This window comes from Agathobacter sp., assembly GCF_977054825.1.
Genome location: NZ_CDRTEH010000001.1, coordinates 1 through 57,671, shown reverse-complemented (window position 1 = coordinate 57,671; position 57,671 = coordinate 1). Strand labels below are relative to the sequence as shown.

Below are 57,671 nucleotides of genomic sequence, written 5' to 3'. Positions count from 1 at the left end.
TACCAACCCTAAAATTTGGTTTATGACTAATCCCATCACAGAAGTATATTCCACTTGGGAATCCATTGGAAAGTGGATATATCCCGTTATTGCTGCAACCAACATTTCTATAATAAACAAAATAGAATATATACTAATAACTGCTAATATCCGTTCTTTTCCAGTTGCACTATAATTAAACGATATAGCAAAAAATAATATCAAATTGCCAATTAACATCACAATCGGAATATGTATTAAATAAAAGCATCCTGCCGATATAATGTAATATGTAAAATAGGATAAGATTTCTATATTTCTACTGTATTTTCTTTCTCCAACAAATAAATGCATTAACCGGAAAATAACATATGTGTTAATTATATTGCAAAAAACAAAGATAATCTCTACTTCATTCATCATATTTTCTCCTTAAATAAATATTCCTTTTGCATTTGCCTGACCTCACGGCGCCTTGTCTGTGCAATCTTTATGATATCCTGATTTGACATTATTAATTTATCATAAAAAAAATCTGTTACATGGAAATAATTTATTAGAAAGGATTTGTGAGCATAAAAGAAATTATAGTCTTTCAACTGATCAAATACCTTTTCTAATGAACTATAAAAAACAATCACACTATCTTTTGTAACCATTTCGACCTCCCGGTCTTTTCCTTTAAAATATAAAATATCCTTTATATAAATTTTATTCCAATCTCGCCCTTGTTTATATTGAAAACTTACCTCACCCTTCTTCAACAATTTCGTAGCTGTTTCAATAGATTTTATAATTCGATCCTTTTGAACAGGTTTAATCAAAAAATCCATAGGCCGTACTTGAAATAATCCCAGCGCATATTTTGTGAAAGATGAAATATAAATTATCTGGCTATCGTCATTATGTAGTTTTCCGCGTATATAATGCCCCACTTCTATACCTGTAATACTTTCTAATTCAATATCCAAAAATATAATATCATACATTAAACCGCTATCCATATCTTTACATAATCTTTCCCCATTATAATATATCTCTACTACGTAATTTGCCTGTGAACCTTTATTATATTCCATGATCCAGCCTTCAATATCAGAAGAAATCCGTAAATTATCATCACAAACTGCTATTCTAATTAATGTTCTTTCCACTTCCATAAATCTTCCTTCTTTTTCATATTCACATAAGATTGCATTGATTGTTGCAAATATTATATTCCATATTTGCATCAACTTCAATTCATACAAACATACAATTCAGTTTTTCATACCTTTTCAAAATCCTTTTTTCAGAGAAAAAATCCGCTATACTTGCCTATCGTATAGCGGATTTATAAAACACTATTTAATTTTCAGGCTTTTCACCGGTTTTGTCCGTATCCGCATTTACAACGAGATTTACTCCGTCAAGTCCGGTTACATTTACGTTGCGATTTACCTTTGCGTCATATGAATCAGCGTTGATGATCTCGGATAAATCAATACCTGTTGCCTCTTTCATACTCTCAAATACCTTTGCCATTACAACCGGTACATTTCCGGCAACCTGGCCTACACCATTGTCGCCATCACCGCCACCAATAATTGTAATCTTGTCGATTTGTCCAAGCGGCTCTGCAACCCTGGCTGCGATATCAGGAAGCACCTTAATCATCATCTCTGCAACGGCTGCCTTATTGTACTTGGCATATGCCTCTGCCTTTTTCTCCATAGCCTCAGCCTCTGCAATACCCTTTGCCTGGATAGCTGATGCCTCTGCCTCTCCGACTGCACGGATACCGGCGGCTTCCTGCTCCTTGGCATATCTCATGGCTTCTGCCTGTGCTTTCTGTGCCTCCGCCTGACGCTGTGCCTCGAACTGTCTTGCCTCAGCTTCCTTCTGGCGCTGGTAGAGCTGTGCCTCTGCCTGCTGCTGTGCTGCGTATTTATTGGCTTCAGCCTTTTTCTTGACCTCTGCCTCAAGAGACTGCTCTGTTACCGCAACCTCTTTCTGTTTTAACTCAATCTCTCGCTCCTGCTTTGCGATATCAGCGTTTGCTGTGGCAACCTCAATCGTCTTACGCTGCTCCTCCTTCTGAATGTCGTAAGCCGCATCAGCCATAGCCTTCTTTGTATCAGCCTCCATCTGAAGCTCTGATTTCTTGATAGCGAGCTCATTCTGTTTCTTGGCAATCTCTGTCTGTGCTGCAACCGCTGCATCATTTGACTCTTTATCAGCCGAAGCCTGAGCTACCTTGATGTCTCTCTCACTCTCTGCCCTTGCGATAGCGGCGGCCTTTTTAATCTTTACGATATTGTCAATACCAAGATTCTCTATTACCTCGTTGCCATCCACGAAATTCTGCACATTAAAGCTGATGATATCAAGTCCCATGGCCGCAAGATCAGGCTCTGCATTCTCTTTTACCAGATTGGCAAACTTCTGACGGTCTGAAACCATCTCCTCAAGCTTCATTTTTCCAACGATCTCACGTACATTACCCTCGAGAACCTCTCTGGCAACACCAGCGATATACTCTGTGTTTTTGTTAAGGAAGTTCTCAGCCGCAAGACGCAGCTTTTCAGGATTATTACTGATCTTTACGTTTACCGTAGCATCGACGTTGATATTGATATAATCTGCTGTCGGTACTGCATTGCTTGTCTTTACATCGATAGGTATCAGTCTGAGATTCAGCTTATCGAGACGCTCAAAAAATGGAATACGTATGCTCGCCTTTCCGATAACTACCTTTGACTTTTTCTTTACACCTGAAATAATATACGCCATATCAGGCGGTGCTTTCACGTATCCGATTGCCATAAACAACAGGATAACAAGAACAACAACTGCAACAATAATTCCAATGATACTAATGTCCTGCATAACTTTCTCCTCTCTTTTGTATGCTTTTTATTAATAATTTGACAATATCATTTTATTATAAATGTATTGTTTTGTCACTCTAAATATTAAAAAATCCGCTATACTCACCATCGTATAGCGGATTAATAAAACACTATTCAATTTTCATCTTATTGCTCTAAGCTATTGTGCCATTTGCAATGTCGTTCTTTGCCAATAAATATGTAATAAGTGGCATAAGAATAGCTGAAATAATTGCCTTGACAATATTACCGGCACTAAGCTGTGCTGCAATAGCATATGTAACCATACTTACAATGAATCCCAAAGCTGCAAGTGCAAAAATAAGCACCAAACCAATCTTTTTGTGTGCGAAAAGCAGAATACCGATAGAAACAGTTATAACAACCTGTAATATGACGCTAATGAAACACAACACGACATATATCGCACCTAATCCTAAACTTGCTGCTACGACTGAAGCACCCAGCGCAACGACGATCCCGCCAATTGTTGCCAGAATATTCAGCACAAAAATAATCCATAACCATACGTTTAAACCTGTTGAAAGCTTATTGTTTTCCATAATTATCCTCCTTTAGTAATCCCAATTTTTTTCAACATGTTCATTATAATGTACTTGGAAAATATTTCAATAGTCAAAATGTCTCATTTTGAACTTTTTTTACCACGACTAACAAAAAATATCATTGATTTAAAGGACAGATGCATTTACAATGTAGCTATTATGAAAAAATTATTTGTAAAATATGTCTCACAAAACATACTCGGCATGGTGGGTATGTCATTATATATACTTGCCGACACCTTCTTTATCTCAAAGGCGGTCGGCTCAAACGGTATCACCGCGCTCAATCTGGTGCTGCCTGTATACAATTTGATTTTTGCCATAGGCGCAATGATCGGAGTCGGCTCCGCTATCAGATATGTCGTAGAAAAAAATAAGGGCGATACATCCAGCGAGAGCTACTTTTTTCATGCCCTGCTGTGGTGCATTATGATAAGCGTTATATTCATATTGATTGGTATTTTCATCCCTGACAGGCTCGTAGGGCTGCTCGGCGGAGATGCGGCAATTATAAATACCGGCAAAAGCTATACGCGTATTTTCATGCTTTTTACACCGTTTTTCATGTGCAACTATGTGTGCAACGCTTTCGTAAGAAATGACGGAGCGCCATCCATTGCCATGTGCGCTACACTTTTCAGCAGTCTTTTTAATATTGTTTTTGATTACATACTCATGTTCCCGCTTGGACTTGGTATGGAGGGAGCTGCTTTAGCTACCGCTATTTCACCGATTATAGGCATTCTGATATGCTGTATTCATTTATGTTCAGACAAATGCTCCGTAAAGCTTAAGCCGGCGGTTCCTTCTGTGAAAAGACTCATTTACTCCTGTCAGGTTGGTGTTTCTTCATTTGTTGCTGAGATATCATCAGGGGTCATAACTATTGTCTTCAATATGATTATCCTGAGGCTTGCAGGAAATATCGGCGTAGCCGCATATGGTGTGGTCGCCAATACATCACTGGTTGCTGTAGCTTTGTTCAACGGAATAGCACAGGGTTCACAGCCTCTTATCAGCGACTATTACGGCAGGGGCCTTAGAAAAAATGTAGGTTCAATACTCAGGATGGCTGTCGTTTCATCTCTCTTAATTGCTGCACTGCTCATTTTGTTCATATTCAGCTTTGCACCTTTTGTGACATCTGTTTTCAACAGCGAGCACGATGCCAGACTTGCTTCGTATGCTGAGAACGGACTGCGCCTTTACTTTACAGGCTTCATTTTTGCCGGAATCAATATAGTAGGTTCTGCTATCCTAAGTGCCGTTGAGTCCGTAAAATATGCGTTCGCGGCATCTATCATGCGTGGTTTTATCGCAATAACCATTTTCGCATTCGCACTTTCAGCCGCCTTTGGCATGACAGGTGTGTGGCTTGCTTTTCCGGCGGCTGAATTTGTGACTATGTTTATTATCGTTAGAGGACTGAAACAGCTAAAATTATAGCTGCAAGAAAGCTATTTTGTTGCTTTCTAAGAAATTCTGCCGTTCTCCATCTCATACACCACATCTGCCACGTTCATTGTGGATACTCTGTGGGATACGAGAACGACGGTTTTCTTCAAAGCTGATTCCTTCAATGATTTTAGAATTATTCCCTCATTTAAGGAATCAAGGTTTGATGTCGGTTCGTCGAGCAGAATCAGAGGGCTGTCATGGAGAAATGCCCTTGCAATCCCGATTCTCTGCTTCTCACCGCCCGAAAGCGTATCACCTAATTCTCCGACTTCTGTATCATATCCATTCGGAAGTGTCATAATAAAATCATGGATAGATGCTTTCTTTGCAGCTTCCATAATCTCTTCTCTGGTTGCTCCCGGCTTTGCGATGGCAATGTTGTTTGCAATAAAATCATGGAACAGGTGTGTTTCCTGAGTTACATAGCTTTCCATATCTCTTAAATGCTTAGTCTGAATCCTTCGGACATCTGTACCGTCTACCGATACATTTCCGGCCTGCACATCCCAAAACCGCATCAACAGTTTTAAGAGTGTAGATTTTCCGGAGCCACTCGCTCCATGAATGCCTGTAATCTTGCCCGGCTCTAATTTCAGTGAATAGTTATCTAAAATAACTTCATTATCATAAGCGAATGTTACGTTCTCTGCCTCTGCTCCTGCGAATGCATAATCTACTCTCGCCTCAGAATCTACATCCTGATTGTTAGAATGTTCCTCAGTTTCATCTTTGAAAATCTCTGTATCAGAAATTTTCGCAGTCTCCACATCACCCGGAATTTCTTCCACAAGCGGTGTCTCTTCCAGAAGTGAAAGCACACGCTCACCACTTGCCAGTGTCTGGTTCAGGTTATTTGAAAGGCTTGAAAGTGCCACTACCGGTCCAAACGAACCCATCATTGCGATGGTACAGATTAGGATTCCCTCGAAGCCCATCGCACCATTATCATACAGCCGGATCGTCAGTGCCAGCATTCCAAAGGATGCAAGCAGGATAACCATGTTTGTAAATGAACGCTGTGAGCCTTCCATCTTGCTTAATGATTCCTGCATTCCGGCAAGATTTTTGGAACGCTCAGACATCTGCTCTTTTCTCTTCTCACCCTGCCCGTACTGGATAGTCTCGTCCAGTCCACGTAATGAGTCCAGAACAAAGCTGTTCAGTTCTCCGAAGTTTGTCCGAAATTCCATTCCCTTTTGACTGCCACGTTTCCCATTCCACATCGGGATGGCTACTCCGACAATCAGATAAGCCGCCAGGGCAAGCACGCCTGCCAACCAGTGATATCTTCCAATAAAAATCACCATAATAATCGAGGTCAGTGTGGCAATCGCAATAGGTGAAATGGTGTGTGCATAAAACACCTCAAGCAGTTCGATATCGGTTGTAATAATGGAAATCAGGTTTCCCTTATCACGGCCCTCAAGCTTTGCCGGGCAGAGTTTTCTAAGTGCCGCAAACACTTTATGACGGATGATTGCAAGCAGCTTAAATGCGATAAAATGATTACAATACTGCTCCATATAATGCAGGATTCCACGAAGCACTGCAATTACAATCATGACTGTGATAATGGTTTTTACCGGGGTAAATACCAGCCACATATTTTCCACCGGAACAATCATTCCTGCTACCCCTGTCAGAAGTCCATGCACGATAACCTGTCCTGCCAGTATTGTAAGGAAGATTGCACACAAGTAGCCTAATGTTCCAAGGATAATTGCTGCCAGCATGATATGTAGCAGGGGTTTTACCAGACCAATCAGGCTTCCCATGATCCGGATGGCACTTCTTCTTTTGGTGTCAGGCATCGTTAAATTTTCATTAACTTTTTCACTCATTATGCCACTCCTCCTTTTCCATAGTTTTCCAGTGCCATCTGGCTTTCATACAGATGTCTGTATGCACCATTTTGGCTCATCAGCTCATCATGCTTTCCGCTTTCCTTGATTTCTCCATCTTTTAAGAAATAAATCTTATCCGACTTCACAACATTTGCCAGTCTGTGGGAAATCAGAAGCACCGTCTTTGTCTTTGCCAGTTCGTGAATCACATCCATGATCAGCTCTTCACTCTCCACATCGATGTTGGATGCAGCCTCATCAAAAATGTAAACCTCGCTTTCCGGCTTAAGCAAAGCTCTGGCAATCACCAGTCTCTGGCACTGACCGCCGGACAGGTTGCTTGCTTTTTCCTGAAGCTTTGTCTGTAAGCCCTCCTGTGTCTGTAAAAATCCCAAGAGATTGACTTTCTGAAGAACTGCCTCCATCTCTTCTTTCGTTGCGTCCGGTTTTGCCATCTTCAGATTCTCTTCTACTGTACCTTTGAACAGATAACTGTTATGGCGAACCAGAACAACCCTCTGCATCAGATTTGTTTCCTTCACTTCATTGAGTGGTATGCCACCGATAGTGATTTCTCCACTATATCCACGATTCTTTGCCGCAAGTATTCCGGCAATCGTACTCTTACCACATCCGGATTCACCAACCAGTGATACAAAGCTTCCTGCTGGGAGATTTAAGCTTATTCCTTTTAAAATCTCTCTGTCCTTCTCATAAGAAAAATGTACATCTTTTAACGTAACATCTAACGCTCCGTCCGGCAGTGTTTTTTCTCCGGCCTGTGGCTCCGGTAAATCTAAAATCTTAAAAATCTTATCACTTGCTGCCATACCATTCATTGCGATATGGAAAAATGAACCAAGCAGCCGAAGCGGCAGGAAAAACTCGCTGGCAAGCAGAACGATACATAACGTTCCTGCTACACTGATATTTCCCTTTAAGAATTCAGACACCGCAACTGCCATACCGATGGCTGCTCCACCATACGCCACAATATCCATCACACTGGTGGAATTGAGCTGCATGGTCAGAACCTTCATCGTAATCCTGCGGAAGTTCTGGGATTCCACATCCATCTCGTCTGCTTTCTGTTTATCTGCCTGATAAATCTTCAGTGTGGTAAGTCCCTGTAAATTCTCAAGGAACGAATCCCCCAGTCCGGTATAGATGCTCCAATAGTTATTTAATAATCTCTTCGCCACTTTCTGTACGACTACAATTGAAATCGGAATCAGCGGTACACAGATCAGCAGGATGACACTCGCTTTCAGGCTCACTCTGCAAAGAATGATAAATAAGGTCAGCGGTGCGATCAGGCTGTAAAATAACTGTGGGAGATATTTTCCAAAGTATGTCTCCAACTGCTCCACACCCTCGGTTGACACCTGTACGACTTCTGACGAGGATACCTGCTCACTGTAGGAAGCTCCCAACTTCAACATTTTCTCATAAATCTTTTCTCGCAGAATCCGCTTTACATCCACACATGCCAGATAGGAAGACCTTGCTCCCATCCGCTCACAGATAAATCGGATAACCACAACCACAACTAAAATCAGTATCGTCTGTTCAATCACCGGAATCGTCACAGCACGATACACTACTCGTTCCAGTAAATCGGCAATAGTAAAAACCGCCACTACCTGCGACAGAAGGGCTGCCCACTGCCACAAAATCGTGTACACGATATATTTTTTTGCGTGGGACAACAGCCCCACCAGTCTTGTTTTAATCATAAGATTCTTACCCTTTTATTTCTTTTTTATTCTTTTTTCTTTCCTGCTGCATATCAAATGCCATACTGCAAGCACCGGATGATAAAACAGCATCCTTGGTCCTGAAAACCGCATGACCTGCCTAATCTGTTCTCTCATTTCCGGTTTATAACAATGTACCTTGCAATTCGCACAGAACGTCTTTTCTTCCATAAATGGACACTTTTGACTTCTTTGTTTTGCATAATCCGAAAGCGCTTGACATTTAGGACAAATCTGCCCTGCCTGCCCGTCTTCTTTCGGATGGTTTTTTCGGCAATACAGCCGGATCATCTCTTCCACGACATACTGTTCTTTCTGCCGTTTCTTTTCAGTTTTATTCATATTAATATTCCACTTCCGCTCCTTTCGGTCGACACGACTATCTATAGTTCTGTATATCTATTTTCAGTCATTTGTTTCTAACCGTCTTGAAAAAGATACCATTATTTAAGGACTCGTGTCAATACTATTTTCGTGCATACTTATTTCCCATGTGATATACTAATTGCTAAGAAAAAACTATTATAATTGTAATAGATAATGAAAAGAGGAGGGCTTGTATATGGCAAAAATAGAAAGAGTTATCAATAAGGATTTTGACCAATTACTTTCCACGATTGAAAACGGAATAATAAACGGCAGTGTGTCTGCATCTCTGGAGGATGCTAGTGACTTTCGAAGCCAAGATGCGCGTTGCAGCGTCAGGGTATTTGAACGCTTCAGCTATACCGGTGGCAACAGGGTAAGTCTCAATGTTACACTTTTTCAAAATGGCGAGGAGCCTGTTCACCTTTCTGCAATTACGGCAGGTGGAAGCCAGGCTGTGTTTTTCAAGCTTAATACTTTTGGGGAAGAGGCATTTCTTGATAAATTGATTGAATTACTTGATGTGTAGTCAACATCACAGCTCTGATTATCTTTGTATAATATGTTGTGAGCCGTCTGCTTACCTTGTGATTATTAATGGAATCAGTTATAATGTATTCTATAGAATTTTAATGGAGGAATTTACATGGGCAGCTATCTCAATCCGGGAAATTTTTCTTTTCGTGGAAGCCTTCGTTCTAAAATATATGTGGACAAAAGCGAATTGATTGTAAAAACCAATGACGCACTTTGTACAGAGCAAAAGTATATCTGTGTGAGCCGTCCGCGAAGATTCGGGAAGTCAATGGCAGCAAATATGCTTGCAGCATATTATGACCGAAGTGAAAATACAGAAGAATTATTCCACAATCTTGCCATCAGCAAAGACAAATCATATAAAGAAAATCTGAATCAATACGATGTAATCAAAATTAATATGCAGGAATTTTTGAGCATGTCGGAAACAATGGAAGAAATGCTCGAAATGCTTAAAAACTATCTTGTAGCTGATTTAGAGGAAACCTATCCCAAAGTGCGCTTCCGAGATGGAAAAAATCTGATTCAGGTGATGAAAGATGTATTTTCTTATACGAAATGCCCTTTTGTAATTTTGATTGATGAGTGGGATTGCCTGTTCAGAGAATATAAACAAAATAAAGAAGCCCAAAGAAAATATCTGGATTTTTTACGTGCATGGCTTAAGGATAAAGATTATGTTGCAATGGCTTATATGACAGGTATCCTACCAATTAAGAAATATGGTTCTCATTCTGCCCTAAATATGTTTACCGAGTATTCCATGACTGATCCAGGTGAACTTGCAGAGTATTTCGGCTTTACCGAGTCGGAAGTATTTGGACTTTGTGATAAGTATGAAATGAGTTTCGAGAAAGCAAAAATCTGGTATGACGGGTATCAGTTAGTTGAGCATAAAAAAGAAAAAGAAGAATGTCATTCTATGTACAGTCCTAAATCCGTTGTGGAAGCCATGCTACGTCATAAGTTTGGGACTTATTGGAATCAGACAGAAACATATGAGGCATTAAAAATTTATATCCAGATGGACATGGATGGATTAAAAGAGTCCGTGGTTCGAATGCTCGCAGGAGAGTCTGTTTCGATTAATATTGGAACATTCAGTAATGATATGACTACATTTGCAACCAAGGATGATATATTGACATTATTAGTGCATCTGGGATATCTGACATACAACGTAACCGACCAGACTGTGAGAATTCCAAATAAAGAAGTTTCTCAGGAATATGTTAATGCAATCAGCACGATGAGCTGGCATGGAGTGGCAGATTTATTAGATTCATCTCATAAATTACTTGAAGCATTATGGGATTTAGATGAAGAAGCCGTTGCTGCCGGGATTGAAAAAGCTCATGAGGAAATACCCATTCTTCAGTATAACGACGAAAACTCTCTTAGTTGTACAATCAATCTTGCGTTTTATTTTGCACGGGAATATTATTCAATCATACGAGAACTCCCGGCCGGAAAAGGATTTGCAGATATATGCATGATTCCAAGACAAGAACATTTGGATAAGCCAGCAGTCATAATTGAATTGAAGTGGGACAAGAACACGATTGGTGCCTTAAAGCAAATCAAAGAAAAGAATTATGGAAATGCATTAAAAGCATATCAGGGAAAAGTGCTATTGGTCGGTATCAATTATAATAAAAAATCCAAAAAGCATGAATGTGCCATTGAGGTTATGGAAAAATAGACAAAGTTTTTTAAAAAGTATTCGTTATGTTGGAAATCAAACATACAAGTTGTTTTTATAACGCTATTATTCTATCAGAAACATAAAAAAACTACTGATGGAGGAAAAAAATATGTTTTGTTTTCAATGTGAACAAACGGCCGGATGCACCGGCTGTACCGGAAATACAGGTGTCTGCGGAAAAAAGGCAGATACTGCACAGCTACAGGATGAATTGACAGGCGCACTGATTGGTCTGGCAAGAGCTGTCGATGACATATCAACTGTTTCAAAAAAGACCTGGCAGACCATTATTGAGGGCTTATTTACCACAATTACAAATGTAAGCTTCGATAATACAGCAATCGAAGCTATGATACAAAAAGTCAGAGCTGAAAAGGACAGTCTGGCTGGCGGCTGTAATAAATGTCAGTCTCCTTGCGGACGAACTGCCGAATATGATATGCAACAGCTATGGAATGCGGATGAAGATATCCGTTCCCTGAAGTCCCTTATTCTATTTGGTATTCGCGGAATGGCCGCATATGCCTATCATGCATATGTCCTGAATTTTGAAGATCCCGAGGTAAATCAGTTCTTCTGTGAAGCATTATTCAAGATTGGTTACGCAGAAGATATGGATGAACTGCTTCCGACAGTACTTAAGGTAGGTGAAATCAATCTGAAGTGCATGGCACTTCTCGATAAGGCAAATACACAAACCTATGGAACTCCGGAGCCAACAGATGTTACGCTTACGGTGGAAAAGGGACCGTTTATCGTAGTAACCGGACACGATTTAAAGGACCTGCAGCTTTTGCTTGAACAGACAAATGGAAAGGGAATCAATATCTATACTCATGGTGAAATGCTCCCTGCCCATGCATATCCACTCTTAAAGAAATTCCCTCACCTGAAAGGAAATTTCGGAACAGCATGGCAGAATCAGCAAAAAGAATTTGATCATATTCCTGCTCCTATTCTCTACACCACAAATTGTCTGATGCCTCCAAAGAGCAGCTACATCGACAGAGTATTCACAACAGAAGTAGTTGCCTTCCCGGGTACTGTTCATATCGATGAGCAGAAGGATTTCACCCCTGTTATTGAAAAAGCACTTGAACTCGGTGGTTACGAGAAGGATCAGATTTTTACAGGCATAAATGGCGGGACACAGGTAACAACCGGTTTTGGTCATTCAGCAATCCTGTCCCATGCAGACACGGTAATAGAGGCCGTAAAATCAGGAGCTATCCGTCATTTCTTCCTGGTTGCCGGCTGTGATGGTGCCAAACCGGGCAGAAATTACTATACAGAATTTGTAAAACAGACACCTTCTGACAGTATTGTCCTGACTCTGGCATGTGGAAAATTCCGTTTCAACGATCTAAAGCTTGGAGAAATTGGTGGTCTTCCGCGACTGATGGATATGGGGCAGTGTAATGACGCTTACGGTGCGATACAGGTTGCAATAGCACTTGCGGATGCATTTGGATGTTCAGTAAACGAGCTTCCGCTTTCCTTTGTACTCTCCTGGTATGAACAGAAAGCAGTCTGCATCCTCTTAACACTGTTACATCTTGGTATAAAAAATATCCGTCTCGGTCCTTCTCTACCGGCGTTCCTTTCTCCTAACATTCTGAACTTTCTGGTAGAAAACTATGGGATTGCACCTATTACCACACCGGAGGAAGACCTCAAAGTGCTGTTGAAACAATAATATGTATTTTTTCCGATGTTCTAATACACTAATAGGGCGTGTGAAAAAACGAGAGTTTTTTCACACGCCCTTTTGTTAATCTTCTCTTATATAATTATTATTTACTACTTTTTGCACATCTTTTGGATCAGGCATTGAGCGGATTGCGCCTTTCTTTGTTGTGACCAGATATGCGGCAGCGTTGGCAATTTGCAGCATCTCTATCAAATTTTCTTTACTCAAATTCTCTAAATCATGATCCAATAGATAATTTAACACACTTCCACAAAATGTATCGCCTGCACCTGTTGTATCAATTGTTCCACCAAGCAAATATGAAGGTACATATGCCATAATTTCTCTATAATAAGAATAGCTTCCATCAGCACCGGCTGTTATATTAAGGAGTTTTATATTTGGATATCTCTCCATAAGAATATTTGCTCCTTTGTCAAAATCAGATGTTCCTGTCATAAACTCAATTTCATTATCCGAGATTTTCAAAACATCACACTGACTTAATCCATATGCTATCTGTTTTCTCGCATCATCCAGACTTTTCCATAATGGTGGTCTGAGATTTGGATCAAAAGAAATGATTAATCCGTTATTTTTAGCGGTCTCAATTGCTCGTTTTGTTGCCTCCTTTACATTATCATCAGTCATAGAAAGAGTTCCAAAATGAAAGATCCTAGACTGCTTTATCTGTTCATACGCAACCTCATCTGACGATAACATCATATCCGCTCCTGGATGACGATAAAATGAAAATTCTCGGTCGCCATTTTCATAATTTTTCACAAATGCTAGTGTTGTATTATAGTAATCATCTATAATTAATCCTTTGTGATCAATTCCGGTTTCATCCAATATAGCAGTCAGCATTTTTCCAAAAAAATCATTACCAATTTTGCCTATGAATGTACAGGATTTATTATATTTTCTTAATAAAGCAAGTACATTACACGGAGCTCCTCCCGGATTTGCTTCAAAAACCGGATTTTCCTGTCCACTCATTCCATAATCAGTAAAATCTACTAGTAGCTCGCCTAAAGCAACAACATCATATTTTTTCAATTGCTATCCTCCGAATTTCATCCAAGCATATATCGTTCAAATTCTAGTGCATTCTTTGCGTCACGATCCAATGCTTCTTCGCTTGTGTCAGGTACAATATCTCTCCATACCTTAATATTCTGTCCTACAGTTCCTCCCGGCATAACAAAAGGCTCCATCACAACTGTCTTATCATAATTAATGTCTCTTAATGCCTCTCCAATCTCTCTCCAAGGTGTTCGTCCTCTTCCCGGAACCATACGATTACACTCGCCTGTATGGAAGTGTCCCAGTAAACTGCCTGCCTCACGTATTGCTGCACCAATACTTTCCTCTTCAATATTCATGTGAAAAGTATCTAACATTACACTTACATTAGATGCCTTAGGCTCTAATTCACGAACACTTTTCACAAACGCAGTGCATTCCTTTGATGTATTAATAACGTGATTCTCAAAACGATTTAAACTTTCAAGGCCAAGCACCTCAATTCCGCATTCTGCTGCTATCCTTCCAAGTTTGGCCATTCCTTCTATTCCTCTCTCCCAATCGCCCTTTTTGTCAACCGGTTTAGAATAATCAATAGGCCAGCATGAATATAAAGCTCCGCCAATAAGAGTTGCTCCAATTTTTTCCATTCTTTTAAACAAATCAGTATAGAATTCAAGTGCATGCTTTCTTACCGCTGGATCACTGCTTGAAATATTATTTTCCGGCACCGGACCATATCCAACAGTAAGTCGTATATTTTTATCTGCCGCATGCTTTTTTAATTCCTTTAACTCTTCATCACTATATTCCGGGAGTGGCCCGGCAGCAATTTCCAAAATGTCAAACCCAAGCCTGGAAACCTTGTCTATGTAATAATGATAATCTCCATCCCATTCATGCTCCCAATATGCGTAATAAATTCCATGTTGCATAATCTTATACCTCCTTTTTATTTAGACGCTGCCTTTTTTGCACGTCGTTTTGAAATGTAAATGTTAAATACTAAAACTGCAAGTAATGCTACACCCCAGATCATATCTCTGTAATAGTTGCTGATAGACGGAAACTGATTTAAATAAGAAGACAGTGTCTGAAGAATAATAACCGCAAAAGCAATTCCCGGTATATTACCAAAACCACCATCCGGATTAATTCCACCTAAAACAGCGACCAATATTGTCTGCATTGTATAGCTTGTTCCAAAATCCGCCTTAGCAGAATTCAATCTTGATAAGCTCACAAGTCCTGCAACTGCGGATAAAATGCCTGAAATCATGTAACAGCACAATGTCGTCTTCTTAACATTTATTCCTGCAAACTTTGCGGATTTCGCATTTGTTCCAACTAAATATACCTTATTTCCGAAACTCGTTTTACTCATAATCCATGTGAGTATAATTGTACAAATTATAAACAAAATAAATGGTAACGGAATCCCAAAAATCGTCATTGCCGAAAGAATATTAAACTGTCCATTTGCAGATACAGTACTTCCCTTGGACAAAACAATGGATATTCCCATATATAGTTCATAACTACCTAGTGTTGCCAGCATTGGCGGAATATTAAGAAAACTAACAAGGAATCCGTTAAAAATACCACATAAAGCACCTACAACAAGTGCAACTACACATGCAAATATTATTCCTGCAATTCCACTTGTATTACTCTGAATAATTAATCCTGCACTTATTCCACATAAATTTGCAATATATACTGTTGATAAATCAATTCCTCCGCTTAACATACATATACCCATTCCAAGTGACATAAGGCCATATTCTGTAAGCTGCTTTCCAATTGACTGTACATTACCTACATTCAAAAACTGTGATGACTTTGTAATTCCGGTTATAAAAACCAATACCACCAAAATAATGATTAATCTTCTCGAATTTTCATCAAAAGGTAAGGTAATACTTTTTTTCATTTTCTTTGATTCATTCATGTTTACTCTACCCCCTTCTTCTTTGCGGTCGTCTTCGATGCACTTTTTGCCTGCATAGCAGAAATTGCAGTACCTATTATTATAATTGCTCCTATAAATACCTTTTCCCAATATACTGAAATTCCAAGCAAAATCAAACTATTTGCAACCATTGTAAGAAGCAATGTTCCAAGCAGGCATCCTCTGAGAGTACCAATTCCTCCTGTCATACGTGTTCCTCCCAGAATTACTGCCGCAATTACCAGCATTTCTTCTCCAGCATATTCATTTGGGAGATAAAAATAAGACATCATTGCATAACATAAACCTGCAATTGCAGCTATTCCACCATTTACAACAAATACCAGAAATCTGACTTTTCCGACATTTATTCCTGCTCTCTGTGCGCTGACTTCATCTCCGCCTACTGCATATACACTTCTTCCTGCCATTGTGTAATTTAAAACCATATATGCAATTACATACAGTACTATCATAATAATAACTGTAACCGGAAGCGATGAACTCAGCCCTGATTTTGCATTTGTAACAGTTGCAATATTTATCTTACTCAGCTTATATAGTTTATCTGGCAGTTCTGTTCTGCCGGCTTCAAATGCGCCAAACAAAATACCACTACAAATAGATGATGTTCCAAGCGTTACTATCAAACTATTAAACTTATACTTAACAATAAAGAACCCATTAATACAGCCAATAAGACATCCAACACCAATTGCTATAATAAATACCGGAATAACACCTAATGAAAAGTGATTTCCAAGTGTTACAGCAATATACGCTGAAAGTGCTGCAATTAAAGGAAATGATACGTCCGCACCTGTACTTACGAAACTAAGCAATGCACATAATGCGTAAATAGCAGGTATAATCATTGACCTTATTAAATCCATTAAATTGTTACTTGTAAAGAACTGACCTGAACGCACCTGAATTATTACCGAAAATGCGATAATAATACACAAAACATAAAATTCCGTCTGTTTCATGATGCTTTTCACATTAAATTTCATCTTTACACCCCCTATATAGTTGACTTATACAGATTATCATCTGTAAGTTCTTCGCCTTTAAATTCGCCTGTCATTCTTCCAGCTTTCATAATCAAAGCTCTATCACATAAGGCTGTAATCTCAGCTACATCATCTGACACAACAAGCACAGCCATCCCACCTTTAGCTAATTCACGTAATAATTTATGAATATCATACTTTGCACCTATATCCACACCTACAGTTGGACCATTTAATATAAGAATTTTAGGATGCGTCGCCAGCCATCGTGCAAGTACAACCTTCTGCTGATTTCCACCCGAAAGAGTCTGAACCGGCAGTGTATGGTCTTTAGTGGCAACTCCAATTTCTTTAACCCAATGTGCTGACAACTCTTTCTGTGCCGCTTCTTTTACTACACCAAACGCTCCTTGAATTTCTTCCAAGCTTGTTACCGATATATTTTTATAAATTGACTGTGGTAAAAATAATCCCTCTGTCAAACGATCCTCTGGAACCAATGCAATTCCATGTTTTTGAGCCTCAGCCACATTCTTTAGATGAACCGTTTCTCCAGAAACACTAATACTTCCATTCGTAGGTTTAAGCATTCCAAATAAAGCAAGACTGAGTTCGGTGCGGCCTGAACCAAGCTGTCCGGCAATACCAAGGATTTCGCCTGCATGTAAATCAAAGCTTACACTTTCAAATCCCTTTGCTGAAAGATTCTTTACTTCAAGCACTTTTTCAGATTTTGAAAAATCCTTTACTTCTTTAACATCGGTAATGTCAATATTCCTTCCAGTCATGTAATAAGTGAATTTTTCTTCTGTCATTTCCTTTGCAGGACATTTATATACATTTTGACCACTTCTAAGAATTGTGATACTATCCGAAATTTCAAATACTTCATCCAGTTTATGTGAAACAAATAAAATTGTAATACCCTCTTTTTTTAATTCTTCTATAATTCCGAATAATCGAGTTACTTCTTTCTTTGTCAAAGCTGTAGTTGGCTCATCCATAATAATGAGCTTAGCATTATGTAATAAAGCCCTCGAAATAGCAATCAGCTGTTTATCCGCAACCGGAAGTGTTTCAACTCTTGCATCCAGATCTACATCAAAATTAATCTTCTTGACGGCTTCTTCTGCAATCTTTCTAAATTCTCTCTTATTAACAAATTTTTTCTTCTCTGCCAATACTTGATTAAAAGCCAGATTCTCCATTACTGTTAAATTGGGAAAAATTGAAAAATCCTGATATATTACCTGAATACCTGCAGCAATCGCATCAGCAGTAGACATATTTGTATATTCTTTGCCATCAATCTCTATTGTTCCTTCATCCGGTTTATAAAACCCCGAAATTACTTTAATAATAGTTGATTTTCCACATCCATTTTCACCAGCCAGACAATGTGTCTCGCCCTTTTTGATTGTTAAATCTACACCTTTTAATGCATGCACCCCGCCAAATGACTTTTTGATATTTTTTACACATAAAATATTTTCTGACATTAACCCTCACTCTCCTTCAAACTGTTATTTTCTGAAAATCCGGATGTTTTTTAATTAAAACCATCCGGATTTTCACCAGACTACTTCATAAGTTAAATACAGTTTTATATTTAGAAATCGTAATCGTCAATATTATCCTTATTTAAAATCAATGGAGCATTACCTAATACGCAACGATTTACACCTTCCTGGATTTTTACACTATCATACCCATCCTGCTCAAGGTCAATTCCATCTTTTATTTCATCGCCTGATAACACCTTGTATGCCAGATTACACATAGCATATCCTGCTGATGCCGGATCCCACAAACACACTGCATTTATCGTACCATTTTTGACATACTCTCTTGTTGCATTTGGTGTTCCAACACCAACAATTGATACCTTATCAATTAATCCCAGCTCTTCAACTGCCTGAGCTTCACCTAAGATATCAACGGAAGCTGCTCCGGTAAATCCAGCGAGCTCAGAATTTGCCTTTAATAACTCTTTCGCCTTCCCATAAGCTGTATCAACCTTTTCTGACGATTCTGCCGATGGTACAGTATCATTAATCAGCGACATATCAGGATAATTTTCTTTCTGATACTTGTACTCTGCATTAGAATATTCCATATGAGTTGTTGATGTAGTATAGGCAACCATCTGAGCATACTGCCCTTTCTCACCCATTGCTTTTGCAAGCTCCTGCATCATTGCATTTCCAAAATCCTCAGCGGTGAATGCTTCTACATCATATAATGTGCTTTTTAAATCTGAGGCTTCGTGACTAATTACTACAATGCCATTTTCCATGGCTTTTTTCAAAACAGATTCCAATGCACCCGGATCAATTGGGACGATACACAACGCATCAACACCTTGATTAATCATGTCCTCAACCAATTGAACCTGTGATGCCGCATCCGCATTGGCTGGTCCCTTCTGTATTACATCAACTGTCTTTTCCTTGCCAAATTCATCCACTCCAACCTGCATTCTCTTAAACCAGTCCGATGTACCATCTTTAACGACAACTGCAATTGTCCAATCCGCCGGTTCCTTATCTGATTTATACTTTGTAGCATCTAATAATTCAGCGCTAACACTTACCTGTGTATCAGCATTCTTATTATTAGAACCAGAACCTGTGTCTACTGCAGAGCATCCTGCCAAACCTATCATCATTGTTAACCCTAAAACCATTGCCAATAATTTTTTTGCCATAATTTTGTCCCCCTGTGGTATTTATTCAATATTTCTGTGACGGGCTTCCATCTCTTCCTTGGAAATTCCCATTTCTTCACTTAGCATCATTACAATTACATCGAAGAATACAAGCAATGCCTGTTCAAACTGATTCCCCATCATCTGAGCTGTCGGTACATACTCATCCTCTGAGTTGTATACCGCCTTATAAGCAGTTGCAGGAATCCTTATTACCTTATCTGCAATTTCCAATATATGTCCTTTTGCAGAAGGAGTAATTAAAAGAATAGTGGCACCTGTTTTCTTTGCATTATCACAAATTATGTTTTCATGTGCCACGTCAGCACTTCCGCATGCGCATATAAACAAATCTCCTTTGTTCATGGATGGAGTGGTATCATCCCATATCCAATGAGACTCCTTTCCTAAATGCATTAAGCGCATAGCAAACTCTCTCGTCGAAAGCCCTTCTCTTCCTGCACCAAGCAGAAAAACACGCTTTGCATTTTTGATTTCCTCCAATAGTTCTCTCACGTTTTCATCACTCATTCTTGCAAAGACTTCTGATAACTCGTCCAATGCAATTTTAGATAACTCTTGAAAACGATCCATATTACATCACCTCCTGGTATTTTTTATTATCAAGGCGACTAAGCGCCAGCATGCCATCTTCATGTGTTCCTGTGTATCCGGAAAATAACCAGGCATGAATCATTGCCATTGTAAAGTCAATGCCTTTCTTTTCCATGAACCATGCTCCGGTACACAAAACATTTCCATTATTATCATTTTTGCTAAGCACTGCCGGAAAAACATCATAACAAAGTACTGCTCTTATTCCCGGAATCTTGTTTGCTGCCATTGCCATTCCCTGACCTGTTCCACAAATCAAAATTCCATAATCACATTCTTTTGATACAACCTTGTTGGATACTATTTCTGCAATCTCTGCATACTTTCCACCATCTGCTTCATGTTCCGATTCGCAACCTGTATCTACGATATCGTAACCTTCTTCCTTCATTCTCTCTAATAATTTTTTATAGAACCGGTACGCTGCTGGATCACAGCCCATTGCTAATTTCATATTTTTTCCTTCCTTTATTTGTTTTATGTAACCGCTTTCATTGATTTGTAATAAGTAAGTGATTGTGTATTTTATGAGTAATACACAATCACTCATTCTTAAAATGTCTGATGAACCAGCGGAGAATTCAATATCATATGCTGAAATGTTTCATCCGGCTGCTCCAATCTCTTTATCAGCAGTTCCGCTGCTGAATGTCCTAATTCGTATGCATCACGTTGGATACAATTATACGGAATTCCAAGATACTGCATCATGTCAATTTCATCCAGTCCTATATGTGTATACATGTCTGTTTTTCCATGCGTATGCTCACATACCGCTTGTATATATCCTTTACTAAGTAAGTTATTACATGTAATTACAGCTGTAGGCTGCTTTGACTTCGCAATCATCTGTTTTGTCACCTGATATCCTGACACCCTCGTATATGTTCCTCTAAATACGAGCTCTTCGTCATATGGAATACCAGCCTTCTTTAGTCCTTCTAAATATCCTTCAAATCGCTGAACAGACAATATATTCTCTTTGTCTCCAATTATAATTGCAATTTTTCTGTGTCCTTCATTTGCCAATGCCAAAACTGCTTTTCGCACGGCACTCTGGTCATCAAAATGTACTATATCACACTTTAATCCTACATCTCGATCCATGCAGACAATCGGACAATTCATACGATCCAATTTTCTTTGCAGTTTATCAAGAACTCCAAGAGCGGAATAATTAACTGCCGGGATATACAGCAATCCTCTTACCCTCTGCATCTTCATCATGTCCAGTGCTTTATAATCCGTATCCATATCGTTATCATTTCCAGAATATAGCAGAGATAAGTTATGCCTCTTTGTAACTTCTTCAACCCCGGAAAACAGCTCTCCAAAAAAAGTATTGCTAATTTCCGGAACAATCACACCGACTGTAGACGAGCTTTTCATTGACAAATTTCTTGCTGTCTGAGATGGCGTATAATGCAGCTCCTTCATTATTCTACTAATATTTTCTCTGGTATGTTCTTCTACAATCTCCGGTGAGTTCAATACTCTGGAGACTGTTGCCTTAGATACACCTGCCCTCTCCGCAATATCTGATATTGTAATATTTTTATCGATTTTTAACCCCCTCCTTATGTAATCGGTTTCATTTGCCTGTATTATATTATTTTGCACATTCGATGTCAATATGTCAGTATTGTTTTCGTGATTATGCATAAATTTTCTATGCTTTTACATCATCACAAGCCTTTCTCTTTGTGCTATTTATACATGTAACCGCTCTCATCTCAGCTTGCCATAATAATTTGTCTACAGTCTGATGCAACATTTCTTAGAGAAATGTTGCATTTTTATTTGGCTAAACCTATTTTTCCAAAAGAACATACAGAAACAAGCCACTTAACCGGTCACAGGCTTACAGAATCGTAAAAGCTGCCGCCGGTAAAACAACACAGAATATAGCGCCTTTGCTGTATCCTGTGTTTTTAAATTAACTTTAAATTAATTTGCAATCATTAGGGTAATCTAAGCTAATTCTCCCCATACATCTGTGGCCGCCTGTCTCTGAACAGTCCCCAGCTCTTTCTCTCACTCTCCAGCTCATCCAAATCAAAACTGTGGAGTATGAAGCCCTCCGATACTCTGTCCATCTCCTCAACAACCTCTCCGGTTGCGTCTGTGATAAACGAAGAACCGTAAAAAGTAAGTGCAGAGCTCTGGTTTCCGTTTTCCGCACACGGTAAAACCTCCTCTGTGCCTACCCTGTTTGCCGCCACAACCGGCATCAGATTGCAGGCTGCATGCCCGGTCATGCACCGTCTCCAGTGCGGCATGCTGTCGCATTCCAGTATCGGCTCACTGCCTATGGCTGTTGGGTAAAAAAGTATCTCCGCGCCCTTTAAAGCCATGCCTCTTGCTGTTTCCGGGAACCACTGATCCCAGCATATGCCTACTCCTATGGTTGCATATCTTGTCTTAAAAGCTTTAAAGCCTGTATTTCCTGGTGTGAAGTAAAACTTCTCCTGATAATAATGATCGTCCGGAATATGTGTCTTTCTGTATATTCCAAGCACCTCTCCGTCGGCATCTATCACTGCCACAGAGTTGAAGAGCTGTCTGCCCTCTCCTGCCTCATAAAAGCTCACGGGAATCACCACGCCAAGCTCCTTTGCAAGTGCCTTCATGCTCTTTACCGCATCATTTTCAGAAAGCGGCTTTGCATAGTCATAATAATCGTACCGCCTCTCCTGACAGAAATACTGTCTCTCAAAAAGCTCCGAAGGAAGTATTATCTGTGCTCCGGCCTCTGCCGCAGCCCTTATAAGCTTTGCTGCTTTTTCAATATTTTCTTTTACATCACGGCTGCAGCTCATCTGGATTGCAGCAATTGTAACCTCTCTCATACTATTTCACCTCGCCTTTCTCACTCTGCCGTCTCACAACGAGCTTTTACCAAGCCTCAGTGTAACGGGGAATATTTCAACCAATTAAATTACTGTGGTATCTGCTGTGTGATACAGTGTATATTTCCCCCACCGACAATTATGTCGCGCGCATATATCGGATACACCTTTCTTCCCTCAAAAAGGCTTCCGATTACTTTAAGCGCAGCCTCATCCATCACATCACCAAACTGCGGAATAAGCACGCCACCGTTTGTGATGTAAAAATTCACATAGCTTGCCGCCAGGCGTTCTCCTGCCTCGCGCTCATCCTCACCCTCCTCAAAGGTGAAGCCCGAAAGCTCATATTCTGTGATACACACCGGCTTCTTTGGAATGTAAACCTTGTGAACCTCAATTTTTCTGCCCCTCGCATCAGTTTCATTTTCCAATATTTCAAGGTCCGCTGAGGACATCTGATACTGTGGGTCATCCTTATCATCAGTCCACGCAAGTACTACATGCCCCGGGCTTGTAAATGCACATACGTTGTCCACATGCTCGTTGGTTTCATCATTGTATATTCCATAAGGAATCCATATGATTTTTTCGGCACCCAGATAATCCTTTAATTTCTGTTCTATTTCAGACTTCGATAACTTTGGATTTCTGCCCTTGCTCAGCAGACAGCTTTCAGTCACTATCACAGTTTTCTCTCCGTCTGTATGTATGGCTCCGCCCTCGAGGACAAACGGATGCGCATCATACATGTCATATCCGGCTTCGTTGCAAAATAAAGCCGCTACTCTGTCATCCCTTGTCCAGTCTGCGTACAGACCATCCACCTTGCCGCCCCAGGCATTAAAGCACCAATCGATTCCTCTGACAGCGCCATTATCATTTTTCACAAATGTCGGCCCCACATCTCTGGCCCAGGCATCGTCCGACTCCATTTCTATATATTTCACCGAGAAATTTTCTTGATAATTTTTCCGATTCCTGACAGCCTCCACGACAGTCCTTGCATTGTCTATCACATCTGACTCAGCGAGCACAAATACCTGCTCAGACTCTGCTATTGCACAAATCACCTCCGCAAAAGCCTCTCTTGCACGCTTGGCACCGTAAATCCACGAGCCCGGGCGCTTTGGCCAGATGATGATGGCACCCTTGTGGGGAGCATACTCTGCCGGCATATAGAAGCCGTCTGCTCTAGGACAGCCTGCATTTAAAATCTTCATAGTCGAATCTCCTGATAACCTTACAATCCTTATTTTCATCCATTACTGCAATATCCGGAAGCGGCATGCCGTTAAAGGTATTATTTTTGACCATCGAGTAGATTGCCATATCGCAAAAGCACAGCCTGTCGCCGATTTTTATCTCTCTGTCAAATGAATAATCCCCTATCACATCACCTGCCAGACAGGTACATGATGACAGTCTGTAGGTATATTTCTTCTCCCCCGGCTCGCCACTGTCCATAAGCGGCGGACGATACGGCATCTCAAGCACATCCGGCATATGACAGGCCGCGGAGGTATCCAGAATGAGTATCTTTATGCCATTGTTTTCAACTATATCAAGCACCGTTGTCTCCAGATAGCCTGCATCAAGCGCAACAGCCTCTCCCGGCTCCAGATAGATTTCCAGATCGTATTTGTCACGCATATGCGTAATGCATTTTTCAAGCCTTTCAATGTCATAGTCTGCTCTTGTGATGTGGTGTCCGCCTCCCATATTGAGCCACTTAAGGCCATACAGCAGATCTGCGAATTTCTCCTCTACCGCTGCAAGAGTCGTTTCGAGCGCATCCGAATCCTGTTCACAGAGCGTATGAAAATGAAAGCCCTCTATACCCGATAAATCAAGCCCGTTTTTAATAGCCTTATCGAGTGCCTCTCTCGTTATCCCAAGCCTTGAGCCCGGCGCACATGGGTCATATATCTCATGCCCCTCCTGTGTGGAGCACTCAGGGTTTATTCTGAGCCCGACACTTATTTTTTTATCAGCCCTTTCGATTTTCTCCCTGTGAAGCAGATACTGCGATACGGAATTAAATACAATGTGGTCACATATTTCTACCAGCTCATCCATCTCCTGCGGCAAAAAAGCGGGACAGAATACATGGTTTTCCTTTCCCATTTCTTCATGTGCAAGGCGGGCCTCAAAAAGCCCGCTTGCAGTTGTCCCGCTTAGATATCTGCCGATAAGAGGATATTCATAAAATGCGCTAAATGCCTTCTGTGCGAGAAGAATCCTTGCACCTGTCCTTTGCATGACACCGTTTAATATCAAAAGATTTTCAGTTAATTTTCCCTCGTCTATCACATAACAGGGAGTTCTCAGTTCATTTATCTTCATACCGGCCTCCGGACTAATCCATGTGTACTGACTCATCCTCAGTCTTGTAGCAATCCACAGGAACCGGATTCTCCACTACCTGCCAAGGCAGTCCAAACTTATTAAGAGCCTCCATGTATGGATCCGGATCCATCTCCTCAAGGTTGAACACTCCCGGTTTCTTCCAGAGTCCCTTTACCACCATCATTGAGCCAATCATTGCCGGCACACCTGTGGTATAAGAAATCGCCTGCGACTCAACCTCCTTGTAGCACTCCTGATGGTCGCATACATTGTAGATGTAGATTGATTTTTCTTTGCCATCCTTGACACCTGTAAAAATACATCCGATATTTGTCTTTCCGACTGTACGAGGTCCCAATGACGCAGGGTCCGGAAGCAGCTCCTTAAGCACCTGTATTGGCACTATTTCCTTTCCGTCCACCATGATCGGATCTGTCCTCAGCATGCCTACATTCTCAAGACACTTCATGTGTGTGAGGTAGCTCTGTCCAAAGGTCATGAAGAATCTGATTCTCTTTATGCCCGGAATATTTTTGGCAAGTGACTCAATCTCCTCGTGGTGAAGCAGATACATATCCTTCTCTCCGACCTGGTCAAAATTGTACTGCGCTCTCCACTCCATAGGCTTTGTCTCTACCCAGTGTCCGTCTGTCCAGTATGAGCCGTTTGCAGAAACCTCACGCAGATTTATCTCAGGGTTAAAGTTTGTCGCAAACGGGTATCCATGGTCACCGCCATTGCAATCGAGAATATCTATAGTATGTATTTCATCAAAATAATGCTTCAACGCATATGCAGAATAAACAGAGGTTACACCCGGATCAAATCCGCTTCCAAGTATGGCTGTAAGTCCGGCCTCCTTGAACTTCTCCTGATATGCCCACTGCCATGAATAATCAAAATATGCTGTAAATCCAAGCTCCTTGCAGCGCTTTTCGTAGATTGCTCTCCACTTCGGATCCTCAGTATCCTCACACTCATAGTTGGCAGTATCAATGTAGTCAACACCACACGCAAGACATGCATCCATGATTGTAAGATCCTGATACGGAAGCGCAACATTTAAAACCGCATCCGGCTTGTATGCACTAATAAGCGATTTTAATTCCTCCACATTGTCGGCATCAACCTTTGCAGTCTCAATTTTTGTGCTTGTCTTTCCCTCAAGCTTTGCCTTTAAGTCGTCACATTTTGACTTGGTTCTGCTTGCAATCATAATCTCGGTAAATACCTCGCTGTTCTGGCAGCATTTTCTGATTGCCACCTGCGCAACTCCGCCACATCCGATAATAAGTAATCTGCTCATTTTTGTCCCTCCTGATTCGCTTTGGTTATGATATAGTTTATTATAATTTTACCTTGTTTCCTCTTCCTCGAGTAAATCCTCCACATATTTCGGAAGCATGAAGGCTCCCCTGTGTAAGTGTGTTGTGTAATACCAGGTTTTAAGCCCCAGTGCATCCCACCTTTGTGCATCCAGATCATAAAGCGGATGATACTTCTTCGATGCAAAGCCAAACAGCCAGTAGCCTGACGGACAGGTTGGAATATGTGCCTGATATACCCTGCTTATAGGAAATGATTTATACACCTTTCTGTGCATTTTCCGGCACTCAAGCTCGTCCTCATCATAAAACGGGCTTCCGTGCTGGTAAACCATGATTCCATCATCCTTTAGCGCCTTATAGCAGCTTCCGTAAAATTCTTTTGTGAAAAGTCCCTCCGTATGTCCGAGCGGGTCTGTCGAATCGTTGATTATCAGATCATATTCATCATGCTTTCTGCGTAGGAAGCGCAGACCGTCATCATAAAACATGGAGATTCTTTCGTCCTCAAGCCCACATGCCACCTCCGGGAAAAACCGCCTGCATACATCGACAAACATCTTGTCTGTCTCAACCACATCAATATGCTCGACTGACGGATATTTGATGAGCTCCTTTGCCACGCCGCCGTCGCCACCACCTATTATAAGTATCTTTTTGGCATTCGGGTGAACCGCCATCGGCACATGTGTGACCATCTCATCATATATAAACTCATCTGTGTCCGAAAAAACAATCTCGCCATCCAGCGCAACCATTTTTCCAAACTCATATGATTTAAACACATCTATTTTCTGATAATCACTTTGCCCTGAAAAAAGCTGCTCCTGTATCCTTACATCCAGCTTTACATTGACAGTATGATATTGTGAAAACCACATTTGCATAGATTTTCCTCCTGTTTACTGCTTTAATACCTTAAGATATTCTACCGCAGGATCCTCTGTTCCCTGCATTGAACAGCCCTTTTCCTTTGCGTAAACAATGTATTGTGCAATCTCTTTCGTGATAAGCTCTCCCGGTGCAAGAATCGGGATTCCCGGTGGATAGCACATGACAAACTCACCACTTACAGCGCCTACCGCATCCATAATGCGCACTGATTTCTTCTGCGAATAAAACGCCTCCTGCGGCGATACCGCCACCTTTGGATTTATGTACTCTCCCGACAAAAGTCCGGTCTTGTCCTTGCTGTAAAGGCGCTTGATATCCTCCAGCGCACCTACGAGCCTCTCTATATCCTGTATTCTGTCACCGATTGATATATACGCAAGTATATTACAGATATCTCCAAACTCTATCTGGATATCATACTCATCACGCAGCAGATCATATACCTCTATTCCGGCAAGCCCTATATCGAGCGTATAGATGGACAGCTTTGTCACATCATAATCATATATGCTCGTGCCGTTTACAAGGTCACGCCCATACGCATAATAGCCACCTATGGAATTAATCTCCTGCCTTGCGTACTCCGACATCTGCGCCACCTTGGCAAAGGATTCCTCGCCTCTGAGTGCTAAATTTCTTCTTGATATGTCAAGGCTTGACAATAGCAGATACGATGCGCTCGTGGTCTGGGTGAGGTTGATAATCTGCCTCACATAATCAGCATTCACATCCCTTCCGGTGAGCAGAATCGAGCTCTGTGTCAGGCTTCCACCCGATTTGTGCATCGATACCGCGGACATGTCTGCCCCGGCTGCCATTCCTGATATCGGAAGCCCCTTTCCAAAATAAAGATGTGTTCCATGTGCCTCATCCGTAAGCACCTTGATGCCCTTCGAATGAGCCAGCGCAACTATCGACTTAAGGTCAGAGCATATTCCGTAATACGTCGGATTGTTTACAAGCACAGCCTTTGCATCCGGATTTTCCTCTATAGCCCTCGCCACCTGGTCAATCTCCATTCCAAGCGAAATACCAAGCTTGGCATTCGTCTGCGGATTGACATAAACCGGTATCGCTCCGCAAAGCACGAGTGCATTAAGGGCGCTTTTATGAACATTTCTCGGCAGTATAATCTTGTCTCCTGCCTTGCATGTGGACAAAATCATGGCCTGCACCGCAGAGGTGGTGCCTCCTACCATAAGAAAAGCATTTGCCGCTCCAAAGGCATCTGCCGCAAGCTCCTCCGCCTCTCTGATTACCGAAACCGGATGGCACAAATTGTCAAGCGGCTTCATTGAATTGACATCGAGCCCTACGCACTTTTCCCCGAGCAGATGCACCAGCTCAGGATTTCCTCTGCCTCTCTTGTGACCCGGCACGTCAAACGGCACCACTCTCTTCTTCTTAAACTCCTCAAGAGCCTCATAAATCGGCGCTCTTTCCTGTCTTTTGATATCCATTTACTTCTCCTGTATTTAAAAAGGATGATGCGTGCAAGCATCATCCTTTAGATTCGTCTTAACAACAGTAAAATCGTAACATATACTATGGAGTTATGCAAGAATTTACGTTTTATTTTATATAAACACTTTTAACCTTCCGACTATAAAGAGGAAGCCGGTACATGTGGAGTGCACCGACTTAAAATATGAAAAAGATTAATATGAGTATTTCTTTTGTTTATGTTGTCAGTATACAGGGCAATTGTGAAAATGCTGTGTTTACTTTCTTACCCTTTTATAAACAAAATATTAATGCAGCACAACAAAAAGAGCTCCTTTCGAGCTCTTTGCGCTTTGTATGTGCCAGATAACATTTTCTACTATAAAGGAGTATTCAATGGGAACTACACAGCCAATCCGAAACAAGGACGAACTCACGGCTTTCAGGATGTACTATAAGGATATCCGTCCAAACAGCCGCAATTACTGTTTAATTGTGATGGGATTAAACACAGCACTACGAATTAGTGACCTGCTTAGATTAAAGTGGGACAACGTTTACCATTTCGAACATCATGAATTTCGCACTCATTTTCTTATCAACGAGCAAAAGACCGGCAAGAGTAACTATGTCACTCTAAACTACAATGCCACCGATGCTCTGAAAGATTATTTCAATGAACGTAATCCAAATGACCATGAATTTATTTTTACCAAGAACACCAGCAGATACCAGCCGATAAGCAGGACTCAGGCATATCGTATTGTAAAGACTGCTGCCGGCAAAACAGTGCAGGATGAGCACATCAGCTGTCATTCGCTGAGAAAGACCTTTGGCTATCATGCCTGGAAGAATGGCACTCCTCCCGCTCTGCTCATGGATGTCTATAATCACTCATCATATGAGATTACCCAGCATTATCTGGGGATTGAGCAGGATGAGAGGGATGAGATTTATCTGAAGCTTGAATTATAGTACCGTCTATTCCGCCGGCCACGATTTTCTGAGAGCCACATAGGAAATCAGAAAATTGGCAAGCCAGCCGGCCGGTACAGCAAGCCATACAAATGCAATACCGAAACGCGGTGCACAGATTAAGGCAACCGACAGGCGGATTGCCAGGTTTACCATATTGGCAGCGAGAAACGGACGCATGATGCCAAGTCCACGAAGCACTCCATCTGTAGCCATCTTGATGCCCATGAAAATGAAAAAGAAACCAATCCATCTCATATAATCCCCGGATACCTGATATGCCAGGGCTGTTCCGTCTTTACCCAGGAATAATGAGGAAATCTGAGTATGCAGTGTTTCAATGACTATGAATGCAAGCACCGCAAAGCACAGGTCTAGCACCAGCGCGGCGTGATAGCCTTTTTTGATACGTTCTGTCTTCTTTGCTCCGAGATTCTGTGAAACAAACGGTGAAACCGCATTTCCAATGGATACAAATATCAGAGAAAAAACATTCTCTACCCTCATCGTTGCCGAATAACCTGCAAGCGCCTGTGTACCAAACGGATTCACAACTGCCTGTACTATCATCATGCCAATTGACACGGTAGACTGCTGGAGAACCGAAGGCACAGCAATCCGAAGCATGAAACGAAGCTCATGCCTGTCAAACCATTCAAAGCAACTTTTATACCGGCGCATCCGGCTAAAGAAAATCAAAAGTGAAAACACTGCAGAGATTCCCTGTGCTATGAGAGTTGCAAGTGCTGCACCAAATACACCAAGGCCCAGGCCTGCCACCATCCAAAGGTCCATAAATATGTTTAACACAGATGAAAATATCAAAAGCCCCAGCGGAATCCTTGACTCACCAATCGATGTAAACATCGTTGAAAGTATATTGTACATAAACAGAAACGGAAATCCCACAAAATAAACGCGAAGATACAGCACTGCCTCATCCAGTATATCTGCAGGTGTCTGTAACATGCTCATCATTGAATGTGAAAAGCAAAAACCAAAGATACCCAGAATTACACTTAAAACCAGAAAACTGATCAGTGATGTTGATACTATCGTTTTCATTTTGCCATAATCCCTGGCGCCGAAATAACGGCTCACAAGTACACCTGCCCCTACACCGGCTCCAAGAGCTATACATATGAACACATTCGTAAGCGCAGCACAGGCTCCGACTGCCGCAAGTGCAGAGGAGCCTACAAACTGGCCAACGATGATTGAATCAGCCATATTATATACTTGTTGAAAAAAGCTGCCCAAAATAATAGGCATTGCAAAAACTGTCAGTGCCTTTAAGGGGGCATCTGTAATTAAATATTCATCTTTTGTCATTATTTTTTCCTCACTCCGCTATATTAGCTATAGTATAGCGAATAATCTCCTGTCTTTTATATTATTTCCTTTTCTCTGTCTTACAAAGCTTCATTTTAACCTTACTCCTTTACAATACTGTTTTATTTCTCAGACAGCATCCTCTCCAGCTTTTTCTTTCCGGTCTCATAGTCTGTAAACACTATTCCCTCCATACCAAGCTTTCTTCCACCCTCGATATTCTCCGGTCTGTCATCTATGAACACACATTCCTTTGGATTCAGATTGTATTTATCAAACAAACACTGATAGATACCGGCATCAGGCTTTATCATCCCAACCATAGCTGAAATGACTTTGCCGTCAACAAGTGATACAAAACTAAGTTCACTGTGTGTATGAAGCTCGAAATAATCCTTTGGATAATTCGATAACAAATACACTTTATAGCCTCTGCTCTTTAACTCCTTAATCCAGTCTGCTGCATAGTCGAATGCCTTTACAACAAAAGCCTTTCCCTCTTCGAAAAATCTCCTGATATCTGCCTCATACTGTGGAGCCACCTTAACCATCTCATCAATTATCTCGTTCTCAGGAATGACACCACGGTCCAGCTCAACCCAGACAGGGTTTTCATATGTTGCATGGGCTAAAGCTGCTATTTTATTTTCTTCTATGCCAATCTCACGCATTGCCTCGTCCGGCTGGAACCTGACGAGCACGTTTCCTATATCAAATACTATGTTTTTAATCATTTATTTTTTCTCCTACAACCCTGCACACTTTCTTAAAGCATGCAATACCATACTTGATGAAGTTATCCATACCATCCTGCTTTAGCTTTGCCACATAATCTTTTTCCTCAATCTGCTTTAATGCCTTATCACAGGCAGCATCCAAATCACCATCTTCAGCGTACTTGAGCTCTATTACAATTCCTGTTCTGTTTGTCGGTACTTCCACAAGTATGTCACTATATCCGATTCCCGACTCAGCATTCGATTTGATAAGCCAGTTTGACTTGTAGCCCAGGAGCCCCAACAGAATGCCATGATAAAAATTTTCTTTCTTCTCTTTTGCAACTGCTGTATCTCGTATGCTTATTGTGTTCCACAGATAATCACCATATATCTGTTCAATCTTTTGTGCATCTTCATTCACAAACGCACTGCAAAGCTCTTCGAGTGTTTTTCCATCACTTTTAGACACATCCGAAAACCATTCTTTTATTTTTTTGACAAAAAGATTTCTGATTTCTCTGTTTGGAATTACAAGACAATATTTTCCGCTTTCAGTGCGGCCGTTGTGCGTCAGATAACCTGTCGTAAAAAGCACGCTCCACAGATTTTCTATGCTCTTATATATCTCGTCGTAGGTCAGCTCAGGAGCTACATCCTTTTCAATACTCTCCCCTGCTATCAGCCTCTCTATTTCCGTTTTTGTTGAAACATCAGCCATATCGATAAATCTGCGGACAATCGCATTTCCGCTTGAGTTTGACCAGAAATCCTGCGGTTCTGCAGTCTTGTCATATTTTAACTGATCAACATAGTTTATGACATCCCATGGACAATAAATATCAGCCTTACCAAAATGATACCCATCATACCATTCCTTTGTCTCTTCGAAATGTGATGCCAAATCGTAATCATCCAGTATTTTCTTCACTTCATTATCTGTAAATCCAAACTGTTCATCAAATCTTGCATCCAGAATAGACATCACCTTAAAGTTATTGAGCCCTGTAAAGATGCTTTCCTTCGTGATCCGTAAACATCCTGTCAAAACTGCAAACTGCAGGCTCTCATTTGTCTTTAATGCCATTCCAAAGAGTCCTCTGATGAGTGAAACCATCTCATTATAGTAACCATTCTGAAATGCCTTATCCAGAGGAACATCATATTCATCAATTAATATTACCGTCTTTTGCCCGAAATGCTTATATAATAATTGAGATAAAATCTGCAGACTCGATACAAGCACTTTTTCATCCATTGCATTCGTTCCATCCTTCAATGCAATAATCGCCTTGTAGCGCTTTTTTTCATTTTCTGACAGATATTCACTATCTTCCAAAAAGCCGAATCTTTCTGCCTCTATTCCTACAAGCTCAGTAATACGATATATGGCATCCTCGTATTTCAATCCCTCCACGCTCTTTAATGACAGGAATATAACCGGATATTTACCCATATGTTCTTCGCAAAGTGCCTTATTTTGCGCAATATATAAGCCATCAAACAATGACTCATCCGCCCCGGTTTCAAAAAAAGCCTTAAGCATACTCATGTTCAGGGTTTTACCGAAACGGCGCGGCCTCGTAAAAAGAGTGACCTCTCCACCGGTTTCAACCAATTGCTCTATGAGCTTTGTCTTGTCAATATAATAAAAGCTGTTCCTTCTGATTTTTTCAAAACTATCAATTCCTACCGGCAGTTTTAAAGTGCTCACCATATGAACCTCCACAAAACATATCAATCCGCTATACTTAGCTATAGTATAGCGGATTGAGGGGCAAATTACAATTATTATTACTATTCCGGATTTATTCCAAACAATTCCCTTTTTAAAAGAATTGCAGTAATTTAAAAAACAATAAAGAGCTGGAATAAATTCCAGCCCTCTGATATGAGAGATAATATTTCTTCTGAGTATGACTAGATATGTGCTTTATTTTTGATGCATTCAAGCCATATTTTTCTTTTAAGTACAGAGCATTTTGCTGCACGATTTTTACCTTTTTCATCTGTGTATGCAACTTTAATCCCAGTTGGCATAATCGGTATTATACCACCTACATTACAAAGTGAAAGCCCTGTAATCTTGTTAAAAGGAATATTAAGCGTTTTAGCTCCTAAAAGACCACCTACAAATATAAGATTTGTTTCTGTAAGGAAAAAATTTCCTCTTGTCTGAGATAACATTTCCCATAAATCACCCTGTGTATGATCTGTGATTTTATCAGATACACTGATTAATTCACCTTTACGTAAGGTTTCTTCCCATTCTTGTTTCTTTTGTTCTGTTAATGCCATTTTCAAACTCCTTTAATAATAGTATAGTTTTTTATTTATATATCCTTGTAAAAATAAAGCATACAAAGATAAAAAAATCTTTACTTTCTTCTCCACACCAATAACGGTATCCAAGAAGATAATTGTTTATCATATCATCCCACGAATCAAACAACCATGCAAGTAAAAGCAATACTACAACTAACATAACTTTTCTACTTTGTACTTAATATTCCCATAAATTATTATATTTTCGAAACAAAGACATTTTACATTAACGCGCTAAAGTTTTCAATAGAACATAATGCCTATTTTCACTATATTTTTTAAATACAAAACCACTTTACAGCTTTTATTATGTTTTTAATCATTTATTTTTTCTCCTACAACCCTGCACCTTTTCCTGCAAAAAGCAATGCCGTATGCTAAAATATCGCACCTGCCCTCATCGCGCAGAGCCTCATCATATCTCTTCTCCTTAATCTGCGTCATAGCCGCCTCACACGCTGCATCAAGGTTTTTCATCTCTTTTGCATATTTCACTTCAATAACTATGCCTGCATCCGGGTCCTCCGGCTTGATTAAAATATCACTGAAACCGTCTCCCGACTCACGATTTGACTTAATAAGCCAGCCCGGATTGCTTCCGCGAAGCAGGCCGAGGAGCAGACCGTGATAGAAATTCTCTTTCATATCATCAGAAGCCTTGGTATCAAGTATACTTATCATGCGGCTCATCACGATGTTAAGCTGTCTTGCAATCTGCTTCTCATCTTTATCAAGGATAGCTCTAGATAAAAGCTTCATGGTATCATCATCTTTTGCGACAACAGCCTTGAACCACTCCTGAATCTGGAGAACAAACACTTCTCGCACCTCTTTATTGGGAATCACCAGCTTGTAGGCATAGCTCTCGCTGTCAGGTAGCTTCACCTCACCAGCCTTAGTCAGGTAGCCTGTTGTAAAAAGTACGCTCCACAGATTGTCTATAGTATTGTCAATCTCATCATAGGTCAAGTCAAGGCGGAGCTGTTTCTCCACAAATCCACCTGCCACGAGCTTTTCTATCTCATCTCTCGTGGTCTGGTCTGCCTTGTCTACAAAGCGCTTCACCATGTCATTGCCACTGCTGTTAATCCAAAATGCACTCGGTCTGGCTGACGGGTCAAAAACCAGCTTCTTGGCAAAATTTATTACATCCCACGGACAATAAATATCGGTATTACCGAAATGATAGCCATCATACCACTCCTTTACATCAGGGTAACGCTCAGACCTGTCATAATCTAAAAGCAGCTTCCTTACCTCATCATCAGTAAAACCAAACTGCTCATCATGGGCAATATCTACAATGGAATTGATTTCAAAATTGTTGAGACCTGTAAAAATACTCTCCTTGGATACACGAAGACAGCCTGTGAGTACGGCAAACTGCAGAAACTCATTAGTCTTGAGTGCCTTTCCAAAGAGTCCTCTGATAAGTGAAACCATCTCTTTATAGTAACCATTCTGGAATGCCTTATCCAGAGGTACATCATATTCATCAATTAATATTACTGTCTTTTGCCCGAAATGCTTATATAATAATTGAGATAAAATCTGCAGACTTGATACAAGCGCTTTTTCATCCATTGCATTCGTTCCATCCTTCAATGCAATAATCGCCTTGTAACGCTTTTTTTCATTTTCTGACAGATATTCACTATCTTCCAAAAAGCCGAATCTTTCTGCCTCTATTCCTATAAGCTCAGTAATACGATATATGGCATCCTCGTATTTCAATCCCTCCACGCTCTTTAATGACAGGAATATAACCGGATATTTTCCCATATATTTGTCACAAAGCTCTTTGTTGCCTGAAATATATAAGTCTTCAAACAAAGACTTCTCCATGCCAATCTCAAAAAAGCTTTTTAGCATGCTCATATTGAGGGTCTTTCCGAAACGCCTTGGACGTGTAAAAAGAGTCACCTTTCCCCATCCCTGTAAAAGCTGTTCTATAAGCCTTGTCTTGTCAATATAATAGAAACCGAGTTTTCTAATTTCCTCAAAATTTTCAATTCCTACCGGCAGTTTTAAAGTGCTCACCATATGAACCTCCACAAAACATATCAATCCGCTATACTTAGCTATAGTATAGCGGATTGAGGGGCAAAATACAAATATTATTACCGTTCTATTATTCCCATTTTTCTATACACAAAAAGAGTTCTTTCGAACCCTTTTCATCCTTTTATAATTCTTTGTTGCCAGCATCTATGAATGAGAAGCCAGTGTTGCCAGCTTCTGCATAATCGCACTTACATCCTGCATTACATTCAAATTGTCTTCCTCTGCCTGCATCGTCTCGCCTGCGTGCGCCGATACCTGCTGGGAAATCGCTGAGATTGTCTGAATGGAATCTATAATTTCCTTATTTGCATTCTGCAGCTCGGAAATGCTTCTTGAAAGAGTATCTGCATTTTCCTGAATTGCCCGCGTATTGTCCTCTATACTCTCAAAGCTTTCTTCTGCATTAGATGCACCGGTCTTCTCTTCGTTAATTCCATCTACCATCTTGGAGACAACACCGACCACCTCCATGATTGCATTGGATACGTTGTTTATCAACTCTGTAATATGTACGGTTGCTTCTTTGGTTCTCGTTGCCATACCGGAAATTTCTGTTGCAACGACAGAAAATCCTCTTCCTGCCTCTCCGGCACGGGCTGCTTCAATGCTCGCATTCAATGCAAGAAGACTCGTTTGATTCGTAATGCCTCCAATCAGTTCTACAATGGAATTCATTTCATCCATATACTGGTTCAGATTTTCCAGTTTTTCTGTAACCTCGGTTCCATTATCAACAGAAGCTTCAACTTCCGATGCCAGGTGCTCGATATCCTGTTTGCCTTCCGCTAACGCTTTCAGAGTAAGCGTCATGCTGTTTCCGATTTCTTCCACAGCGGTTGCAACTTCATCCACCTTATCCTGAATTGCCTGCGTCTGTTCCAACTGATTCTGCACATGCTCTGCGGTATCAGTAGCACCTGCAGATACTTCCTGCATTGCCTCAGTCGTTGTCTTAGATGCCGCTGTCAGCTTTTCGAAACGAACATTGATATCTGCAATATTGCCGGAAAGCTGCTGACCAAGTTCCTCATTCCTTTCCAGAAGATTTTCTGCCTCTGCTTTTGCCTGCGCCACTTCTGTAAATCTCTTTCTTGTGTTTTCGCGAATCACTTTTGTAGTCAAAACAGAATTTGCTCCAACCATGATCATAACAACAATCTGTACAACTGCTGCTTCGATTCCATGATACCCAAAACCGCCTTTTGTCGCACCAAGCACAACAACAATGAAACTCTCTAATATGGTACCTGTATTTATCAGAAGAAGAAAACGTGTATCACTGTAAATGGTGACGACAAAAACCATCGGAATTACAAATACATAAATCATATTTGTTGGTGAGGTAAAAAGACATATTGTGTAAAACAATGCAAATCCATAGGAAACCAGATGTTTGATCATCGCATGTTCCGTATTACCTTTCCAACAAATCACCTCGCCAATCAAAGGTATGACACCAACGACCGTAGCGATTATCATATATACCGGAGACAGTTGTCCTCTTACTATTTCCCATATCATAAAAAACACCATAACCGTTACCGTACTGATATGCGCCAGCATCGCAATGCGATTCGACCGCGTCAATTCCGAAATTTCTTTTGTTTCCATCATCATAATTCCTCCTCTCGAAAAGCTTTTCCTGCTTATAGGACTATTCTTCTAATTTTTAAAATATCATAAATATCCACACACTTCAAGAAAATCTTCCTATTCCTCTTGATTTTAATTTAAAAAGCCGCCCAGGCCATAGGCCTGTGCGACTTCTCATAAAATAATTTAAATTAAGCTTATCCTTCAATAGCAATATGCTTTGTGGTCTCAACCTTCTTTGGCTCCTTCTTCGGAACTGAAAGTTTAAGAATACCATCCTCATACTTTGCCTTGATATCTTCCTGTTTCAGCTCATCACCTACATAGAAAGACCTGCTCATAGCGCCGGAATAGCGCTCCTTACGGATGTACTTGCCATCCTTCTCGTCCTTTTCTTCCTTGTCAAGTCCTTTGGCTGCGCTGATAGTTAAGTAACCATTTTCCAGCTTAGCCTCAATCTCATCCTTCTTGAAGCCCGGAAGATCTATATCTACTTCGTAGCTATTGTCAGTTTCCTTGACATCAGTCTTCATAACGTCCTTTGCGTGTTTACCATAAAGCACCTTATCAACATCAGGAAATGAAAAATCCATCCAATCATCGTTAAATAAGTTTTCTCCAAAAATACTAGGCATCAACATAAGTCATCTCTCCTTCTTAATCTATAAAATCTGTGTCAACCTGTTTCTTTGGAACCGGGATGTTTCAAGAACTCAAAGCCTTTGCTTTTTGTTCCTTTCCTTTGTTCTTGACTATGTTATACACCCAAAATTAGCACTCGTCAAGAGAGAGTGCTAATAATTTATAAATTGTTTATAATTTGCTTTTGACACACCGGAATTATTATTTACCGGGGCATATATTGCATTATTTTGATATAAATAAAACGCCAAGCGTACCCGGTCCACAATGTGATGAAATCACACCACCTGCTCTTGTCTCTATAATTTCCTTGAAAATGCCAAGCGAAGCGATATAATCTCTTACCTCATCAACAACGCTTTCATCGCATTCAGAATGTGTGATAAATACTCGGTCCGTCATTGCATTTTTCATATCATCCTCTAAATCGTGGGCATAATTCTTTATTACCTTGCCGATTTTGCCGCGGTATTTTTTGCTTGCATCCATTTTTCCCTCTTTCACAACAATCATAGGATGAAGTGCCAATGCTCCGCCGATTAACGCGGAAACAGCACTACATCTGCCACCTCTGTAAAGATATACAAGTGTATCAACCACAAAACTAGCCCGGACTTTTGGAATTAATTCAGAAATTCTTTTTCTGATTTCTTCACGCGATTTACCGTCTGCCGCCATAATTGCAGCCTCCACAACAAGCAGACCAATTCCTGTTGACAAATTTCTTGAATCAATTACAGTGACCGCATCTTCTGCTTCCATTTCTTCCGCCGCCATCCGAATTACATTCCCGGATGTTGACATCTCGCCGGATATCGAGAAACAGATAATTTCCCTGCCAGCCTCAATATATGGACGCATAATGTTCATAGCCGTCTCTATGGATGGTGCCGAAGTCTTCGGTGTCGTCTTATTTTCATCCGCCCATTTATATAATGCAGCTATATCAATTGCCGGGCCGTCTTCTAATTCTTCGTTTCCTTTTACTATATGTAAAGGAATAATATCGATATCGTATTTCTTTAAAACTTCCTGTGACAGATCGCATGTGCTGTCAGATATAATTTTTACCATTTTAACACCTTCAGGCTTTCAAAAGTCATTTTGTCCTTCCTTTCTGTTCTATTATACTATCTTATTTTATTGTTTCAATTGCAGCATAAATATATGATACTGATTTATTGAATTTACTGCAACATAATCTTGAAGTTTATGTAATGTATTTCGGTAACAAAGGTATTCAGAAAAGACTCTTTACTCTATATCATTTTTTGAGTAATTCCAATGCTCTGTCCATTGATACGCAGTCCGCATATCGTTCAGGCCATAAATTTATCCCATGGAGTACGCACCTCAATAAGGTTTCCGGACGGATCATAAAATCTTACAAGCTTTTGTCCTCCGTCAAGTTCTGTCAATTCTGTAGCATACCTGAACGCATACTTCCCTGACTCCAGCTTTTTAACTACACCTTCGATATCATTATCTTCAAAATACAGTTCTGTCCTGTTATTGTATGGAATAGTCTGTATCTGCATGCTTTCCTGCCATATTCCGGAATCCTGCAGTACAAGCCCCTCCGACATTATTACATTACCTTCCTGTCTCGAAATCACATTAAGGCCAAACAGTTCGTTATAGAAGTGGATTGACTCTTCGATATTGTCCACTACTATTAGTATGTTCTTTAGCTTCATATGACCACCCCATTACAATGATCCACCTCATGCTGAATTATCTGTGCTGTCCAGCCTGTGTATTTGCCATGTTTCTTTTTGAAATTTTGGTCGAGATAATCCACTTCAATCTCTTTATATCTCGTGCATGGTCTCACACCCTCCAGCGAAAGACAGCCTTCCTCCGTCTGAAAAGCTCCTGATTTTCCGGTAATCACCGGATTAATCATTGCAAATTGGAATGGTCCGGCCGCAACCACTATGATATTCTTTTTCACGCCAATCATGTTAGCCGCCATGCCAACACAATGGTCAAGATTTGCTCTCAATGTGTCAAGTAAATCCGTAACCACCTGTTTGTCATCTTCTGTAGCATCCACTGATTTCTGTGCAAGAAACAATGGATCACGCATTATCTTCTTTACCATTATTTACTTCCTGTTATACCTTTCTTCTTAATTTTTTGTCCAAATAATAACCGTATCTTCCCTGTCTTCCATCATGTGGAAAACCTTCATCGCCACCGTATCCATCGTATGGCATAGCAATACCTCCCCAAAAATTTACCAGTCCTCATCATCGTCATCAATAGCATCATCTACACCGGCCGCATAATCATCATCGCTGTCGTATCTGTCATCATCATAGTCTCCATCCATGTAGACATCATCATAACCATCATCGTATGAATCATGATAATATTTCTTTGAACCGGAGCCGCTGCTTGAAGAGCTTCCTGAATATGTAGAGTTGCTACCGGAATTGCCATAGCTGCTCGTACTGCTGCCCGAAGAATTTGTACTGGTTCCTGATGAACTACTACTATTGTATTTTCCGGAAGAATAGCTTTTTGGTGTATAACTGTCGCTTCCATTACTGCCACTTGAATGATACGATGAACTGCTATGTGACGAGTATGAGCTTGATGGTGAATAGTCATAATCATAATACTCTTCATCATCAGAACCAGACCAAAATCCTGAAAGTCCGCCTATGATAGCAAATACTCCGATAGCTACCAGAAATAAAATTATGTTTTCTGCAATAGAATTTTTGTTATTTCTCATAATCGCACACTCCCTTATAGTTGTCAATAATATCTCAGTGATCAAATCATTGTTCCCAAAACCGTTAATCAAAAATCAAAATCATCAGGATCAAATCCGGCATCATCAAGGACCTCGTTTCTCTCTTCTTCACTCATATCTTCAAGGTCGTCCAAATCAACACCCTCGAGTGCTAGGCTGTATTCAATATCGTCACTTTCATCTTCCATATATGATTTTTCATCGCTGTCCTCGCCAAATACAATGCTGTCCATCATTGAACGCTCATACGCATTGAGACTTCCATCGTGATCACTGTCAAAGCTTCTGTCATAAATTCTTCCATCCTTACCTAACATAATTGATTCCTCCTTAAATTGGTTAAATAAATAATGTACCTATTTAATACTGATTATGCTATCTGCTTATTTGTTATATTAATTATGCCTCATTGCGAGTCCAAAAATCTGCCCTCGCAACACGAATCTTTGTTCATTAATTGAAAAATTTAACGCAAAAAATTGCCTACTTTTACCTTTACAATCGTGCATTTAGTTTTACAAACCTTTAAAATATACTCATAGCTGTCTGACCAGAAAGGAGCAAACATATGAGTAAACATCTAACTCTTTCTGATAGAGCCATTATCGAAAAATATCTTGCACAAGATATGCCTTTTTCGTACATTGCCAAGAGACTTCATCGTTCTCCCTCAACGATTTCAAGGGAGGTTAAAAATCATCGGTGCTTTGTTAACGGATATCGTTATTCAGATAATCCTTGCATTAACTACCGCTCCTGCATTCGCAGGAATCTTTGTGATCAGGAATCTATCTATTCCTGCCATCACAGATGCAAGAATTGCACTGAATTTAATTGCAATAAACTATGTTCTCAGTTTGTTTCATTTAATTGCGAAGCACTATCTAAACCACCTTATGTTTGTACTGGATGTCCTGATGAGAAAAAGTGTAAACGTAATCACGCTTATTACACTGCACATCGTGCTCATGCTGAATATAGCAAACAGCTACACGATGCTCGTGCTGGCATTAGAACAAGTCCTGAACGTCTTATGGAATTAAACGATTTATTAATGCCATTGGTAAACAAAGGACAATCAATTAATCATATATTCGCATCTCACGGCGAAGAAATTGGTCTCTCAGAAAAAACAATCTACAACTACATTGACCAACACGCTTTTCACATCAGAAACATTGACTTACCTAAGAAAGTCCGCTATCGTCAACGACAAAACCGTCCACACGAAGTGCTGATGAAAATGGATTATAAATGTCGTCAAGGAAGGACCTATACTGACTTCACATCTTATATGGAGCAAAATCCAAAACTTTCAATCGTTGAAATGGATACAGTTATAGGTGCTCGTGGTAGTGGAAACGTTCTCATGACAATGTTATTTAGAAACACCAACTTCATGTTGATATTTCTTTTACCTGACAAATCTCAAGCTAGTGTAAATGCTGTATTTGATAAGCTTACTCTATTGCTTGGCCTAGATTTATTTAGAAAACTTTTTCCGGTTATTCTCACGGATAACGGAACAGAATTCAAAGGCGTACATAACCTTGAATTCACCGAAAACGGAGCTCGTCGAACCAGAATCTTTTATTGTGACCCACGGGCATCTTGGCAAAAAGGCCGCATCGAAAAGAATTACGTACTAATTCGACAGATTCTCCCTAAAGGAACAAAGTTTTCTACTCTCAGTGATGAGTCTGTACATTTAATCACAGAACACATCAATAGTGTGACGCGCGAATTATTCGAGAATCAAACACCTTTTGATCTTATGTCACAAAGAGATGAATACACCATTTTAAGACTCTTAAGTGCCTTATTTAAGAACTTTTATAAATCAAGTAGTACTTACCTTGCGTTTAGTTTTTCATTCAATCTCGAATCTTTGTCGAATCTTTGTTCTTTGTTGCAATAAACTACAAAAAAGGACGCAGAATCTCTCCCACGTCCTCAAAACTATCTGGCTTTATCTTCTCTTACCTTCGCTGTTTCCCTCATACACGATAGTCACATCAAAATTAGCAGATTATTTACCATTATTTCAATACCCATATTCATTCTTTTAACATTTTGATATACATATGTATTACTATAACAATACTCCTGTATATACAAATCACATCTTCATTATGAAGTGTATTCTATAGCTTTTTACAATCAGATGCAGTTTGCCGATGTCACGGTTCCATCCGTAACCGTGGGGTTTCCTGATTTATTTTGTTTATTTGCTGTTTTCTTCGATATTTGCCACAAGACGGTCGAAATCACTCTGATATGTTCTGTCCTGCAAAACACGAAATTTTTCAAATTCACTTTCTGCAAACGCCTTTGCGATGGCAGCGGTCACTTTGCCTTTGTCATGTAAAATATCTTCTTCGTTGAACTGGAGGAACGCATCCAAACGATTAACCCAATCCTGCATATACATGATATTTCCCCGCCGTGCCTGTCTTTCGGCATAGTCCAGATACATTGTCACGATCTCATTCAGATTTATCATTTCTTCTTCGTTCAAGTAGTTTTTGGCGATTGAAACATCCGACTTGCGAATACGCCCTTGCGGAGCATTTTTCCAAGTTGTCAAGCCCATGTTTGGTTTTGTGCTATCGGCTCGTCCATAAACAATCTCAGCCGCCGTATGATGAGTGACAGCGTAATGAAGCTTATTCTGCACTGGGAGTAAATGTCCGTGATTTTTTGATAAAAACGGCGCTCGCTGGAGCGAATATCACGAATACGCTCCAACTGTTCCTCAAAATAGTCCTTACCAAAAAGGTTTTCAGGTTCTCGCAGTCGTGCATCGTCCATCACATAGCCTTTAATAATAAATTCTTTTAATACTCGATTTGCCCAAATGCGGAACATCGTAGCCTTTTTAGAATTAACACGGTATCCGACAGCAATAATAGCATCCAGATTGTAATAGCTTGTATTGTACCGCTTGCCGTCTGTCGCAGTTGTTTCCATTTTGGAAACAACTGCTTCTTCCTCACGGTCTGAGCGATTTTTCTATTCGGGAATTGGTTTAGTTCCCCATCTTTATATAAGCTCTACTCAAGCTTGAATTTGCCGACTTCCGTTGCCAGATCCTCTGCAATGCCATTGTTGTCGGATGCCTCGCTTTGGATATCATTGACGTTACCGGTAAGCTGTACGGAAGACTCGGAAACTCCCGCAATGCCTTTGGCACTCTCTTCCACGGCAATGTTGACCGCGGAAATGGATTCACGGATGCCATCCATCGTGCTGCGAAGTTCTTCCGCAGTCTGCGCGAACTGCTCCATCATCGCACGCATCGCATTCGCATCGGTCGCATAATTTTCACTCGTTGCAACAAGACCTCCGAAGCCTTCCTCTGTGGAATTGCGGACAAATTCGATCATCTGCTGCGATCCCTCTGCCAGTTCATCCACTGCCTGAATGACCTCTGCACTCACCTGGCGGATTTTTGCTGCGGCATCCGCAGAATTACCTGCCAGCTTTCCGATTTCATCCGCAACCACCGCAAAGCCGCGTCCTGCTTCCCCTGCGCGTGCCGCTTCAATACTTGCATTCAGCGCAAGAAGATTGGTCTGTTCCGTAATCTCGATAATGTTGGAAGTCAGAACCTCGATCTGTTCCACCGATTTGGACTTTGCAATCTTCTCATTTAAAGAAGCCGCCATCTTCTCGGTCTCAATGTTTGCTTTCTTCTCTCCCTCCGCTGCTGCATCATTCGCCTCGGAAGCACGGCTCTCCATCTCCTGAGAAGAGACTTTTCCGGCATCCGCATTACCTGCAATACGCTCTACCGATGAATAGATTTCGTCAATTGCCTCCGTAATCTGATTGAGTGAAGAAGTCGTTTCCTCCATCGCCGCACTCATCTCCTGCATCGTTGCCGACACATCGGTAATGCTTTCATCCGCAGAGTTCACATGATCCACCATTTTGCGGGAAGTAGACATAAGCCGCATGGATCCGGACGAAATTCCGATCATAATCTTGCGGATATACGCTAACAACTCATTCACATTGCCCGCAATCAGTTCCAGCTCATCCCCGCTTCTGACATCCAGTTTCTGTGTCAAGTCACCCTCATTATGTACCAGATCATAAATCTTCGCATTTACCTGCATCAGTCCCTTTGTAATCCTGCTAACGATAATCGTCAGAATCAGGATTGCCAGAAGCAGACAGATGCCTCCGATCTGTAATGTCTGGACAACTGCCCTCTGCAATTCCGCTGAGATCGACGAAGCATCATAATCGCATCCGAGTACCGCAACAACCTTGCCTGCATTGTCCTCAATAGGCTTGTATACCGTAATCAGATCTCCGTCTTCCGTATGGTCGATGTAATCCTGAACGTATTCCTTTCCACCGAACACCGACTCCAGTTCCGCGTATGAATCCGCAAATTCATCACCGACTTTTGCCGCATCCTCGTCCGAATCCACACCATAATACACTTTCTTTCCGTCCGTATACAATGTGTATAAAAAAGCGATTCCGCATGCTTTTTGCTTTTTTCTGAGATCTCCTTGCAGATTCTGATAGACCTGCGTACCTTCCGATCCTACCGTCACTTCGGATACCAGATTGGCATCCAGCGAATCCGCAACGATCGTTGCCGCCATGTCTGCTTCCTCAACGCCCATCCTCACCATGCTTTCCTCAAAACGCGTGTAGGAATTGTATCCCATCAAACCACAGACGAGTACAACGATTATGATCGACGGAATCAGGATCTTCGCGCGGATTGTGAGTCCCCTTGTACGAATTTTACCTTTGTTCATTTCAACACTTCTCCTTATGTCTACATTGTATGGCACAAGTATAACACATTATCGAACGATGGGCAACGGACGTGTTTGTCAATTATTATCGACCAAAATGAATTTCTAAATTCCACCGCCCAATGGGGCATGCCCGGACATTTTTTGAAATTATATGGTATAATTTGTATAAAGGTATAGATAGCTTATTTAAATGTTATATAGAAAGAGAGGAAAGTAGTTATGTTAAAAAGTGCAATATATTGTAATGTTTTTATATTGTTAATAATGTCAATATTTTTTTTAACAAGAATTTTTATGAAGAATAATGATTTAAAGAAATTAAGAAAACTCGTAATTATATATATAATATTTAATTTCATTAGTTTTTATTTATGTGGTAGTGAAATAGTAGATATAGGTTGGGACTTTATATTTTTATTTCCAATTTCTATAATATCATTCATCATTCATATAGTAAGTATTTGTTGTATAAATAGAAAAATAAAAAAATCAAATAATACTGATTATAATATTTTAAGTATCAAAAAATATATCATTTTAAGTATAATTCCTGTTATTGTTTTTATAATTCCTTATGTGTATGAATTATATGTAATAAATAACTGTAATTATTTATTAAAATACAACTATCAAAATGGAATTATACAATCTGATGATACCTATATTGCTATTATAAATAATAAACCTGTAACAATAACTTTACAGAAAAATTTATTTAATAGAAAAGGATTTTCTGCTAAAAAATTAAATTATAATATTATATATACTAATGGTGTTGAAATATCAACAAGAGATTCAAGCTATAATAAAATAATTGTAGAGAACGAAGATATAAAAAAAATAGCATTAGATGCAAAAGAAAGATGTCCTTCTGCCATAGGAGCTTTCATAGACTACTTTTCAGAAGGAAATTATGCTATTATTGTACTTATGTTAGAAGAAACTTATGGCAGCCAATTCTTTTATTATGATAATACGTATATTCAAAGTATAAATACTCATGGCAGTTTAGAATCTATAACTTATTATAAATAATTGTATCAAAGAGCAAAAAATTTCAGATTTAATTTTCATCTGGTGATTAATGTAAAAAGGCAATGAAAACTAATCATTGTCTTTTTTGAGATTTCTCGAATCCGTAAACCCATTTTCCACGTAAGAACAGATACAGAAAAATCACGGAGCTGATACCCCAAGTCAATGGGTATGCCCAGAAAATCACTCGTATATCCGGGATAATACGAACTGCCACAGTAATGTAGCTTACGCGAAACAAACACCAGTCACAGAGCATAACGATCATCGGAACGGATGCGTTACCTGATCCACGAAGTATTGCTGCGATGCAATGAGAAAACGCCAGCAGACAATAAAATAACGCAATTGTTCTGGACTGCATGACTCCATAATGTACAACATCAGGATCTCTGTTAAACGCTGTGATCAGTACCGGTGCTGCCACATATATGATAATACCGATCAACTCTGCAATAGTAATCGAGCAGAGAACTCCAAATCTTGCTCCCTTTTTCGCCCGGTCATACTGTTTTGCACCCAGATTCTGACTGACAAAGGTTGTCAGAGCCATTGTAAAACAGGTCACCGGCAAAAAGGCGAATCCCTCTATCTTGGAGTAGGAACCACATCCTGCCATCGCCATTTTTCCAAATGCATTTATATTTGACTGTACAAAGACGTTCGCGATCGCGATCACTGAATTCTGAAAACCGGATGGTACACCATTCTGGATGATCTGCTTCAGCATAGAACTGTCAAAACGAATCTCTCGCAATTCCAGACGGTATTCTTCTTCCACACGCAGCAGATGAACCATACAGAGCAGTGCACTGACAAACTGTGAAATTGCGGTTGCAAGTGCTGCTGATCCGACTCCCATGCCAAGACCTGCGATAAAGAAAATATCCAGAACGACATTGACACAGGAAGAAATAATCAGATATATCAGTGGATGGCGTCCATCACCGACCGACTGCAGAACTCCAACAAAGATATTGTACATGACAACACCCATAGACCCTGCAAAATATGTACGGAAATACACAATAGATTCCGGGAGCACGTCCGCAGGAGTTCCCATCAATACCAGGATCTTTGGTGCCAGAAACATTCCCAAAACTGTCATCACAGCACCGGCCACAAGTCCAAATGCAACCGTTGTATGGATTGCCTTTTTCAGGCAGTCTCTTTTTTTGGCTCCGTAATATCGTGCAATAACAACACCTGCACCCATGGCAATGCCGTTAATAAAACCTACCATCAGAAAAATCAGATTTCCAGATGAACTGACTGCCGCCAGTGCATTACTTCCTAGAAAATTTCCTACGATCAGGGAATCAGCAGTATTATACAATTGCTGGAACAGATTTCCCAGAAACAATGGAATTGCAAAAAAAATGATCTTTTGGGAGATACTTCCCTCTGTCATTCTCAGACTCTTTTTCATGGCTAAAATTACTCTTCCTTTTCCTATGTTCTTTGAATCAATAGAGATGAAGGACTGTTCTTCGTGATAGTTGCCTCTCTACCTTATTATTTGTACCATACCATGCATATGTTGCTGATGTCAATGTAAAGACTGCTTGTAGAGCTGGAATTTCCATGAAGGCATTTATTACAAAATAAAAAGACCCTAGCATCATTTCTGATGCTAAGATCTTGATTGGTCATCTTAAGATTCATATATTATCTCTTTCTGTAAAGCATCATTGCTTCATAAGGTTTTAAGGAAATCTTTGACCCTTCTATTTTTTGTTCAGAATAGTTGCCCAGCAATGTTTCGAAGCCCTTCAGATCCATTCCACTATCCCATACAACTTCTGTTTTATAGAAGTTACAGACTACCAGCATTTTTTCCTCTCCGTAAATTCTTTCATAGGCAATAATGGATGGATGTCTTACATCTAACGGCCTGATATCACCATATGCAATGATATCCAGCTCTTTACGTAAAGCTACGAGCTTTTTATAGTAGTTGAAAATGGATGTTTCATCATGCAGCTGGCTCTGTGCATTAATCTTGGAATAATTTTCATTCACACCAATCCATGGCATTCCCTTGGTAAATCCACCGTGATTTTCACCATTCCACTGCATTGGTGTTCTTCCGTTATCCCTGGAATGAATCTGGATAATACGAAATGCATCTTCTTTAGAAAGACCTTTCTGCTGCAGAATTTCATAATGGTTCAAACTTTCTACATCACGAAACTGACTGATGTCAGTGAAATCGGTATTTGTCATACCAATCTCTTCACCCTGGTAAATATATGGAGTACCGCGAAGTCCATGAATGATGGTCGCAAGCATTTTAGCTGACTCTTTCCAGTATTTTCCTTCATCACCAAATCTGGAAACCGGACGCGGCTGATCGTGATTGCACCAGAACACTGCATTCCAGGCATGATTCTTGGCCATTCCAATTTGCCAGCTAAAGAGAATATCTTTCAATTTCTGGAAATCTGTTGGTACAAGCACCCATTTTTCATTCCCCATAAAGTCAACCTTTAAATGATGGAAGCTAAATACCATGGAAAGCTCATGGCTGTCTTCACCTGCATATCCAAAACAATTTTCCATAGATGTGCTGGACATTTCACCGACAGTAATAATTTCTGCATCCTGTCCAAATGACTCCGCATTTAATTCTTTCAGGTACTGATGGATGTTTGGTCCGTCAGTGTAAAATCTACGGCCATCCCCTTCGAAATCATCTTCGAATTTATCTTTGCTGATAAGATTCACTACATCAAATCGGAAACCCTTGACACCTTTGCTCATCCAAAAACGTACAACCTTCTGAACCTCTTTACGCACCTTGGGGTTATCCCAGTTCAGATCCGGCTGCTTTACATGGAATAAATGCAGATAGTATTCATCCATTTCCGGCACATATTCCCATGCACTTCCTCCGAACTTACTTTCCCAGTTTGTGGGTGCACTGCCATCCTCTTTTCCTTTTTTGAAAATATAATAGTTCTTATATCTTTCATCTCCGGCCAATGCTTTCTGGAACCATTCATGATTGCTGGAGGTATGGTTAAATACCATATCCAGCATCAGTTTGATGCCACGCTTCTGTGCCTCTCTGGAAAGCTCTTCAAAATCTTCCATCGTACCGTAACGGGGATCAATGTTATAGTAATCCTCCACATCATAACCGTTATCATACTGGGGGGACACAAAAAACGGAGTCATCCAAATATAGTCCACGCCCAATTCTTTTATATAATCTAACTTTGCCGTCACACCCTTTAAATCCCCAAAGCCATCTCCGTTGGTATCATAAAAGGATCTGGGATAAATCTGATATACAGTGCTTTTTCTAAAATCTATCATACACTTCCTCTTATTCTGTCTTTGCTACTGTTGTCTCTTTTTCAATTGCATGAATGCCTGTCATAAATGTTACATTTTCCATATTACCTGGCTCAGCAATGACGCAAATGATCGTATCAACATAACCTGCTTCACTGATTTTCTTTTTATCAAATTTGATCAGGGGTGTTCCGGCAGATACCTTCTGGCCTTCTTTTACAAGGTATTCAAAACCGTCACCTTTCATGGCTACAGTATCAATTCCGATATGTAAAAGGATCTCTGCACCGTTTGCAAGTTTTAAACCACATGCATGACGTGACTCCTGCATAAGTAAGTTGACTGTTGCATCAGCCGGAGCATAAACAGTTTCATTCTCCGGAATGATTGCAAGTCCTTCACCCATGGTTCCTTCGGAAAACACACCGTCATTCACTTCTTTTAATGTAATCACATCACCTGTTGCAAATGCTTTTAATTCTGTTACCTCTGCTGATTTAACTTCTTCTGATTTAACTTCTTCTACTGATTTAACTTCTTTTGGCTGAAGTTTTTTTTTACCAACCGTAACTGTTAATGCAAATGGAACTGCTACGGCAATTAACATACAAATAGCAAAGGTTAACATGGATTGCGGCTGCATGGAAAGGATTCCCGGAAGACCGCCAACACCGATTGCATTTGCTGTACTTTTTGTAGCTACACAGACAATTGATGCACATGCAGAACCAATCATACCGCAGATGAAAGGATAACTGTGTTTCAAGTTTACACCAAACATTGCCGGTTCTGTAACCCCCAGATAACAAGAGATACATGCCGGAATGTTTACTTCCTGCGCCCGGGCATCTTTTTTCTGAAGATAGATCATGCCTAATACTGCGGAACCCTGTGCGATATTAGACAAAGCAATCATTGGCCATAACATTGTTCCTCCAAAGTCAGCAATCAACTGTAAGTCGATTGCATTTGACATATGATGAAGTCCTGTGATTACAAGCGGTGCATACACAAAACCGAAGATTGCACCGAATACAATTCTCAGTGGTCCTGTGATTCCTGCGTATACAACGGAGGAAATGACAGAGCCGATTTTCCATCCGATTGGTCCAAGCACAAAGTGTGCTGCCATAACAGAGAGTACTAAGCTACAGAAAGGTACCACGATCATAGAAATTACGGCTGGACAGATCTTCCTGAAGAATTTTTCAAGATATACCAGCGTAAATGCTGCCAGAATTGCAGGAATGACCTGAGCCTGGTAACCAATCATATCTACCTTTACAAAACCGAAATCCCACTTTGGAATATCTGCTGCCGCTGTGCCTGCCACTGCATATGCATTTAAGAGCTGACCAGACACAAGTGTAAGTCCAAGTACGATACCAAGCATCTGTGTTGTACCCATTTTCCTGGTTACAGACCAGCAGATACCAACCGGCAACATATGGAATACCGCTTCTCCGATGAGCCACAAGAAACTGTCAATTCCTGACCAGAACTGGCTGATATCACAGAGCGTCTTTGTACCGTTTTCAAATAAATATAAGCTGTCAATGCAGTTTCTGAATCCCAAAATCAAACCGCCCACAATGATTGCAGGAATGAGTGGAGCGAAAATTTCTGCTAATGCAGTCATAATTCTCTGAACTACGTTCTGATTCTGTTTTGCTGCGCTCTTTACAGCATCTTTCGATACGCCTTCAATGCCTGCAACTGCTATGAAGTCGTTATAAAAATCTGAAACCGTGTTCCCGATGATTACCTGGAACTGTCCTGCCTGTGTGAAACTTCCCTTAACAACTTTCATTGCTTCAATTTTCTGAATATCCGCTTTCTTCGGATCATTTAATACGAATCTCATTCGTGTGATACAATGTGATACTGCAGCAATGTTTTCTTTTCCTCCCACAAGGCGCAGTAATTCTTTTGCGTCGTTTGCATACTTACCCATATTGATTCTCCTTATTAAAATAAATGTTTCGCGCTTACCCTTGTTTAAACAAGTTTTCTTGTAATTATGTTATATCACGCTTGTTTAAACATGTCAACACTTATTTTATAACTCGTTTAAACATGCTACGTCTTATTTGATTCTTGACTTTCCCTATGTAAATATTATAATAAATGATGGGTGTTCAAACAAGTGGAGGAACTTATGCCGAAAGCAAAATATGCAGAAATTTATAAAGACTTGAAAAGAAAAATTGAGACCGGAGAATATGAATTTCAGGAACTTCTCCCCTCTGAAAATACACTGGTGCAGGAATATGACTGCTCACGCAATACCATTCGCCGTGCCATCGGGGATCTGGTAGCCGATGGATATGTACAGACGATGCAGGGGAAAGGGGTACGAATTATCTTCCAGCCCATATTACAGACCTCATTTACCATCGGCTCAATTGAAACGTTTACGGAATCTGCAAAGAGAAATAACCAGAAAGCCAAAACCAAAGTAATTCACTTTGCAGAATTGGTAGTAGACAAAAGAATTGCTGCAAAAACCGGTTTTAATATTGGCGATGAGATTTATTATCTGCAGAGACTTCATTACTTAGATGGGAAAGCACTTATTCTAAACCATAATTATTTTTTGAAAAGCGTTGCTAAAGATCTAACTAAAGAGATTGCAGAAAAGTCGATTTACGATTATCTGGAAAATACTCTTGGAGTTTCCATTGTCACAAGTAAACGTATCATGACCGTAGAAAAGATGACTGAAATTGATGAAAAATATTTGGATCTTGGAGACTATAACTGTATGGCTGTCGTCACCTCTCATACTTACAATAGTGATGGTGTTATGTTTGAATATACCCAGTCACGCCATCGCCCTGATTACTTTAGCTTCCAGGATAATGCAACAAGACGATCAATTTAGCAGGAAAAATATGAAACAGAAAAATATTTTATTTACAGACATGGATGAAACAATATTGTTCTCTGATAATGGAAAAACATATTTTAAGGAATCGGATTTAGATGCAATAAAGGAATTCCAGCAAAGAGGAAATCTGATCGTAATTAACTCCGGCAGAGCATTGCCATGGATAGTTGCTCCGTTGGAAGGATATCTTTTGCCTGATTACATGATTGCCGGTACAGGGAGTATTATCGCGGATAGTCATCAACAAATACTGCATGAAGAACCTGTATCATTTGCAGCAATCAAAAAAATAATAAACGAATATGCATCGGATATACCATTAACAGTTCATACGAAAGACAACGTATTTTCATGCAATCAAAAAAAGCAGTACAGCCTGCCAATAACACCTATTAGCAGTATTGATTTATTAAAAACGGAAAAACTTTATGGAATGTCATTCCATTTCAAAGACAATAAATCTGCAAAAGCTTTTGCAGACTGGCTGGAAAAGTCAGATCACCAGGAGGTGAGAGCTTTTGTAAATATCCAGGATGTTGACATGGCGTGGAGAGACTGTTCAAAAGGGAACGCCATGAACATCCTTTGTCAGAAACTTGGATTCATGCATGAACAAGTCTACGCCATTGGTGATGCTGAAAATGACATTGATATGTTAAGGGCAACAAAGCATGGTTATACATTCCATCATTCTCCAGCTACTGTAAAGCAATATGCAGAAGGCTGTGTCAAATCTGTGTCAGAGTTAATTGATAAAATATTAAAAATCTCATAATAAAGTAATCAACCTGTGACTGCTGATTCAGTTGCTCAATTGGTATTTGGATTACCTCGATAAACTGAAATTTCATAAATTCACGTATTAAGAATTCAATTTACGTCTATTGCCCTGTAAACTACTTTAAATTCCTCACAAAGAATACTTGTTTGTCTATTGAATTCAAGCTCTGTTTCTTCAAATTCTTCTGCTCTCATAATGCTCCAATCTGTAACTTGCGATTTTAATGTCTCTACTCTAAAGTTAGTAATTCATAAGTTACTTCTATATTGATAGAATAAAATGGATAGCTTGCAAAGTCAAGTAAACTATCTATAATTACTTTTCGTTGGCGATATCCCAGCAATATTTCTAAAACTCCAAACTATCCGCATTAAGCAGAAAATACTTCATTCCCATGATTACAAAGCCTTCCTCATTTCTCCAAGGCTTTTTTGTTCCGTTTACTACCACGATCTTTTTAAATGAATCAGGGATATTTCTAAATGAATTAAATTCCTGCTTCTGCTTTTCCTCAGAGGTCATATCATAAGCCACTTGAATATAATATCTCTGACTACCCTGATTGACCACAAAATCAACTTCAAACTGCTTTCGAGTTGTTTTTCCTTCATCATTTTTCGCATACGCCTCTACAATACCAACATCCACATTATAACCTCTGATAAGCAGCTCATTGTAAACAATATTTTCCATGATATGAGTAGGTTCCTGCTGTCTAAAATTCAATCTTGCATTTCTAAGTCCCACATCTGAAAAATAGTATTTCAGATTTGCTCCCACATATTTTCTACCTTTAATATCATATCTGTCAGCTTTAGAAATCAAAAATGCCTCCACAAGATAATCTATATGGTTGGATATGGTCTTATTGCTGTAATTGATGCCTCGTTCACTTTTAAACGTATTTGATATTTTAGTTGGGTTAGTAGGAGCTCCTATCGCAGAAGCAAGGATATCTACTAAAGTATCAATCTCATCAACATTTCGCAGCTTGTTTCGTTCTACAACATCCTTAATATAAACATTTGTGAAAATATTTTTTAGATACTCAGCCTTTTGGCGTTCCACAGAAAACTGTACCACCTGTGGTAAACCACCATATATCATATATTCCTCCCAAGCATCATCATAATCTCCATCGAAAGCCGCATAGAACTCTGCGAAGGACAACGGATATATTCTTATCTCATCTCCTCTGCCTCTAAATTCAGTTACAATATCGCTGGATAAAAACTTAGAGTTACTTCCAGTCACATATACATCAATATTGCTGATTCGAAGCAGGCTGTTCAGCACTTCCTCAAATCGTGACATAAATTGTACTTCGTCCAAAAGCAGATAATACTTCTGGTCATCTTCCAACCTCTCTTTAATATGCTGGTAGCACTTCTTTGGATCTCTCAGTTCCTCATTTTCAATGCCATCCAAAGCAATCTCAATGATATGGTCATTATCTACACCACTCTCCAATAAATATTTCTTAAACAATACAAATAACAGGAATGATTTCCCACATCTCCTGATTCCCGTGATAATCTTTATCATTCCATTATCTTTTCTTATCTTTAACTGTTCAAGGTATGCATCTCTTTTAATCTCCATGAGTTCAACTCCTTGTTTTTGTCAATTTACACACTTTTTAGTAATTGAATTATATCATCTAGGATTTATTTAATCAATATCCATTACTATTTTATGTGTATTTTCACATTTCTATGCAGTGGATAACCAATTAACTATCTTTTCATAGAAAGGCAGGTAGTCTTTGATACTTGTTACATACATGACCACCTGCCGTTTATCTATTCTGATATTTTTTCTGTAAATCATCCGTCTGTCAAACTGGAAGTTATCTTCCTGCTAACACTAATGGTATATCCATTGACTTCATAACAAAATTTGTGTATAATTTTGTTATCAAATAGGAGGTGTTTTTATGCCAACAATCAAATCAAGTGCTGATTTAAGGAATAATTACAATGAAATTTCTACATTTTGTCATAATTATCCTGAACCAGTTTTCATCACGAAGAATGGAAAAGGCGACCTTGCCGTTATGAGCATTGAAGCCTACGAAGAACTGACCAGCCGCTTTGAACTTTACAGCCAGATCAAGGAAGGAATGGACGATATTGCCACAGGCAACACCAGACCATTTTCCGAAGCTATGGCTGATATCAGGAGCCGCCGCAGTCGATGAGCTATCAGGTTCATATCACTTCCACCGCAGAACACGATATTATGCGTGCTGCGGATTACATCGAATTTACCCTCAAAAATCCTGATGCCGCAGATAATCTGTTAGATGCTGCGACTGAGCAGATAGGCTCACTAGCCGACCTGCCACAGAAGTTTTGTCTGGTAGATGATCCGGTACTGGCAAGCTGGGGCATTCGTTTTGTGATAATCAATAATTACCTTGCCTTTTATACGATTGATGAAGAAAAGCAGACTGTAATCATAGTCCGATTTCTCTATCAGAAAAGTAACTGGACTTCCATTCTTCGACAGGGATTTTCCCTCATTTAAGGAATCTGTTTTTATGCAGGTTCCTTCCCATATACTCATAAAGTATTGTCTTTCCACCATGAATTTCCATGATGTTTTCCTTACGGAGCCATACATATCTTGCCTCTTCTCCCCATGTGCCGGGAACTCTGGTCTTAACAGCATGGTCATTCTCTTCGATAATCAGCTTCTTGCTGATAGTCACATCTGACAGATTCGCATTCTTTGATGCTGCAACCGCCCTCATTCTCTCTGCAAGTTCCTGATAGCCTCTGATACGCTTTACAAATGCAGCCTTATCCATCATGACCGTATGAGTGCCATCCTCATTTTTCTTTCCAAGCACACCGATTGTCTCAAGCTGCTTTATAACATTCTCAGCCTGTTCACTGTTTATGCTGAAATTCCTGCTGACCTGTTCGGCACTGACCGACTTTTTCTCCATCGCATACATTCCGACTTTTTCAATCAGTCCGTCTATGACGCTGGGGCTTTTCTCGTTTCCCCGCTGTTTCTTCAAAAAACTCATGAGATTTCCCGCTTCATAACAATCTGAATTAAATCGAAATCTCAAATGATTCCAATATGTTGGATTATTTTCACATATTATAACTATTTTACTAAGCCACTCCATATCAACTCTAGCGCGCTTATAATATTGTGAAATACAATTTAACTCTATATCCGTTTTATCACCCAAATTACCAAACTCTACTCCTGCGAACAGACCAAAAGGAGTTGTTCTTGTTGCAGCTCTATTTAAAAATTTCCTTATACTTTATTACCAAAACATAATAATCTTTTTCACATAACGTTATATAACGTTATATATTTATTATTTTTTGTATTATATACTTTACATTTTGTTTGATATATCATATAATACATATAGAAAGGAGGTTATATAAATGAAAAATATGCGTCTTAAATTAGCGCGCGTTGAGATGAATCTTTCTCAAGAAGAACTGGCTGCCAAAGTTAATGTTACACGCCCTACTATCAACTTACTAGAAGGCGG

General features: G+C 40.0%; 52 protein-coding genes and 1 pseudogene (1 of these 53 running past the window's edge). 12 read left to right on the top strand and 41 right to left on the bottom strand.

Translation table 11 applies throughout. The features are described from left to right. The 4 genes from ACW6PM_RS00265 to ACW6PM_RS00250 all read right to left on the bottom strand — a co-directional run. Positions 1-402 carry the 5' portion of a sensor histidine kinase gene (locus ACW6PM_RS00265; protein ID WP_118372501.1) on the bottom strand. The gene continues 873 nt to the left of window position 1, outside the view, so only the first 402 of its 1,275 coding nucleotides appear in the window; its start codon is at positions 400-402; its stop codon lies beyond the left edge, outside the window. Beyond that, a complete protein-coding gene (locus tag ACW6PM_RS00260) occupies positions 399-1,139 on the bottom strand; it encodes a LytR/AlgR family response regulator transcription factor (RefSeq protein WP_308651306.1) in 741 nt (246 codons plus the stop codon). Before ACW6PM_RS00260 ends, ACW6PM_RS00265 begins: the two co-directional genes overlap by 4 nt. A 187-nt stretch (positions 1,140-1,326) precedes the next feature. After that, positions 1,327-2,847, bottom strand: coding sequence for a flotillin family protein (locus ACW6PM_RS00255; RefSeq protein ID WP_456055802.1), 1,521 nt, complete (start codon positions 2,845-2,847; stop codon positions 1,327-1,329). Between the two features lie 157 nt (positions 2,848-3,004). Beyond that, positions 3,005-3,412, bottom strand: a complete 408-nt coding sequence (locus tag ACW6PM_RS00250) for a hypothetical protein (protein WP_308651304.1) — start codon at positions 3,410-3,412, stop codon at positions 3,005-3,007. A 162-nt stretch (positions 3,413-3,574) separates the two neighbouring features. On the opposite strand from ACW6PM_RS00250, the gene ACW6PM_RS00245 reads away from it, so the two are divergent. Next, positions 3,575-4,861, top strand: a complete 1,287-nt coding sequence (locus tag ACW6PM_RS00245) for an MATE family efflux transporter (RefSeq protein WP_456055801.1) — start codon at positions 3,575-3,577, stop codon at positions 4,859-4,861. Between the two features lie 26 nt (positions 4,862-4,887). Here the strand turns inward: ACW6PM_RS00245 and ACW6PM_RS00240 are convergent, their stop codons facing one another. The 3 genes from ACW6PM_RS00240 to ACW6PM_RS00230 are packed head-to-tail and all read right to left on the bottom strand — an operon-like array spanning position 4,888 to position 8,816. After that, positions 4,888-6,714 carry an amino acid ABC transporter ATP-binding/permease protein gene (locus tag ACW6PM_RS00240; RefSeq protein ID WP_456055800.1) on the bottom strand — a complete coding sequence of 609 codons (1,827 nt, stop codon included), beginning with the start codon at positions 6,712-6,714 and terminating at the stop codon, positions 4,888-4,890. Beyond that, complete coding sequence (locus ACW6PM_RS00235) at positions 6,714-8,453, bottom strand: ABC transporter ATP-binding protein/permease (RefSeq protein WP_456055799.1); 1,740 nt, start codon at positions 8,451-8,453, stop codon at positions 6,714-6,716. Before ACW6PM_RS00235 ends, ACW6PM_RS00240 begins: the two co-directional genes overlap by 1 nt. A 15-nt stretch (positions 8,454-8,468) precedes the next feature. Next, complete coding sequence (locus tag ACW6PM_RS00230; RefSeq protein WP_456055798.1) at positions 8,469-8,816, bottom strand: nitrous oxide-stimulated promoter family protein; 348 nt, start codon at positions 8,814-8,816, stop codon at positions 8,469-8,471. A gap of 220 nt (positions 8,817-9,036) precedes the next feature. Here ACW6PM_RS00230 and ACW6PM_RS00225 point away from each other — a divergent pair, with 220 nt between their 5' ends. The 3 genes from ACW6PM_RS00225 to hcp all read left to right on the top strand — a co-directional run bounded on the left by ACW6PM_RS00225 (position 9,037) and on the right by hcp (position 12,778). After that, entirely contained in the window at positions 9,037-9,369 is a 333-nt protein-coding gene (locus tag ACW6PM_RS00225; RefSeq protein WP_456055797.1) for a DUF6054 family protein, read from the top strand. 117 nt (positions 9,370-9,486) lie between these two features. Then, positions 9,487-11,079 (top strand): AAA family ATPase, encoded by a 1,593-nt coding sequence (locus tag ACW6PM_RS00220; RefSeq protein ID WP_456055796.1) that lies wholly within the window; start codon positions 9,487-9,489, stop codon positions 11,077-11,079. Positions 11,080-11,191: 112 nt separating this feature from the next. After that, positions 11,192-12,778 carry a hydroxylamine reductase gene (gene hcp, locus ACW6PM_RS00215; protein ID WP_456055795.1) on the top strand — a complete coding sequence of 529 codons (1,587 nt, stop codon included), beginning with the start codon at positions 11,192-11,194 and terminating at the stop codon, positions 12,776-12,778. 75 nt (positions 12,779-12,853) lie between these two features. Here the strand turns inward: hcp and ACW6PM_RS00210 are convergent, their stop codons facing one another. From ACW6PM_RS00210 to ACW6PM_RS00140, 15 genes are all read right to left on the bottom strand, one after another. Then, positions 12,854-13,834 (bottom strand): PfkB family carbohydrate kinase, encoded by a 981-nt coding sequence (locus ACW6PM_RS00210; RefSeq protein WP_118375643.1) that lies wholly within the window; start codon positions 13,832-13,834, stop codon positions 12,854-12,856. Between the two features lie 17 nt (positions 13,835-13,851). After that, on the bottom strand, positions 13,852-14,736 hold the full coding sequence (locus tag ACW6PM_RS00205) for a D-psicose 3-epimerase (protein WP_456055794.1): 885 nt from the start codon (positions 14,734-14,736) through the stop codon (positions 13,852-13,854). A gap of 17 nt (positions 14,737-14,753) precedes the next feature. Next, a complete protein-coding gene (locus ACW6PM_RS00200; RefSeq protein ID WP_306767549.1) occupies positions 14,754-15,752 on the bottom strand; it encodes an ABC transporter permease in 999 nt (332 codons plus the stop codon). Between the two features lie 2 nt (positions 15,753-15,754). Beyond that, positions 15,755-16,765: an ABC transporter permease gene (locus ACW6PM_RS00195; RefSeq protein WP_118375645.1), complete on the bottom strand. Its 1,011-nt coding sequence runs from the start codon at positions 16,763-16,765 to the stop codon at positions 15,755-15,757. Between the two features lie 11 nt (positions 16,766-16,776). After that, positions 16,777-18,264, bottom strand: coding sequence for a sugar ABC transporter ATP-binding protein (locus ACW6PM_RS00190; RefSeq protein ID WP_456055793.1), 1,488 nt, complete (start codon positions 18,262-18,264; stop codon positions 16,777-16,779). Between the two features lie 110 nt (positions 18,265-18,374). After that, positions 18,375-19,472, bottom strand: coding sequence for an autoinducer 2 ABC transporter substrate-binding protein (locus tag ACW6PM_RS00185; RefSeq protein ID WP_118370129.1), 1,098 nt, complete (start codon positions 19,470-19,472; stop codon positions 18,375-18,377). 21 nt (positions 19,473-19,493) lie between these two features. Further along, complete coding sequence (hxlB, locus tag ACW6PM_RS00180) at positions 19,494-20,066, bottom strand: 6-phospho-3-hexuloisomerase (protein ID WP_118142224.1); 573 nt, start codon at positions 20,064-20,066, stop codon at positions 19,494-19,496. Position 20,067: 1 nt separating this feature from the next. Further along, positions 20,068-20,541: an RpiB/LacA/LacB family sugar-phosphate isomerase gene (locus ACW6PM_RS00175; protein WP_158574767.1), complete on the bottom strand. Its 474-nt coding sequence runs from the start codon at positions 20,539-20,541 to the stop codon at positions 20,068-20,070. A 98-nt stretch (positions 20,542-20,639) separates the two neighbouring features. Then, positions 20,640-21,707 (bottom strand): LacI family DNA-binding transcriptional regulator, encoded by a 1,068-nt coding sequence (locus ACW6PM_RS00170; RefSeq protein ID WP_456055792.1) that lies wholly within the window; start codon positions 21,705-21,707, stop codon positions 20,640-20,642. Positions 21,708-22,063: 356 nt separating this feature from the next. Further along, positions 22,064-22,936 carry an N-carbamoylputrescine amidase gene (gene aguB, locus ACW6PM_RS00165; RefSeq protein ID WP_456055791.1) on the bottom strand — a complete coding sequence of 291 codons (873 nt, stop codon included), beginning with the start codon at positions 22,934-22,936 and terminating at the stop codon, positions 22,064-22,066. An 89-nt stretch (positions 22,937-23,025) separates the two neighbouring features. Further along, complete coding sequence (gene aguA / locus ACW6PM_RS00160; protein WP_456055790.1) at positions 23,026-24,156, bottom strand: agmatine deiminase; 1,131 nt, start codon at positions 24,154-24,156, stop codon at positions 23,026-23,028. Then, positions 24,128-25,279, bottom strand: coding sequence for a carboxynorspermidine decarboxylase (gene nspC / locus ACW6PM_RS00155; protein WP_456055789.1), 1,152 nt, complete (start codon positions 25,277-25,279; stop codon positions 24,128-24,130). Before nspC ends, aguA begins: the two co-directional genes overlap by 29 nt. A 13-nt stretch (positions 25,280-25,292) precedes the next feature. Next, a complete protein-coding gene (locus ACW6PM_RS00150; protein WP_456055788.1) occupies positions 25,293-26,588 on the bottom strand; it encodes a saccharopine dehydrogenase family protein in 1,296 nt (431 codons plus the stop codon). Positions 26,589-26,636: 48 nt separating this feature from the next. Further along, complete coding sequence (gene speE, locus ACW6PM_RS00145; RefSeq protein WP_456055787.1) at positions 26,637-27,494, bottom strand: polyamine aminopropyltransferase; 858 nt, start codon at positions 27,492-27,494, stop codon at positions 26,637-26,639. Positions 27,495-27,509: 15 nt separating this feature from the next. Next, positions 27,510-28,961 (bottom strand): aminotransferase class I/II-fold pyridoxal phosphate-dependent enzyme, encoded by a 1,452-nt coding sequence (locus ACW6PM_RS00140; RefSeq protein WP_022293549.1) that lies wholly within the window; start codon positions 28,959-28,961, stop codon positions 27,510-27,512. Between the two features lie 379 nt (positions 28,962-29,340). Here ACW6PM_RS00140 and ACW6PM_RS00135 point away from each other — a divergent pair, with 379 nt between their 5' ends. Further along, on the top strand, positions 29,341-29,919 hold the full coding sequence (locus tag ACW6PM_RS00135) for a tyrosine-type recombinase/integrase (RefSeq protein WP_456055786.1): 579 nt from the start codon (positions 29,341-29,343) through the stop codon (positions 29,917-29,919). 6 nt (positions 29,920-29,925) lie between these two features. On the opposite strand, the gene ACW6PM_RS00130 is transcribed toward ACW6PM_RS00135, so the two are convergent. The 12 genes from ACW6PM_RS00130 to ACW6PM_RS00075 form a co-directional block, all read right to left on the bottom strand. Beyond that, positions 29,926-31,251, bottom strand: coding sequence for an MATE family efflux transporter (locus ACW6PM_RS00130; protein ID WP_456055785.1), 1,326 nt, complete (start codon positions 31,249-31,251; stop codon positions 29,926-29,928). A gap of 122 nt (positions 31,252-31,373) precedes the next feature. Beyond that, positions 31,374-31,985, bottom strand: coding sequence for an HAD family hydrolase (locus tag ACW6PM_RS00125; protein WP_456055784.1), 612 nt, complete (start codon positions 31,983-31,985; stop codon positions 31,374-31,376). Further along, positions 31,978-33,684 carry an AAA family ATPase gene (locus tag ACW6PM_RS00120; RefSeq protein WP_456055783.1) on the bottom strand — a complete coding sequence of 569 codons (1,707 nt, stop codon included), beginning with the start codon at positions 33,682-33,684 and terminating at the stop codon, positions 31,978-31,980. The genes ACW6PM_RS00125 and ACW6PM_RS00120 overlap by 8 nt, the downstream gene beginning before the upstream one ends. Before the next feature lie 203 nt (positions 33,685-33,887). Next, entirely contained in the window at positions 33,888-34,265 is a 378-nt protein-coding gene (locus tag ACW6PM_RS00115) for a PH domain-containing protein (protein WP_456055782.1), read from the bottom strand. Between the two features lie 342 nt (positions 34,266-34,607). Beyond that, the gene (locus tag ACW6PM_RS00110; RefSeq protein WP_456055781.1) at positions 34,608-36,335 is read right to left on the bottom strand and encodes an AAA family ATPase; all 1,728 of its coding nucleotides are present in this window, start codon (positions 36,333-36,335) and stop codon (positions 34,608-34,610) included. 165 nt (positions 36,336-36,500) lie between these two features. Then, entirely contained in the window at positions 36,501-37,973 is a 1,473-nt protein-coding gene (locus tag ACW6PM_RS00105) for a methyl-accepting chemotaxis protein (protein WP_456055780.1), read from the bottom strand. 173 nt (positions 37,974-38,146) lie between these two features. Further along, entirely contained in the window at positions 38,147-38,590 is a 444-nt protein-coding gene (locus tag ACW6PM_RS00100; protein ID WP_456055779.1) for an Hsp20/alpha crystallin family protein, read from the bottom strand. Between the two features lie 226 nt (positions 38,591-38,816). Continuing rightward, on the bottom strand, positions 38,817-39,665 hold the full coding sequence (locus tag ACW6PM_RS00095) for a DegV family protein (protein WP_456055778.1): 849 nt from the start codon (positions 39,663-39,665) through the stop codon (positions 38,817-38,819). Between the two features lie 245 nt (positions 39,666-39,910). Further along, a complete protein-coding gene (locus ACW6PM_RS00090; protein ID WP_456055777.1) occupies positions 39,911-40,288 on the bottom strand; it encodes a VOC family protein in 378 nt (125 codons plus the stop codon). Beyond that, positions 40,285-40,695 carry a peptide deformylase gene (locus ACW6PM_RS00085; protein WP_055062460.1) on the bottom strand — a complete coding sequence of 137 codons (411 nt, stop codon included), beginning with the start codon at positions 40,693-40,695 and terminating at the stop codon, positions 40,285-40,287. The genes ACW6PM_RS00090 and ACW6PM_RS00085 overlap by 4 nt, the downstream gene beginning before the upstream one ends. A 135-nt stretch (positions 40,696-40,830) precedes the next feature. Beyond that, positions 40,831-41,334 carry a hypothetical protein gene (locus tag ACW6PM_RS00080; RefSeq protein ID WP_456055776.1) on the bottom strand — a complete coding sequence of 168 codons (504 nt, stop codon included), beginning with the start codon at positions 41,332-41,334 and terminating at the stop codon, positions 40,831-40,833. 68 nt (positions 41,335-41,402) lie between these two features. Continuing rightward, complete coding sequence (locus ACW6PM_RS00075; protein ID WP_456055775.1) at positions 41,403-41,672, bottom strand: uroporphyrin-III methyltransferase; 270 nt, start codon at positions 41,670-41,672, stop codon at positions 41,403-41,405. Between the two features lie 251 nt (positions 41,673-41,923). On the opposite strand from ACW6PM_RS00075, the gene ACW6PM_RS00070 reads away from it, so the two are divergent. Continuing rightward, complete coding sequence (locus tag ACW6PM_RS00070) at positions 41,924-43,273, top strand: IS30 family transposase (protein ID WP_456055774.1); 1,350 nt, start codon at positions 41,924-41,926, stop codon at positions 43,271-43,273. A 306-nt stretch (positions 43,274-43,579) separates the two neighbouring features. Here ACW6PM_RS00070 and ACW6PM_RS00065 read toward each other — a convergent pair. Both ACW6PM_RS00065 and ACW6PM_RS00060 read right to left on the bottom strand, forming a co-directional pair. Beyond that, positions 43,580-44,349: pseudogene (locus tag ACW6PM_RS00065) on the bottom strand (virulence RhuM family protein); the annotation flags it as partial. A gap of 59 nt (positions 44,350-44,408) precedes the next feature. Next, positions 44,409-46,136, bottom strand: a complete 1,728-nt coding sequence (locus ACW6PM_RS00060; RefSeq protein WP_456055773.1) for a methyl-accepting chemotaxis protein — start codon at positions 46,134-46,136, stop codon at positions 44,409-44,411. A 222-nt stretch (positions 46,137-46,358) separates the two neighbouring features. Here ACW6PM_RS00060 and ACW6PM_RS00055 point away from each other — a divergent pair, with 222 nt between their 5' ends. Then, entirely contained in the window at positions 46,359-47,174 is an 816-nt protein-coding gene (locus tag ACW6PM_RS00055) for a hypothetical protein (protein ID WP_456055772.1), read from the top strand. Between the two features lie 73 nt (positions 47,175-47,247). Here the strand turns inward: ACW6PM_RS00055 and ACW6PM_RS00050 are convergent, their stop codons facing one another. From ACW6PM_RS00050 to treP, 3 genes are all read right to left on the bottom strand, one after another. After that, positions 47,248-48,603 carry an MATE family efflux transporter gene (locus tag ACW6PM_RS00050; protein ID WP_456055771.1) on the bottom strand — a complete coding sequence of 452 codons (1,356 nt, stop codon included), beginning with the start codon at positions 48,601-48,603 and terminating at the stop codon, positions 47,248-47,250. Between the two features lie 239 nt (positions 48,604-48,842). Further along, positions 48,843-50,495 carry an alpha,alpha-phosphotrehalase gene (treC, locus tag ACW6PM_RS00045; protein ID WP_456055770.1) on the bottom strand — a complete coding sequence of 551 codons (1,653 nt, stop codon included), beginning with the start codon at positions 50,493-50,495 and terminating at the stop codon, positions 48,843-48,845. A gap of 10 nt (positions 50,496-50,505) precedes the next feature. Then, positions 50,506-52,428 (bottom strand): PTS system trehalose-specific EIIBC component, encoded by a 1,923-nt coding sequence (treP, locus tag ACW6PM_RS00040; protein WP_456055769.1) that lies wholly within the window; start codon positions 52,426-52,428, stop codon positions 50,506-50,508. Positions 52,429-52,632: 204 nt separating this feature from the next. Between treP and treR the strand changes: the two genes are divergently transcribed. Both treR and ACW6PM_RS00030 read left to right on the top strand, forming a co-directional pair. Next, complete coding sequence (gene treR / locus ACW6PM_RS00035; RefSeq protein WP_456055768.1) at positions 52,633-53,358, top strand: trehalose operon repressor; 726 nt, start codon at positions 52,633-52,635, stop codon at positions 53,356-53,358. 10 nt (positions 53,359-53,368) lie between these two features. Next, entirely contained in the window at positions 53,369-54,139 is a 771-nt protein-coding gene (locus ACW6PM_RS00030; RefSeq protein ID WP_456055767.1) for an HAD-IIB family hydrolase, read from the top strand. Between the two features lie 354 nt (positions 54,140-54,493). Here the strand turns inward: ACW6PM_RS00030 and ACW6PM_RS00025 are convergent, their stop codons facing one another. Next, entirely contained in the window at positions 54,494-55,747 is a 1,254-nt protein-coding gene (locus ACW6PM_RS00025; RefSeq protein ID WP_456055766.1) for an ATP-binding protein, read from the bottom strand. Between the two features lie 334 nt (positions 55,748-56,081). On the opposite strand from ACW6PM_RS00025, the gene ACW6PM_RS00020 reads away from it, so the two are divergent. Beyond that, positions 56,082-56,345 (top strand): type II toxin-antitoxin system prevent-host-death family antitoxin, encoded by a 264-nt coding sequence (locus ACW6PM_RS00020; protein WP_022352516.1) that lies wholly within the window; start codon positions 56,082-56,084, stop codon positions 56,343-56,345. After that, complete coding sequence (locus tag ACW6PM_RS00015; RefSeq protein ID WP_249398292.1) at positions 56,342-56,674, top strand: type II toxin-antitoxin system RelE/ParE family toxin; 333 nt, start codon at positions 56,342-56,344, stop codon at positions 56,672-56,674. Before ACW6PM_RS00020 ends, ACW6PM_RS00015 begins: the two co-directional genes overlap by 4 nt. Here ACW6PM_RS00015 and ACW6PM_RS00010 read toward each other — a convergent pair. Then, positions 56,667-57,428 carry a lantibiotic dehydratase gene (locus tag ACW6PM_RS00010; RefSeq protein WP_456056076.1) on the bottom strand — a complete coding sequence of 254 codons (762 nt, stop codon included), beginning with the start codon at positions 57,426-57,428 and terminating at the stop codon, positions 56,667-56,669. The two genes, ACW6PM_RS00015 and ACW6PM_RS00010, sit on opposite strands and share 8 nt — an antisense overlap. Before the next feature lie 133 nt (positions 57,429-57,561). Between ACW6PM_RS00010 and ACW6PM_RS00005 the strand changes: the two genes are divergently transcribed. Continuing rightward, positions 57,562-57,671, top strand: a 110-nt coding sequence (locus ACW6PM_RS00005; RefSeq protein ID WP_456056075.1) for a helix-turn-helix transcriptional regulator, incomplete at its 3' end; no start/stop codon positions are given.

What these genes read in the sequence shown, in the direction of transcription:
- ACW6PM_RS00260 (WP_308651306.1), bottom strand. Translation starts at nt 1,139, where the DNA reads ATGGAAGTGGAAAGAACATTAATTAGAATAGCAGTTTGTGATGATAAT.
- ACW6PM_RS00255 (WP_456055802.1), bottom strand. Translation starts at nt 2,847, where the DNA reads ATGCAGGACATTAGTATCATTGGAATTATTGTTGCAGTTGTTGTTCTT.
- ACW6PM_RS00250 (WP_308651304.1), bottom strand. Translation starts at nt 3,412, where the DNA reads ATGGAAAACAATAAGCTTTCAACAGGTTTAAACGTATGGTTATGGATT.
- ACW6PM_RS00245 (WP_456055801.1), top strand. Translation starts at nt 3,575, where the DNA reads ATGAAAAAATTATTTGTAAAATATGTCTCACAAAACATACTCGGCATG.
- ACW6PM_RS00240 (WP_456055800.1), bottom strand. Translation starts at nt 6,714, where the DNA reads ATGAGTGAAAAAGTTAATGAAAATTTAACGATGCCTGACACCAAAAGA.
- ACW6PM_RS00235 (WP_456055799.1), bottom strand. Translation starts at nt 8,453, where the DNA reads ATGATTAAAACAAGACTGGTGGGGCTGTTGTCCCACGCAAAAAAATAT.
- ACW6PM_RS00230 (WP_456055798.1), bottom strand. Translation starts at nt 8,816, where the DNA reads ATGAATAAAACTGAAAAGAAACGGCAGAAAGAACAGTATGTCGTGGAA.
- ACW6PM_RS00225 (WP_456055797.1), top strand. Translation starts at nt 9,037, where the DNA reads ATGGCAAAAATAGAAAGAGTTATCAATAAGGATTTTGACCAATTACTT.
- ACW6PM_RS00220 (WP_456055796.1), top strand. Translation starts at nt 9,487, where the DNA reads ATGGGCAGCTATCTCAATCCGGGAAATTTTTCTTTTCGTGGAAGCCTT.
- hcp (WP_456055795.1), top strand. Translation starts at nt 11,192, where the DNA reads ATGTTTTGTTTTCAATGTGAACAAACGGCCGGATGCACCGGCTGTACC.
- ACW6PM_RS00205 (WP_456055794.1), bottom strand. Translation starts at nt 14,736, where the DNA reads ATGCAACATGGAATTTATTACGCATATTGGGAGCATGAATGGGATGGA.
- ACW6PM_RS00200 (WP_306767549.1), bottom strand. Translation starts at nt 15,752, where the DNA reads ATGAATGAATCAAAGAAAATGAAAAAAAGTATTACCTTACCTTTTGAT.
- ACW6PM_RS00195 (WP_118375645.1), bottom strand. Translation starts at nt 16,765, where the DNA reads ATGAAATTTAATGTGAAAAGCATCATGAAACAGACGGAATTTTATGTT.
- ACW6PM_RS00190 (WP_456055793.1), bottom strand. Translation starts at nt 18,264, where the DNA reads ATGTCAGAAAATATTTTATGTGTAAAAAATATCAAAAAGTCATTTGGC.
- ACW6PM_RS00185 (WP_118370129.1), bottom strand. Translation starts at nt 19,472, where the DNA reads ATGGCAAAAAAATTATTGGCAATGGTTTTAGGGTTAACAATGATGATA.
- hxlB (WP_118142224.1), bottom strand. Translation starts at nt 20,066, where the DNA reads ATGGATCGTTTTCAAGAGTTATCTAAAATTGCATTGGACGAGTTATCA.
- ACW6PM_RS00175 (WP_158574767.1), bottom strand. Translation starts at nt 20,541, where the DNA reads ATGAAATTAGCAATGGGCTGTGATCCAGCAGCGTACCGGTTCTATAAA.
- aguB (WP_456055791.1), bottom strand. Translation starts at nt 22,936, where the DNA reads ATGAGAGAGGTTACAATTGCTGCAATCCAGATGAGCTGCAGCCGTGAT.
- aguA (WP_456055790.1), bottom strand. Translation starts at nt 24,156, where the DNA reads ATGAAGATTTTAAATGCAGGCTGTCCTAGAGCAGACGGCTTCTATATG.
- nspC (WP_456055789.1), bottom strand. Translation starts at nt 25,279, where the DNA reads ATGAAGATAAATGAACTGAGAACTCCCTGTTATGTGATAGACGAGGGA.
- ACW6PM_RS00150 (WP_456055788.1), bottom strand. Translation starts at nt 26,588, where the DNA reads ATGAGCAGATTACTTATTATCGGATGTGGCGGAGTTGCGCAGGTGGCA.
- speE (WP_456055787.1), bottom strand. Translation starts at nt 27,494, where the DNA reads ATGCAAATGTGGTTTTCACAATATCATACTGTCAATGTAAAGCTGGAT.
- ACW6PM_RS00140 (WP_022293549.1), bottom strand. Translation starts at nt 28,961, where the DNA reads ATGGATATCAAAAGACAGGAAAGAGCGCCGATTTATGAGGCTCTTGAG.
- ACW6PM_RS00135 (WP_456055786.1), top strand. Translation starts at nt 29,341, where the DNA reads ATGGGAACTACACAGCCAATCCGAAACAAGGACGAACTCACGGCTTTC.
- ACW6PM_RS00130 (WP_456055785.1), bottom strand. Translation starts at nt 31,251, where the DNA reads ATGACAAAAGATGAATATTTAATTACAGATGCCCCCTTAAAGGCACTG.
- ACW6PM_RS00125 (WP_456055784.1), bottom strand. Translation starts at nt 31,985, where the DNA reads ATGATTAAAAACATAGTATTTGATATAGGAAACGTGCTCGTCAGGTTC.
- ACW6PM_RS00120 (WP_456055783.1), bottom strand. Translation starts at nt 33,684, where the DNA reads ATGGTGAGCACTTTAAAACTGCCGGTAGGAATTGATAGTTTTGAAAAA.
- ACW6PM_RS00115 (WP_456055782.1), bottom strand. Translation starts at nt 34,265, where the DNA reads ATGGCATTAACAGAACAAAAGAAACAAGAATGGGAAGAAACCTTACGT.
- ACW6PM_RS00110 (WP_456055781.1), bottom strand. Translation starts at nt 36,335, where the DNA reads ATGGTGAGCACTTTAAAACTGCCGGTAGGAATTGAAAATTTTGAGGAA.
- ACW6PM_RS00105 (WP_456055780.1), bottom strand. Translation starts at nt 37,973, where the DNA reads ATGATGATGGAAACAAAAGAAATTTCGGAATTGACGCGGTCGAATCGC.
- ACW6PM_RS00100 (WP_456055779.1), bottom strand. Translation starts at nt 38,590, where the DNA reads ATGTTGATGCCTAGTATTTTTGGAGAAAACTTATTTAACGATGATTGG.
- ACW6PM_RS00095 (WP_456055778.1), bottom strand. Translation starts at nt 39,665, where the DNA reads ATGGTAAAAATTATATCTGACAGCACATGCGATCTGTCACAGGAAGTT.
- ACW6PM_RS00090 (WP_456055777.1), bottom strand. Translation starts at nt 40,288, where the DNA reads ATGAAGCTAAAGAACATACTAATAGTAGTGGACAATATCGAAGAGTCA.
- ACW6PM_RS00085 (WP_055062460.1), bottom strand. Translation starts at nt 40,695, where the DNA reads ATGGTAAAGAAGATAATGCGTGATCCATTGTTTCTTGCACAGAAATCA.
- ACW6PM_RS00080 (WP_456055776.1), bottom strand. Translation starts at nt 41,334, where the DNA reads ATGAGAAATAACAAAAATTCTATTGCAGAAAACATAATTTTATTTCTG.
- ACW6PM_RS00075 (WP_456055775.1), bottom strand. Translation starts at nt 41,672, where the DNA reads ATGTTAGGTAAGGATGGAAGAATTTATGACAGAAGCTTTGACAGTGAT.
- ACW6PM_RS00070 (WP_456055774.1), top strand. Translation starts at nt 41,924, where the DNA reads ATGAGTAAACATCTAACTCTTTCTGATAGAGCCATTATCGAAAAATAT.
- ACW6PM_RS00060 (WP_456055773.1), bottom strand. Translation starts at nt 46,136, where the DNA reads ATGAACAAAGGTAAAATTCGTACAAGGGGACTCACAATCCGCGCGAAG.
- ACW6PM_RS00055 (WP_456055772.1), top strand. Translation starts at nt 46,359, where the DNA reads ATGTTAAAAAGTGCAATATATTGTAATGTTTTTATATTGTTAATAATG.
- ACW6PM_RS00050 (WP_456055771.1), bottom strand. Translation starts at nt 48,603, where the DNA reads ATGAAAAAGAGTCTGAGAATGACAGAGGGAAGTATCTCCCAAAAGATC.
- treC (WP_456055770.1), bottom strand. Translation starts at nt 50,495, where the DNA reads ATGATAGATTTTAGAAAAAGCACTGTATATCAGATTTATCCCAGATCC.
- treP (WP_456055769.1), bottom strand. Translation starts at nt 52,428, where the DNA reads ATGGGTAAGTATGCAAACGACGCAAAAGAATTACTGCGCCTTGTGGGA.
- treR (WP_456055768.1), top strand. Translation starts at nt 52,633, where the DNA reads ATGCCGAAAGCAAAATATGCAGAAATTTATAAAGACTTGAAAAGAAAA.
- ACW6PM_RS00030 (WP_456055767.1), top strand. Translation starts at nt 53,369, where the DNA reads ATGAAACAGAAAAATATTTTATTTACAGACATGGATGAAACAATATTG.
- ACW6PM_RS00025 (WP_456055766.1), bottom strand. Translation starts at nt 55,747, where the DNA reads ATGGAGATTAAAAGAGATGCATACCTTGAACAGTTAAAGATAAGAAAA.
- ACW6PM_RS00020 (WP_022352516.1), top strand. Translation starts at nt 56,082, where the DNA reads ATGCCAACAATCAAATCAAGTGCTGATTTAAGGAATAATTACAATGAA.
- ACW6PM_RS00015 (WP_249398292.1), top strand. Translation starts at nt 56,342, where the DNA reads ATGAGCTATCAGGTTCATATCACTTCCACCGCAGAACACGATATTATG.